This window comes from Cytobacillus oceanisediminis (assembly GCF_004366035.1).
GTDB lineage: Bacteria > Bacillota > Bacilli > Bacillales > Cytobacillaceae > Cytobacillus > Cytobacillus oceanisediminis_C.
Genome location: NZ_SOEE01000004.1, coordinates 355523 through 413193 on the forward strand (window position 1 = coordinate 355523; position 57671 = coordinate 413193).

General features: G+C 40.9%; 57 protein-coding genes, 2 pseudogenes and 1 riboswitch (2 of these 60 running past the window's edge). Of the genes and pseudogenes, 46 read left to right on the top strand and 13 right to left on the bottom strand.

The genetic code is table 11. The features are described from left to right. The 13 genes from DFO72_RS12545 to DFO72_RS12605 all read left to right on the top strand — a co-directional run. Nucleotides 1–238 carry the 3' end of a YmfK family protein gene (locus tag DFO72_RS12545; protein WP_009330674.1) on the top strand. It extends 554 nt beyond the left edge of the window, so the window shows 238 of its 792 coding nt (coding positions 555–792); its start codon lies beyond the left edge, outside the window; its stop codon occupies nt 236–238. 21 nt (nt 239–259) lie between these two features. Next, nucleotides 260–1180, top strand: a complete 921-nt coding sequence (locus tag DFO72_RS12550; protein WP_113882006.1) for a helix-turn-helix domain-containing protein — start codon at nt 260–262, stop codon at nt 1178–1180. Nucleotides 1181–1300: 120 nt separating this feature from the next. Continuing rightward, nucleotides 1301–1879 (top strand): CDP-diacylglycerol--glycerol-3-phosphate 3-phosphatidyltransferase, encoded by a 579-nt coding sequence (gene pgsA, locus DFO72_RS12555; protein ID WP_113882007.1) that lies wholly within the window; start codon nt 1301–1303, stop codon nt 1877–1879. Nucleotides 1880–1906: 27 nt separating this feature from the next. Next, nucleotides 1907–3157 (top strand): competence/damage-inducible protein A, encoded by a 1251-nt coding sequence (locus DFO72_RS12560; protein ID WP_113882008.1) that lies wholly within the window; start codon nt 1907–1909, stop codon nt 3155–3157. 271 nt (nt 3158–3428) lie between these two features. Further along, on the top strand, nt 3429–4469 hold the full coding sequence (recA, locus tag DFO72_RS12565; protein WP_113882009.1) for a recombinase RecA: 1041 nt from the start codon (nt 3429–3431) through the stop codon (nt 4467–4469). A 686-nt stretch (nt 4470–5155) separates the two neighbouring features. After that, a complete protein-coding gene (gene rny / locus DFO72_RS12570; protein ID WP_113882010.1) occupies nt 5156–6718 on the top strand; it encodes a ribonuclease Y in 1563 nt (520 codons plus the stop codon). Nucleotides 6719–6846: 128 nt separating this feature from the next. Then, nucleotides 6847–7644 carry a TIGR00282 family metallophosphoesterase gene (locus DFO72_RS12575; RefSeq protein ID WP_113882011.1) on the top strand — a complete coding sequence of 266 codons (798 nt, stop codon included), beginning with the start codon at nt 6847–6849 and terminating at the stop codon, nt 7642–7644. Nucleotides 7645–7923: 279 nt separating this feature from the next. Next, entirely contained in the window at nt 7924–8184 is a 261-nt protein-coding gene (spoVS, locus tag DFO72_RS12580; RefSeq protein ID WP_009330666.1) for a stage V sporulation protein SpoVS, read from the top strand. Between the two features lie 154 nt (nt 8185–8338). Beyond that, nucleotides 8339–9262 (top strand): dipeptidase, encoded by a 924-nt coding sequence (locus DFO72_RS12585; protein ID WP_113882012.1) that lies wholly within the window; start codon nt 8339–8341, stop codon nt 9260–9262. A gap of 299 nt (nt 9263–9561) precedes the next feature. Continuing rightward, nucleotides 9562–11298: a 2-oxoacid:acceptor oxidoreductase subunit alpha gene (locus DFO72_RS12590; protein WP_113882013.1), complete on the top strand. Its 1737-nt coding sequence runs from the start codon at nt 9562–9564 to the stop codon at nt 11296–11298. Then, the gene (locus DFO72_RS12595; protein WP_113882014.1) at nt 11299–12165 is read left to right on the top strand and encodes a 2-oxoacid:ferredoxin oxidoreductase subunit beta; all 867 of its coding nucleotides are present in this window, start codon (nt 11299–11301) and stop codon (nt 12163–12165) included. Nucleotides 12166–12626: 461 nt separating this feature from the next. Further along, the gene (gene miaB / locus DFO72_RS12600) at nt 12627–14177 is read left to right on the top strand and encodes a tRNA (N6-isopentenyl adenosine(37)-C2)-methylthiotransferase MiaB (protein ID WP_181782269.1); all 1551 of its coding nucleotides are present in this window, start codon (nt 12627–12629) and stop codon (nt 14175–14177) included. Next, the gene (locus tag DFO72_RS12605; protein ID WP_113882016.1) at nt 14177–14602 is read left to right on the top strand and encodes a RicAFT regulatory complex protein RicA family protein; all 426 of its coding nucleotides are present in this window, start codon (nt 14177–14179) and stop codon (nt 14600–14602) included. Before miaB ends, DFO72_RS12605 begins: the two co-directional genes overlap by 1 nt. Before the next feature lie 100 nt (nt 14603–14702). Here the strand turns inward: DFO72_RS12605 and DFO72_RS12610 are convergent, their stop codons facing one another. The 3 genes from DFO72_RS12610 to DFO72_RS12620 all read right to left on the bottom strand — a co-directional run bounded on the left by DFO72_RS12610 (nt 14703) and on the right by DFO72_RS12620 (nt 15834). Then, entirely contained in the window at nt 14703–15053 is a 351-nt protein-coding gene (locus DFO72_RS12610) for a hypothetical protein (protein WP_113882017.1), read from the bottom strand. A 65-nt stretch (nt 15054–15118) separates the two neighbouring features. Beyond that, nucleotides 15119–15415: a hypothetical protein gene (locus DFO72_RS12615; RefSeq protein WP_009330659.1), complete on the bottom strand. Its 297-nt coding sequence runs from the start codon at nt 15413–15415 to the stop codon at nt 15119–15121. Between the two features lie 44 nt (nt 15416–15459). Beyond that, nucleotides 15460–15834: a hypothetical protein gene (locus DFO72_RS12620; RefSeq protein ID WP_113882018.1), complete on the bottom strand. Its 375-nt coding sequence runs from the start codon at nt 15832–15834 to the stop codon at nt 15460–15462. 316 nt (nt 15835–16150) lie between these two features. Between DFO72_RS12620 and DFO72_RS12625 the strand changes: the two genes are divergently transcribed. From DFO72_RS12625 to mutL, 6 genes and pseudogenes are all read left to right on the top strand, one after another. After that, nucleotides 16151–16696, top strand: coding sequence for an outer spore coat protein CotE (locus DFO72_RS12625; protein WP_113882019.1), 546 nt, complete (start codon nt 16151–16153; stop codon nt 16694–16696). Nucleotides 16697–16859: 163 nt separating this feature from the next. Continuing rightward, a pseudogene (locus DFO72_RS30575) lies at nt 16860–17174 on the top strand (VOC family protein); the annotation flags it as partial. A 285-nt stretch (nt 17175–17459) separates the two neighbouring features. After that, complete coding sequence (locus tag DFO72_RS29760) at nt 17460–17909, top strand: VOC family protein (RefSeq protein WP_395858169.1); 450 nt, start codon at nt 17460–17462, stop codon at nt 17907–17909. Nucleotides 17910–18026: 117 nt separating this feature from the next. Continuing rightward, complete coding sequence (locus DFO72_RS12635; RefSeq protein WP_113882021.1) at nt 18027–18644, top strand: PH domain-containing protein; 618 nt, start codon at nt 18027–18029, stop codon at nt 18642–18644. 362 nt (nt 18645–19006) lie between these two features. Beyond that, nucleotides 19007–21607, top strand: a complete 2601-nt coding sequence (gene mutS, locus DFO72_RS12640) for a DNA mismatch repair protein MutS (protein ID WP_113882022.1) — start codon at nt 19007–19009, stop codon at nt 21605–21607. Between the two features lie 18 nt (nt 21608–21625). Next, nucleotides 21626–23539 (top strand): DNA mismatch repair endonuclease MutL, encoded by a 1914-nt coding sequence (gene mutL, locus DFO72_RS12645; protein ID WP_113882023.1) that lies wholly within the window; start codon nt 21626–21628, stop codon nt 23537–23539. A 47-nt stretch (nt 23540–23586) separates the two neighbouring features. Here mutL and DFO72_RS12650 read toward each other — a convergent pair whose 3' ends face one another. The 3 genes from DFO72_RS12650 to DFO72_RS12660 form a co-directional block, all read right to left on the bottom strand. Beyond that, the gene (locus tag DFO72_RS12650) at nt 23587–24699 is read right to left on the bottom strand and encodes a site-specific integrase (protein ID WP_113882024.1); all 1113 of its coding nucleotides are present in this window, start codon (nt 24697–24699) and stop codon (nt 23587–23589) included. A 62-nt stretch (nt 24700–24761) separates the two neighbouring features. Next, nucleotides 24762–25013 carry a hypothetical protein gene (locus tag DFO72_RS12655; RefSeq protein WP_166672472.1) on the bottom strand — a complete coding sequence of 84 codons (252 nt, stop codon included), beginning with the start codon at nt 25011–25013 and terminating at the stop codon, nt 24762–24764. 155 nt (nt 25014–25168) lie between these two features. Further along, nucleotides 25169–25618, bottom strand: a complete 450-nt coding sequence (locus tag DFO72_RS12660) for an NAD-binding protein (protein ID WP_113882025.1) — start codon at nt 25616–25618, stop codon at nt 25169–25171. A gap of 138 nt (nt 25619–25756) precedes the next feature. Next, nucleotides 25757–25906, top strand: a riboswitch (cyclic di-AMP (ydaO/yuaA leader). A 77-nt stretch (nt 25907–25983) separates the two neighbouring features. Here DFO72_RS12660 and DFO72_RS12665 point away from each other — a divergent pair. The 4 genes from DFO72_RS12665 (at nt 25984) to DFO72_RS30690 (ending at nt 28640) form a co-directional block, all read left to right on the top strand. Next, the gene (locus DFO72_RS12665) at nt 25984–26640 is read left to right on the top strand and encodes a potassium channel family protein (protein ID WP_113882026.1); all 657 of its coding nucleotides are present in this window, start codon (nt 25984–25986) and stop codon (nt 26638–26640) included. Nucleotide 26641: 1 nt separating this feature from the next. Further along, complete coding sequence (locus DFO72_RS12670; RefSeq protein WP_113882027.1) at nt 26642–27964, top strand: TrkH family potassium uptake protein; 1323 nt, start codon at nt 26642–26644, stop codon at nt 27962–27964. 230 nt (nt 27965–28194) lie between these two features. Beyond that, nucleotides 28195–28500, top strand: a complete 306-nt coding sequence (locus DFO72_RS12675; RefSeq protein ID WP_113882028.1) for a methyltransferase domain-containing protein — start codon at nt 28195–28197, stop codon at nt 28498–28500. Between the two features lie 26 nt (nt 28501–28526). After that, nucleotides 28527–28640: a hypothetical protein gene (locus DFO72_RS30690; protein WP_395858170.1), complete on the top strand. Its 114-nt coding sequence runs from the start codon at nt 28527–28529 to the stop codon at nt 28638–28640. A gap of 1787 nt (nt 28641–30427) precedes the next feature. Here the strand turns inward: DFO72_RS30690 and mreBH are convergent. Then, on the bottom strand, nt 30428–31435 hold the full coding sequence (gene mreBH, locus DFO72_RS12690) for a rod-share determining protein MreBH (RefSeq protein ID WP_113882030.1): 1008 nt from the start codon (nt 31433–31435) through the stop codon (nt 30428–30430). Between the two features lie 275 nt (nt 31436–31710). On the opposite strand from mreBH, the gene miaA reads away from it, so the two are divergent. The 8 genes from miaA (at nt 31711) to DFO72_RS12730 (ending at nt 38659) form a co-directional block, all read left to right on the top strand. Continuing rightward, nucleotides 31711–32673, top strand: a complete 963-nt coding sequence (gene miaA / locus DFO72_RS12695) for a tRNA (adenosine(37)-N6)-dimethylallyltransferase MiaA (protein ID WP_113882031.1) — start codon at nt 31711–31713, stop codon at nt 32671–32673. Between the two features lie 27 nt (nt 32674–32700). Further along, complete coding sequence (gene hfq, locus DFO72_RS12700) at nt 32701–32934, top strand: RNA chaperone Hfq (RefSeq protein WP_009330585.1); 234 nt, start codon at nt 32701–32703, stop codon at nt 32932–32934. A 393-nt stretch (nt 32935–33327) separates the two neighbouring features. After that, on the top strand, nt 33328–34278 hold the full coding sequence (gene spoVK / locus DFO72_RS12705; RefSeq protein WP_113882032.1) for a stage V sporulation protein K: 951 nt from the start codon (nt 33328–33330) through the stop codon (nt 34276–34278). Nucleotides 34279–34350: 72 nt separating this feature from the next. Then, nucleotides 34351–34584: a glutaredoxin family protein gene (locus DFO72_RS12710; RefSeq protein ID WP_113882033.1), complete on the top strand. Its 234-nt coding sequence runs from the start codon at nt 34351–34353 to the stop codon at nt 34582–34584. 351 nt (nt 34585–34935) lie between these two features. Continuing rightward, on the top strand, nt 34936–35883 hold the full coding sequence (locus tag DFO72_RS12715) for a hydroxyacid dehydrogenase (protein WP_113882034.1): 948 nt from the start codon (nt 34936–34938) through the stop codon (nt 35881–35883). A gap of 111 nt (nt 35884–35994) precedes the next feature. Continuing rightward, nucleotides 35995–36339 (top strand): UxaA family hydrolase, encoded by a 345-nt coding sequence (locus DFO72_RS12720; protein WP_019381820.1) that lies wholly within the window; start codon nt 35995–35997, stop codon nt 36337–36339. Nucleotides 36340–36341: 2 nt separating this feature from the next. Then, entirely contained in the window at nt 36342–37499 is a 1158-nt protein-coding gene (locus DFO72_RS12725) for a UxaA family hydrolase (protein WP_113882035.1), read from the top strand. A 74-nt stretch (nt 37500–37573) separates the two neighbouring features. Further along, nucleotides 37574–38659, top strand: a complete 1086-nt coding sequence (locus DFO72_RS12730; protein WP_113882036.1) for an Ldh family oxidoreductase — start codon at nt 37574–37576, stop codon at nt 38657–38659. Nucleotides 38660–38726: 67 nt separating this feature from the next. On the opposite strand, the gene DFO72_RS12735 is transcribed toward DFO72_RS12730, so the two are convergent. Then, nucleotides 38727–39422, bottom strand: a complete 696-nt coding sequence (locus DFO72_RS12735) for a FadR/GntR family transcriptional regulator (RefSeq protein ID WP_113882037.1) — start codon at nt 39420–39422, stop codon at nt 38727–38729. 156 nt (nt 39423–39578) lie between these two features. After that, a complete protein-coding gene (locus DFO72_RS12740; protein WP_113882038.1) occupies nt 39579–40643 on the bottom strand; it encodes a YeiH family protein in 1065 nt (354 codons plus the stop codon). 419 nt (nt 40644–41062) lie between these two features. Here DFO72_RS12740 and DFO72_RS12745 point away from each other — a divergent pair, with 419 nt between their 5' ends. From DFO72_RS12745 to DFO72_RS12755, 3 genes are read left to right on the top strand one after another with little or no spacing between them, the layout of a single operon-like run. Further along, nucleotides 41063–42058, top strand: coding sequence for a DctP family TRAP transporter solute-binding subunit (locus DFO72_RS12745; RefSeq protein WP_113882039.1), 996 nt, complete (start codon nt 41063–41065; stop codon nt 42056–42058). Nucleotides 42059–42077: 19 nt separating this feature from the next. Next, entirely contained in the window at nt 42078–42650 is a 573-nt protein-coding gene (locus DFO72_RS12750) for a TRAP transporter small permease (protein ID WP_113882040.1), read from the top strand. 19 nt (nt 42651–42669) lie between these two features. Further along, on the top strand, nt 42670–43950 hold the full coding sequence (locus DFO72_RS12755) for a TRAP transporter large permease (protein WP_113882041.1): 1281 nt from the start codon (nt 42670–42672) through the stop codon (nt 43948–43950). A 17-nt stretch (nt 43951–43967) separates the two neighbouring features. Here the strand turns inward: DFO72_RS12755 and DFO72_RS12760 are convergent, their stop codons facing one another. Beyond that, the gene (locus DFO72_RS12760) at nt 43968–44585 is read right to left on the bottom strand and encodes a trimeric intracellular cation channel family protein (protein WP_113882042.1); all 618 of its coding nucleotides are present in this window, start codon (nt 44583–44585) and stop codon (nt 43968–43970) included. A 220-nt stretch (nt 44586–44805) separates the two neighbouring features. Between DFO72_RS12760 and hflX the strand changes: the two genes are divergently transcribed. The 4 genes from hflX (at nt 44806) to glnA (ending at nt 49398) form a co-directional block, all read left to right on the top strand. Further along, nucleotides 44806–46080 (top strand): GTPase HflX, encoded by a 1275-nt coding sequence (gene hflX, locus DFO72_RS12765; RefSeq protein WP_395858165.1) that lies wholly within the window; start codon nt 44806–44808, stop codon nt 46078–46080. A 13-nt stretch (nt 46081–46093) separates the two neighbouring features. Beyond that, entirely contained in the window at nt 46094–47365 is a 1272-nt protein-coding gene (locus DFO72_RS12770; RefSeq protein WP_113882044.1) for an aminotransferase class I/II-fold pyridoxal phosphate-dependent enzyme, read from the top strand. A 188-nt stretch (nt 47366–47553) separates the two neighbouring features. After that, nucleotides 47554–47961 carry a MerR family transcriptional regulator gene (locus tag DFO72_RS12775; protein WP_113882045.1) on the top strand — a complete coding sequence of 136 codons (408 nt, stop codon included), beginning with the start codon at nt 47554–47556 and terminating at the stop codon, nt 47959–47961. A 102-nt stretch (nt 47962–48063) separates the two neighbouring features. Further along, nucleotides 48064–49398, top strand: coding sequence for a type I glutamate--ammonia ligase (gene glnA, locus DFO72_RS12780; protein ID WP_113882046.1), 1335 nt, complete (start codon nt 48064–48066; stop codon nt 49396–49398). Between the two features lie 444 nt (nt 49399–49842). Here the strand turns inward: glnA and DFO72_RS29935 are convergent. Then, nucleotides 49843–50430, bottom strand: a pseudogene (locus tag DFO72_RS29935) (DUF998 domain-containing protein). A gap of 233 nt (nt 50431–50663) precedes the next feature. Between DFO72_RS29935 and DFO72_RS12790 the strand changes: the two are divergent. After that, nucleotides 50664–51224, top strand: coding sequence for a CBO0543 family protein (locus DFO72_RS12790; protein WP_243856138.1), 561 nt, complete (start codon nt 50664–50666; stop codon nt 51222–51224). A gap of 214 nt (nt 51225–51438) precedes the next feature. Here the strand turns inward: DFO72_RS12790 and DFO72_RS12795 are convergent, their stop codons facing one another. Together DFO72_RS12795 and lexA are read right to left on the bottom strand one after the other, a co-directional pair. Continuing rightward, the gene (locus tag DFO72_RS12795) at nt 51439–51723 is read right to left on the bottom strand and encodes a DUF4257 domain-containing protein (RefSeq protein WP_113882047.1); all 285 of its coding nucleotides are present in this window, start codon (nt 51721–51723) and stop codon (nt 51439–51441) included. A gap of 285 nt (nt 51724–52008) precedes the next feature. Then, entirely contained in the window at nt 52009–52632 is a 624-nt protein-coding gene (gene lexA / locus DFO72_RS12800) for a transcriptional repressor LexA (protein ID WP_113882048.1), read from the bottom strand. 155 nt (nt 52633–52787) lie between these two features. On the opposite strand from lexA, the gene yneA reads away from it, so the two are divergent. From yneA to DFO72_RS12835, 7 genes are all read left to right on the top strand, one after another. Continuing rightward, the gene (gene yneA / locus DFO72_RS12805) at nt 52788–53120 is read left to right on the top strand and encodes a cell division suppressor protein YneA (protein WP_113882049.1); all 333 of its coding nucleotides are present in this window, start codon (nt 52788–52790) and stop codon (nt 53118–53120) included. A 9-nt stretch (nt 53121–53129) separates the two neighbouring features. Beyond that, nucleotides 53130–53777: a YneB family resolvase-like protein gene (locus DFO72_RS12810; RefSeq protein ID WP_113882050.1), complete on the top strand. Its 648-nt coding sequence runs from the start codon at nt 53130–53132 to the stop codon at nt 53775–53777. Between the two features lie 143 nt (nt 53778–53920). After that, on the top strand, nt 53921–54154 hold the full coding sequence (locus tag DFO72_RS12815; protein ID WP_113882051.1) for a DUF896 domain-containing protein: 234 nt from the start codon (nt 53921–53923) through the stop codon (nt 54152–54154). Between the two features lie 229 nt (nt 54155–54383). Beyond that, entirely contained in the window at nt 54384–56390 is a 2007-nt protein-coding gene (gene tkt / locus DFO72_RS12820; protein ID WP_113882052.1) for a transketolase, read from the top strand. A gap of 397 nt (nt 56391–56787) precedes the next feature. After that, nucleotides 56788–57225 (top strand): sporulation inhibitor of replication protein SirA, encoded by a 438-nt coding sequence (gene sirA / locus DFO72_RS12825; protein WP_113882053.1) that lies wholly within the window; start codon nt 56788–56790, stop codon nt 57223–57225. Nucleotides 57226–57311: 86 nt separating this feature from the next. Next, a complete protein-coding gene (locus DFO72_RS12830; protein WP_009330559.1) occupies nt 57312–57527 on the top strand; it encodes a YneF family protein in 216 nt (71 codons plus the stop codon). 135 nt (nt 57528–57662) lie between these two features. Continuing rightward, a protein-coding gene (locus DFO72_RS12835) for a DUF6376 family protein (RefSeq protein ID WP_243856139.1) crosses the window boundary here: on the top strand, nt 57663–57671 show its 5' end (the start). 432 nt of this gene lie beyond the right edge of the window; only the first 9 of its 441 coding nucleotides appear in the window; the start codon lies at nt 57663–57665; its stop codon lies off the right edge, out of view.

Genomic DNA, 57671 nt, shown 5'->3' on the forward strand with positions numbered 1-57671 from the left:
TGTCTCAACCAGACGTGCAAATGAACGCCACTGGCAGCTTGTGCGGGAAATTATGCGTCTTCCTGCAGTAAAGGTAGTAGAGCATCCGGATATTTTTGTGCAAAACACTGAATACTCCCTTAATGATTTCGATTATATTATTGAGCTTCGACACGACCCTGAAGAAGAGATTACTTATGATGTAGTAGAGAAAAACAGTATGTTCTCTGAATCTGATTTTGGAGGCTTTGATTTTTAGTAAGTTGGAAGGTGTTGTAAATTGACAGAACTAGGCAATCGTTTAAAAGAAGCGCGGCTGGCTAAAGATATGAGCCTTGACGATCTGCAAAAGGTCACAAAAATACAAAAGCGCTATTTGATGGGAATTGAAGAGGGCGATTATAGCATGATGCCCGGAAAGTTTTATGTCAGGGCATTTATAAAGCAATACGCTGAAGCGGTTGGAATTGAGCCGGAAGAAATTTTCGAGCAGTATAAAAATGACATTCCGGCACAGGTGAATGATGATATTCCGGAAAAGCTATCCCGTGTTCAATCCAGAAAAGATCTTTCTGGCAGGACTTCAAAGGTATTCGATATTCTTCCAAAGGTACTCATTGGTGTCTTTATAATTGGTCTCATCGCTGTCCTTTATAATTTCCTTGGGACCAAAGATCAGGCGGATAATGAAGAGAAGCCATCAGATCGGACAGATGGGCAGACGGTCATAGAAGAGTCTGAAAACCTTTCAGATAGTAAAAAAGATGAAAATGATAAAGATGAATCAGCAGGAGACAAAGAAGAATCTGCTGACAAAGACTCTGCTGAGGAAACTGCCGAGGATCAAGAAGCCGAGAAAGCACCAAAGCAGGAGGTTGCTGTAGTGCAATCCAGCGGAAATGGAACGGTTTATGAATTGAAAAATGCGGACAAGTTTGAACTGGAGGTTGTGTCTACAGGAGAAACTTGGGTGAATATCAAAAACGGCAAAGGGAATTCCTTATACCAGGGGATGCTGACAGCAGATGGCACAAAAAGCCATAAGGAAGATTTTTCAAAGGAATCGGAAGCTTCCATTGTAGTCGGTAATTCGACTCAAACTGAAATCTATGTAAACGGCGAGAAAATTGAGTATAAGGTGCCGCCTTCACAATCCGTCAAGCAGGATATAACCATTAAGTACGCGCCGAAGACCGAATAGTCATCTTCTTTAGATGACTATTTTCGCTTTTTATGTAAAAATTATCATTAATAGGTTTGCAGCGAATGTCTGAGACCTTTTAATGAAAGAAGCTTCATTTACTATACTTGGAGGTAAAACATGAATCTGCCAAATAAAATTACAGTGTCACGTATATTGCTGATACCCGTATTTCTGCTCGTAATGCTTGTTCCTTTTTCGTGGGGAAATGTAGAATTCCTTGGAGCGGATATGCCGGTAACCCATCTGATTGGAGCTCTTATCTTTATCATTGCTTCAGTTACCGATTGGGTCGATGGCTACTTTGCCCGCAAATACAATCTGGTTACAAATCTGGGTAAGTTTCTTGATCCGCTCGCAGACAAGCTCCTCGTCTCTGCAGCATTGATTGTCCTGGTTGATCTTGAGCTGGCTCCATCCTGGATTGTGATTATTATCATCAGCCGTGAATTTGCCGTAACAGGTTTAAGGCTCGTTCTGGCGGGGGAAGGAGAAGTAGTCGCAGCGAATCAGCTGGGCAAAATCAAAACTTGGGCTCAAATTGTGGCCATTTCTGCACTGCTTTTACATAATGTTATTTTTGAAATGGTTTCAATTCCGTTTGATCTGATTGCCCTATGGGTTGCGATGTTCTTTACCATCTGGTCCGGCTGGGACTATTTTGCCAAAAACAAGCAGGCCTTCATTAACTCAAAGTAATTTTTTTAGCCAGAAAGGGGCGTTTGAATGAATGCAGAAATTATAGCTGTCGGGTCTGAGCTTTTACTTGGACAAATCGTTAATACAAATGCCCGCTTTCTTTCCCGGCAGCTTGCTGAACTGGGCATTAATGTTTTTTACCATACAGTGGTTGGTGATAACCCTGAACGCCTGAAGTCTGTGATCAAAATTGCGGAAGATCGATCAGATCTGATCGTTTTCACTGGCGGGCTGGGACCGACGAAGGATGATTTGACAAAAGAAACGATTGCCCGCCATCTTGGCAAAGAGCTTGTCATGGATGAACAGGCGCTTGAATCCATAGAGCTGTATTTTAAACGGACCGACAGAGAGATGACTGAAAATAATAAAAAACAGGCTCTTGTACTTGAGGATGCACAAGTGCTACCTAACGAGCATGGGATGGCTCCTGGAATGATTTCCGATAATGGCGGGCATGTTTTTATGCTCCTTCCGGGACCTCCAAATGAAATGGAGCCTATGTTCCTGAAACATGCTTTTCCGGCCCTGCAATCCAAGCTGGGCACAGAAGATGTGATTGTTTCCAGGGTATTGCACTTTTTCGGGATTGGAGAAGCCATGCTTGAAACTGAGATTGTAGATATTATCGATGCGCAGAGCAATCCAACGATTGCCCCGCTCGCCTCTGATGGAGAAGTCACGTTAAGGCTTACGGCAAAGCATAGCCAGCCTAACACGGCAATGATGCTAATGGATGAAACTGAAGCCAAGATCCTCAGCCGTGTCGGCGAATTCTTCTATGGCTACGATGACACTTCCTTGATGTATGAGCTTACCAAGCTGATCAAGGAAAACAATATGACTATTTCCGCTGCTGAGAGTCTAACAGGCGGCATGTTTCAGCAGGAGTTTACATCTATTCCGGGAGCAGGCGGCCTTCTAAAAGGCGGAGTGGTTTGTTATACAAACGAAGTTAAGGCTGAAGTTTTAAAAGTCCGCAAAGAAACGATTGATAACGACGGGGTCGTCAGTGCTCAGTGTGCAGCAGAGCTTGCTGAGAATGTTGCCAGTCTGACTAACTCAGATATCGGGATCAGCTTCACAGGTGTTGCAGGTCCCGACGAACTGGAAGGAAACCCTGTGGGAACCGTATATATAGGCATCTGGATAAAAGGGAACCCTGTCCAGACTGAAAAGCTGAACCTTGGGGGAACCAGGGCAGCAAACCGGGTCCGTACGGTAAAATACGGCTGTCATTTTCTTATAAAAGCATTAAAAGAAAGTCAGAGCGCCTGAAAAGCGTTCTGATTTTTTATTAGCCAGAAAAATAGACAGAATTCTTATCAAAATGCCATTTCTTCTATTGATTCACACGTGAAAATTACATTTTCCCCAGCATGAATTGATATTTTTGGGCAAAATGTCCCGGTGAAAAAAATCGAATGGATGTTCGACTTTTTGCTCGACAAATGCATTGAAAAGGTTTATAGTAGAGTTAGGTTTTGAGATGAGACAAAACGAATCTAATCAAAAGATAGATTCGTCTATATAAAAGGAGGAACTATTAGTGAGTGATCGTCAAGCAGCTCTTGAAATGGCGTTAAAACAAATAGAAAAGCAATTTGGTAAAGGTTCTATCATGAAGCTTGGTGAACAGACTGACCGCAAAATTTCCACTGCACCAAGCGGATCCCTTGCCCTTGATGCAGCTCTTGGGGTAGGGGGCTATCCAAGAGGACGTATTATTGAAATTTATGGACCTGAGAGCTCAGGTAAAACAACTGTAGCCCTGCATGCAATTGCAGAGGTTCAGGCAAGCGGAGGACAAGCTGCTTTTATCGATGCTGAACATGCTCTAGACCCAGTTTATGCACAAAAGCTTGGTGTAAATATTGACGAGCTTCTACTTTCCCAGCCGGATACAGGAGAGCAGGCACTTGAAATTGCAGAAGCACTTGTTCGAAGCGGCGCTGTTGATATTTTAGTAATTGACTCTGTTGCAGCCCTTGTGCCAAAGGCTGAAATTGAAGGGGAAATGGGTGATTCCCATGTTGGTTTGCAGGCCCGCCTCATGTCTCAGGCACTTCGTAAACTATCAGGTGCAATCAATAAATCAAAAACCATTGCGATTTTCATTAACCAGATCCGTGAGAAAGTCGGAGTTATGTTCGGAAACCCTGAAACTACTCCTGGCGGACGTGCATTGAAATTCTACTCTTCTGTCCGTCTTGAAGTGCGCCGTGCAGAAACCCTTAAGCAAGGCAATGAAATGGTTGGTAATAAGACAAAGATCAAAGTTGTCAAAAACAAAGTCGCTCCTCCATTCAGAGTGGCGGAAGTAGATATCATGTACGGTGAAGGAATCTCTAAGGAAGGCGAAATCATCGATCTTGGCTCTGAGCTGGATATTGTCCAAAAGAGCGGTTCATGGTACTCATACAACGAAGAGCGCCTTGGCCAAGGCCGTGAAAACGCCAAAGTATTCCTAAAAGAAAACCCTGAAATCCGCCTCACTATCCAAAAACAAATCCGTGAACATTATGGACTTGATGAAGATAAAGTAATCAGCGGAGACGAAGAGCAGGAAGAATTCGAGCTGATCGATTAATACAAAGGAAAAGCAAAGCCCGGGCGGCTTTGCTTTTCTTATAGGTATGGAGTGAATAGCGCAGATTTATTCTGTTCTTTCCCCTGCAAGAATTTTATTTATTAGGCTGCGAAATAATAAATTGCTTTTTTAGCACAACGGGAAGAAGGAGTGAAATCCAATTAGCAAAAACAGTGTTTTTTATAGAAAATTTAATTAAGGACTGTAATATTGCTAAATTTTTATATGGTACGTGTTGAGCGACGAGGAGGCTCGCGGCAGCCCTCGGAAAGCGAGTGCCTTCATCGTAAATCAACACCCCTTTTCGGCAGGCTGCATTAAAGTTAGTATTTTCTAGGCATTTAATGTGTCTAATCAAAAATAATTAAGAGTTCAAACCAATCGAAATATTAAGAAAAGCCCACAGGACAAACCCTTGACAATAAAATTCCACAGCTTTACAATTAAAAATGTATATTTTACATTTTATATGTAAAGAAATTCTTACTGAGTTAGACTTTGTCTGGCTCCAGGCTCCATTGGCTATTCATACGTTAATATTATGCCAGCCCTCAATGGATGCCCAGTGCTTTTTTAAGATTGAAACGTTTAAAAGCCTTAGTGCTGTATGTTGAATTGGACAATGTACATGCCGACACTTTAAAAAACGTAACACAAACAAGTTCATAGCAAGAGGAGGTGAAATGATGGATCTAGTAACAGCAATCATCTCCATTTTGCTTGGCCTAATCGTCGGTGCTATTGTTGGCTATTTTGTTCGCAAATCTATTGCTGAAGCAAAAATTGCAGGAGCTAAAAATGCTGCTGAGCAGATTTTTGAAGACGCAAAGCGAGAAGCTGAGGCTACGAAGAAAGAAGCCCTGCTTGAAGCGAAAGATGAAATTCACAAGCTTCGCACAGATGCGGAAAGTGAAATTCGTGATCGAAGAAATGAACTGCAAAAACAAGAAAATCGCTTAATGCAAAAAGAAGAGAACCTTGATCGCAAAGATGAAACGTTAGATAAACGTGAAGCGCTTTTAGAAAAGAGGGACGATTCTCTTAGCAAAAGACAACAGCATATTGAAGAGATGGAAAGCAAAGTGGACGAGATGATTAAAGAGCAGCAAGCTGAGCTGGAACGCATCTCAGGCTTGACTCGTGAAGAGGCAAAGTCCATCATTTTAGAGCGCACGGAGCAGGAAGTGGCTCACGATGTCGCTATTATGGTAAAAGAGAGCGAGACTAGAGCGAAAGAGGACGCAGATAAAAAAGCGAAGGAAATCTTGTCACTGGCTATCCAAAGATGTGCAGCTGATCATGTAGCTGAAACTACAGTATCAGTTGTCAACCTGCCAAATGATGAGATGAAAGGGCGCATTATTGGCCGTGAAGGCCGTAATATCCGTACTCTTGAAACTCTGACTGGAATTGATCTTATTATCGATGATACGCCGGAAGCGGTTATTTTATCCGGTTTTGATCCGATTCGCCGTGAGACAGCACGCTTAGCTTTAGACAAACTGGTTCAGGACGGACGCATCCATCCAGCTCGGATTGAGGAAATGGTTGATAAGGCCCGCCGTGAAGTGGATGAACACATCCGCGAAATTGGTGAACAAACCACTTTCGAGGTTGGTGTTCACGGTCTGCATCCAGATTTAATCAAAATTCTTGGCCGTTTAAAATTCCGTACAAGCTACGGTCAGAATGTGTTAAAGCATTCAATGGAAGTGGCTCAGCTTTCAGGTTTATTGGCGGCGGAATTAGGACAGGACGAAACATTGGCACGCCGTGCTGGATTGCTTCATGATATTGGAAAAGCAATCGACCATGAGGTGGAAGGAAGCCATGTTGAAATCGGTGTGGAACTTGCCACTAAGTATAAGGAGCATCCTGTTGTCATCAACAGTATCGCTTCCCACCATGGTGACACAGAGCCTACATCGATCATTGCCGTGCTTGTCGCTGCAGCTGATGCTTTATCAGCAGCAAGACCTGGAGCAAGAAGAGAGACTCTTGAGAATTATATTCGACGTCTGGAGAAGCTTGAAGAGATTTCAGAATCCTATGATGGCGTTGAAAAATCATTTGCCATTCAGGCAGGACGCGAAATTCGCATTATGGTTAAGCCTGAACAAATTGATGACCTTGAAGCTCATCGTTTGGCAAGGGATATCCGTAAGAAGATTGAAGAGGAACTTGATTATCCAGGCCACATCAAGGTCACGGTTATCCGTGAAACGAGGGCCGTTGAATATGCAAAATAAAGCGATGCACATGCATCGCTTTTTTCTTTTTCGGGGTGTGCTTTATTTTGATGCAGGAAACTATGTTAAACTAATAATAAAGACTGGAAAAGCATACATATATCTTTAAAAACAGAAAGGGATATGACATGAATATATTGTTTGTCGGAGATGTAGTGGGATCCCAGGGGCGGGATATGATCACTGAATATGTACCGAAGCTAAAAGAAAAATACCGCCCGCATATCACGATTATCAATGGGGAAAATGCAGCGGGAGGAAAGGGAATTACGGAAAAGATATACCGGGGATTCCTGGAGGCCGGTGCTCAGGCGGTAACTCTCGGAAATCATACGTGGGATAACCGGGAGATTTTTGAATTCATTGACCGCGCTAAATATATGGTTCGTCCGGCCAATTTTCCATCAAATAATCCTGGCAAAGGCATGGTGTTTTTAAAATTCAATACAGAGGAAGTAGCGGTTATCAGCCTTCAGGGCAGGACTTTTATGAATACAAGTGATTGTCCTTTCCAAAAGGCGGATGAACTGATAAAGGAAGCCCGTGAAAGGACTCCATTCATTTTTGTTGATTTTCATGCGGAAGCAACAAGTGAAAAACAGGCAATGGGCTGGTATTTGGATGGAAAAGTATCAGCAGTCGTGGGTACGCATACGCATGTGCAGACAGCCGATAACCGTATTTTGCCTGGAGGTACTGCTTTTATGTCTGATGTGGGAATGACAGGCCCTTATGACGGAATCCTTGGTGTTGAAAAAGAAGCTGTGATCAAAAGGTTTTTGACTGGGCTGCCGGTTCGATTTGAGGTTCCGAAAGAAGGCAGGACTCAATTAAGTGCAGCGTTCATTGAGCTAAGTCCAAAAACGGGGCTGGCAAAAAAAATTGACCGGATCTTGATTAACGATGACCACCCTTTTTATACGTAAACAAATAAAAAACTGCATTCGGATGACCGAATGCAGTTTTAGTTTTTTTCAGAAAAATCAGCTTGAAACCCTGCTTTTTTTGTCCAAGCCGGAATATGTGAATTCCAAGCTGAATATAGTAGCAATGGAATGATATATAGACCTGGTGCTAAATTCCATCAAAGCAGTATGACGTGAACGGAAAGTAATTGCCTCTCTGAAGGCATTCGGCCTTTGCAGAAGGGGAATCAGCGCTTTGAGTAATGCATACAGGAGGGGTAAAACGAGGAGGAGCTAGGAATGGAAATATTAAAAGTTTCAGCAAAATCTAATCCTAATTCTGTAGCTGGTGCGCTTGCCGGAGTTCTTCGCGAAAGAGGAAATGCGGAAATCCAGGCAATTGGTGCGGGTGCATTGAACCAGGCTGTTAAGGCAGTAGCGATCGCAAGAGGATTCGTAGCGCCTAGCGGAGTGGATTTAATTTGTATCCCTGCATTCACGGATATTCTGATTGACGGCGAAGAGCGGACTGCCATTAAGCTGATTGTGGAGCCGCGTTAGCCAAAAGCTTCAGAACGGGAAATCATCCATTGTCATATGCATAAGTCAGCAAAATATAAATTCGTTAAGAAATATTAAAACCTGTTTGCATCATAGGCAAACAGGTTCTTTTTTTAATAAGATGTAGCTATACAGAAAAAGGGAGGAAGACAGTGTGAAAATATTTGATGCGCATTGTGATGTCCTATATAAAATATTTATGGACAGAAAGGTTGACTTTAAAAACTCAGGCAGTCTTCAGGTAAATCTGGAAGGTCTGCAGGCTTCCCGTTTCAAAGTTCAGTGCTTTGCCATATATGTTCCTGAATCTGTACATCCGGAAATGAAGTTCAACGCAGCCCTCTATATGGCCGATCTGTTTTACGACAAAGTGCTTAAGCCCAGCCCGCAATTAAAGCTCATTAGAAGCAGCCGGGACATCGACCTGCTGCAGGATGATGAAATAGGGGCAGTGCTGACATTGGAAGGATGTGATGCAGTTGGCTGCGATCTGCTTAAATTGAAGACGCTTCTCAGGCTGGGGGTGTCTTCAGTAGGACTGACCTGGAATTATGCAAATTGTGCTGCTGATGGAGTGCTTGAAGAAAGGGGGGCAGGGCTTTCTTCGTTTGGCAAACAAGTAGTTTATGAATTAAATGCCAGCAAAGCATGGTGCGATGTATCCCATCTATCTGAACGCGGGTTCTGGGATGTGATGGAATGGGCAGACTATCCTTTTGCTTCTCACTCGAACTGCTATTCGCTGTGCCCGAATCCCCGTAATTTATCAAACGAACAGATTGAAGCCCTGATTGACCGGGACAGTGTGATGGGCATTACATTTGTGACGGAGTTTTTATCTGGAAAACAATCAGCCACAATTACTGATATCCTAAGACATCTTGAACATGTTTGTTCACTAGGAGGAGAAAATCATGTAGGCTTTGGTTCGGATTTTGACGGCACAGATGGAAGAGTTACAGGTTTGGAGGATGCAAGAAAATACGATAGCCTGATAAATGAACTAACAAAATATTATTCTGATATACAAGCTGAAAATTTTCTATTTCGGAATTTTTATAGCAGATTTCCAAGGTGAAAATGGTGAAAAAACTGTATATCAAGGGATATGAGAGACCTATTAATTCCAAAATAAAATGATCTTTTTAGTATTTTTCAAAAAATAAAAAAATATTCATCTTTTAGCCAATAAATATTCAGAAAGGGTTGCTTTTTTAGACGCATAGGTCTAGAATTGAAAGCGTTTAGTACCCATCCATCTTCCCAAAATATAGCCTTAAAGGCATGTTGAATGACCGGATTACTGGACAAGTACTACACTTATATTAAATAAACGTTTTTACATAATTTCTTAACGTATCTAAAGGGGTGTAAGACATGATCAATCAACTTTCATGGAAAGTTGGAGGACAGCAAGGGGAAGGTATTGAAAGTACCGGGGAGATTTTCTCCATTGCGCTAAATCGTTTAGGCTACTACCTGTACGGTTACCGCCACTTTTCATCACGTATTAAGGGCGGGCACACGAATAACAAGATTCGCGTCAGCACGTCACAAATTCGTTCTATTTCGGACGATTTAGATATTCTGGTAGCTTTTGACCAGGAAACAATCGATTTAAACTACAAAGAACTTCACGATAAAGGGATCATGATTGCAGATGCAAAGTTTGATCCTAAACAGCCAGAAGATACGAATGCAGCTTTGTATGCAGTCCCTTTTACAGAGATTGCTACAGAGCTTGGAACATCCCTGATGAAAAACATGGTTGCTGTTGGAGCGACATGTGCAGTTCTAAATTTAGATATTAAAGTATTTGAAGAAGTAGTTCAAGAGATTTTTGGGCGAAAAGGGCAGCAGGTTGTCGATAAGAACATGGAAGCCATTCAGGCTGGCTTTGATTTCATGAAAGAAAAGCTTAGTGATGACGTGGAATTAATGGAGCTTGAAAAGGCTGACGGACTGAAGCGTTTATTCATGATCGGAAACGATGCAATCGCTCTTGGTGCACTTGCAGGCGGATGCCGCTTCATGGCTGCTTATCCAATCACACCTGCATCCGAAATCATGGAATATCTGATTAAAAAGCTTCCGGCGCTTGGCGGATCTGTCATCCAGACAGAAGATGAAATTGCCGCAGTTACTATGGCAATAGGTGCGAACTACGCAGGTGTCCGCTCACTTACAGCATCTGCTGGCCCTGGGCTTTCCCTTAAAATGGAGGCGATCGGCCTTTCAGGAATTACTGAAACACCGCTGGTTATCGTTGATACACAGCGTGGCGGCCCTTCTACAGGACTTCCGACAAAGCAGGAGCAATCAGACTTAATGGCAATGATTTACGGAACTCATGGCGAAATTCCAAAAATCGTGCTTGCTCCAAGTACGGTACAGGAAGCATTCTATGATACGGCTGAAGCTTTCAACCTTGCGGAAGAATATCAGTGCCCGGTTATTGTTCTCTCAGACCTGCAGCTTTCTCTTGGAAAGCAGACAGTGGAGCCGCTTGATTTCAGCAAAGTTGAAATCCGCCGAGGAAAGCTTGTTACAGAAGAACTTCCTGAAATTGAAAACAAAGGCTACTTCAAACGCTTTGAAGTTACAGAAGATGGAGTTTCACCTCGTGTGATCCCTGGTATGAAGAACGGAATTCACCATGTGACCGGTGTGGAACATGATGAAACTGGAAAACCTTCAGAATCAGCTGCAAACCGGAATGCTCAAATGGATAAGCGTTTCCGCAAGATTGAAAATATTAAATTCAATACACCTGTTCACAAGCATGCTCCTCATGAAGAAGCAGACTTGCTGATTGTCGGCTTCAACTCAACACGCGGTGCAATTGAGGAAGCAATGAGCAGGCTTGAACAGGACGGTATTAAAGTAAATCATGCACAAGTTCGCCTGATTCATCCTTTCCCAACTGATGATTTATTGCCGCTTGTGAAGTCAGCTAAGAAAATTGCTGTAGTAGAAAACAACGCTACAGGACAATTAGCGAACATCATGAAGATGAACGTCGGACATGCTGAGAAAGTACATAAGCTATTAAAGTACGACGGAAATCCATTCTTGCCGCATGAAATTCACACAAAATGCAAGGAGTTGTTCTAAATGGCCACATTTAAAGATTTTCGCAATAATGTAAAACCAAACTGGTGCCCAGGCTGTGGAGACTTCTCCGTGCAGGCTGCGATTCAGCGTGCGGCAGCAAATGTTGGTTTAGAGCCTGAGAACTTAGCTGTAGTATCAGGCATCGGATGCTCCGGACGTATTTCCGGCTACATCAATTCATACGGTTTCCACGGCATTCATGGGCGTTCACTGCCAATCGCCCAGGGTGTGAAAATGGCTAACCGGGATTTAACAGTTATCGCATCCGGCGGTGACGGAGATGGATTCGCGATCGGTATGGGCCATACGATCCATGCGATCCGCCGTAATGTGAACATCACTTATATCGTAATGGATAACCAAATCTATGGTTTAACAAAAGGACAGACTTCACCGCGTTCTGCGGCTGGCTTCAAAACCAAGTCTACTCCACAAGGTTCTATTGAGCAGGCGATTTCTCCAATGGAAATGGCATTAACTGCCGGTGCGACTTTCGTGGCACAAAGCTTCTCAACTGACCTTAAAGATCTGACTGCGTTAATCGAAGCAGGCATTAAGCATGATGGCTTCTCTTTAATTAACGTGTTCAGCCCATGTGTTACATATAATAAAGTAAACACATATGACTGGTTTAAAGAAAACCTGACAAAGCTTAGCGATGTGGAAGGCTATGACAATTCAAGCCGTGAAATGGCCATGCAGACTCTTATGAAGCACAGTGGCCTAGTAACTGGCTTAATCTATCAGGACACAGAGCGCAAGTCATATCAGGAATTGCTTTCAGGTTACTCTGAATCACCTTTATCACAAGCGGATCTTGAACTAGATCAAGCTCACTTTGATAAACTTGCAGCTGAATTTATGTAATAGAAAGAAGCCCGGGGCTCCCGGGCTTCTTTTTTTGACGGAGATATGGCTATTGTGAATTTGGCAAATAAAACGTTAAAACTGGGGAAATGAAAGCAGAATTTGAGTAAACATATCAGGAAAATAAGGAAAGTTTAGAAGAATCCGGGGAAACAATTTGCATAATGGAGAAAGCATTCACCAAAGGCGAAGCTTAAGGAGATTGTATATAATGTGACACTTATCACACAAAAAATATTAAATTTAGTCTAGTATTAGTGATTGTGCAGGATTAAAACTATACCAGAACGTACATACAAGTAATAGCTGCTGATAAGAGGCTGAGTGCTGTTTTCTATTGTTTTAACTATAAGAAAGCCTTATACTATAATAATGTGCACATATATAAAATGCACACACATAATAGCTGAAAATTGAGTTTAAATGATAGATGCTGCTCAGGAGGAAGAGAAAGGGGATACATGATGAACGAAAAACAGCGTTTAGAAAGCCAGCAAGTGCAAACAGCTAATCCTTCGGACAAAAAATCCGTAAAGGATTACAGCAAATACTTTGAAACTGTTTATACTGCACCTTCCTTAAAGGAAGCGAAAAAACGCGGTAAAGAAGAAGTGAAATATCATAAAGACTTTAACATTCCAGAAGAATTTCATGGAATGGGAAATGGCCGCAAATTCTATATCCGCACTTACGGCTGCCAGATGAATGAGCATGATACCGAAGTTATGGCTGGTATTTTCCTTGGTCTTGGCTATGAGCATACAGAATCAGTGGAAGATGCAAATGTCATTTTGCTTAATACATGTGCCATCCGTGAAAATGCCGAGAATAAAGTATTTGGAGAACTTGGCCATCTTAAACATTTAAAAAAGGAAAATCCGGATCTTCTAATTGGAGTCTGCGGATGTATGTCACAGGAAGAATCTGTTGTTAACAAGATTCTTAAAACATATAACCAGGTAGATATGATATTTGGAACACACAACATTCACCGTCTTCCTAACATTCTTCAAGAAGCATATATGTCGAAGGAAATGGTTATCGAAGTATGGTCTAAAGAAGGTGATGTTATTGAAAACCTTCCAAAAGTGCGCCGCGGCAATATTAAAGCATGGGTTAACATTATGTATGGCTGTGATAAGTTCTGCACCTACTGCATCGTACCTTATACACGAGGAAAAGAGCGGAGCAGACGTCCTGAGGATATCATTCAGGAAGTTCGCCAGTTAGCGGCTCAGGGCTACCAGGAAATTACCCTGCTTGGGCAAAACGTAAACGCGTATGGAAAAGATTTTGAGGATATGAAATACGGTCTTGGCGATTTAATGGATGAAATGCGCAAAATCGACATTCCGCGAGTACGCTTTACAACAAGCCATCCGCGCGACTTTGATGATCATCTGATTGAAGTGCTGGCCAAAGGCGGCAATCTGGTAGAGCATATTCACCTGCCAGTTCAATCGGGGTCAACAGATGTGCTGAAGATTATGGCCCGTAAATATACAAGGGAACAATACTTGGAATTGGTCCGTAAGATTAAAGCGGCTATTCCAGAGGCTACCTTCACAACTGATATCATCGTCGGCTATCCTAATGAGACAGAAGAGCAATTCGAAGAAACAATATCCCTGTATCGGGAAGTAGGCTTTGAAGCTGCTTATACATTCATTTACTCACCTCGTGAAGGCACACCAGCGGCCAAAATGGTGGATAATGTGCCAATGGAAGTGAAGAAAGAACGTCTTCAGCGGCTGAATGCAATTGTTAATGAATTATCGGCAGAAGCAATGAAAAAATATAAAGGCCAGACTGTCGAAGTACTTGTGGAAGGGGAAAGCAAGAATAATCCTGAAATTCTTGCAGGTTACACAAGAAAGAACAAGCTGGTAAACTTTAAGGGACCGAAAACAGCGATCGGCAAAATTGTGAGTGTAAAAGTAACGGATGCGAAGACATGGTCCCTAAACGGAGAAATGGTAGAAGAACTAGACGCGGTTGAGGTGAAGCAGTAATGGCTAAATACACAAAAGATCAGATTGTAGAACGTGCAAAGGAATTGGCACGAATGATTGCAGAGACAGAAGAAGTGGATTTCTTCAAGCGTGCTGAAGCACAGATTAATGAAAATGAAAAGGTTAGTGCTACCATTACAACAATCAAAGGCTTGCAAAAGCAGGCTGTCAATCTTCAGCACTATGGTAAAGCAGAAGCATTAAAGAAAACAGAAGAAAAAATTGCTCAATTGGAACAGCAGCTGGATGAAATCCCTGTTGTCCAGGAATTCAAGCAATCCCAGGTGGATGTTAATGAATTACTGCAGATTGTGGCTAATACGATCTCCAACACTGTAACAGACGAAGTCATTACTTCTACAGGCGGAAATCTCCTGAGCGGTGAAACAGGATCAAAAATCAGCAACAGCAGCTGTACACATTAATAAACAGAGAGCCAAACACCCTGCACCAATTGGTGCAGGGTGTTTTTACGTTCTATATTAAGGGAGGAATTGGTTTTGGCCATGGGTTGTGGGGGGCCTTTTATTGGTTTCGTAATAGTTCTACTGCCTTTAAAAATTCTTTTCTGTACTCCTGCTGTTCGATGAGCGCTGCATTTAACGTTGACAGCAGGGATTGATTCAGCATTTTTGTCCCTGCATCATCAGATTTTTTGTCCAAAAAGTTGAGGAGAAAAGTATATACAAGAAGCAATGTCGAGTAATTATCCACATATGTGAGATTGATTGCCCGTCCGCCCTTACCGCCGGCAGCATGGTTATTGATCGACGGTATTCCGGCATCTGCTGCCATATCAATAAACTCCTTTGGAATACCCAGCTGCTTGAGGACTTCAGGATCCAGATCCAGCTTTTGCATATTTTGACTTAGCATGGTACTCCCTCCCTTCTTTTTGGACATTTTTAGACTCTGCATAGAAAGAATTGCTTTATCTTTAATTACGCTTTGTTGCTTTGCTGCTGAGTTGTAGTGTTCACAGAAATGGCTGTGGAGTCTCCTCCATTTGCAATATTGTATTGAGCTGAAAGAATTGGAATGTTGATCAGTGCAGCATTAACAGCAAATCCTCCACCAGAAATCGGCAATTGGCCGTTTAGGTTTGTTTGAGGAAGGTTTGCTTGTGCAGCGAAAGTAAAAGCTTCCGCTTCATTGCCGCTGTCTGCTCCATTTACTGCTCCGCCGCTCGGCAATACGCCATTGTCTTTTTCGTAATCATCATAGCATCTTGATAGCATATTTTTTCACCTCCTTCAATTGATTGAAGTGGCTGTTTTCTAGATTATGAGTCTTTCTTCATCTTGTCTGAAAGATCCAGATCCAGAAGTTTCTTACCGTTTACAGATAGTTTCACCTGTTTATAATCCTCGGATGTTTCCACAACAGGCAGCAGATTTTTTAATGCAGGAATCATATTCCCGATCCCGGAGGAATTTTTTGTGAAGAGCCCTTCTAAGTTTTTCAACGGCTTAAGAGATTCCATAAGATTTCCTTTTAACTCTTCAGACTGAATTTTTTCTAATCCTTTTGTATAGTATCCGCCCAACGTTTCAGTAAACTTGGCCACCATTTCTTCTGCATATTGTTTTGCTTCTTCCCCTGTCAGCTCTTTGCCATTGATTGAAACTTTATAGTTGGAGTTCTCCTTGTCTGCCATTCCTGTTCACCTCCTTATCGATAGTTTATTATATTGATCCTAGAGCCAAGCTGTCTCCGCAAATGCAGTAGGACAAACGTGCATTTTTCAATTACATACCTATTAGTGAGTTTTAAGTCCTTACCATAGGCAGTCATTTTCCTCATTTATATAGAGAATTCTCCTGCCTGATTTGTTCTGACCGGAACATTCGCCCGCTTCCGGCATACTATAAATCATGCCAATACTTTTGCCTAACATTCATAAAAATTATCGCACACTAGTCTAATATCCCGCATAGGATGAATTGAAAATGAATGAGGAGGGTTCGCTCGCAATGGGAGATTACAGAGAGATTATAACGAAAGCGGTCGTTGCGAAAGGACGTAAATTCACACAGTCCAATCATACGATCTGCCCGTCACACCATCCGTCAAGCATACTTGGCTGCTGGATCATAAACCATACGTACGAGGCGAAAAAAGCTGGAAGAACAGTGGAAATCTGCGGCCATTATGACATTAACGTTTGGTACTCTTTCAACAATAATACAAAAACCGAAGTTGTTACCGAACGGGTTGAGTATAAAGATGTCATTAAATTAAAGTACCGTGATCCGGACTGTTTGGATGATCATGATGTCATCGCCCGTGTTCTGCAGCAGCCAAGCTGCTGTGAAGCAGTCATTTCTCCAAATGGCAACAAAATCATCGTCACTGTGGAAAGAGAGTTCATGGTCGAGGTAATCGGCGAAACAAAGGTTTGTGTAGCTGTTCACCCAGACAAGTGCGAGTGCGATGATGACGCTTGGGGACTTGATGTGGAAGATGAAGAATTCGAGGATTTAAATCCGGATTTCTTGGTGGGAACTGAAGAAGAGTAATGACAAACTAGGAGGTTTTGCTTCCTAGTTTTTCTTTTTATATTTTAATAATGTCAGCTAAATTCAAGCGAATTAACGACAGCACCTTCCGCCTTTAGTCTGAATGCATCTGAAGAGTCTTACCTTAGAATGGAGGTATAGGATGTAAGGGGGAGAGGCGAGGATGAAAATATTTCAATTGAATTTGAAGTGCCATGATTTAGACAGGATGAAAGAATTTTATACAATTGTGCTGGAGATGGAGCTGCTGACGGAGACTCAGAGTTATTTTACGATTATGGCCGGCTCAACAAAGATTCTTTTTGAGAAAGATGCAGCAATCCCCTTTTATCATGTATGTTTCAGGACCAATGCTGAATACTTTGAACATATGTATCAGAAATTAGGTGCTGAAAGTGTGCTGCTGCCAAATGAGAGCGGCGAGTACAGTATGTATTGGAAAGGAAAGCAGGCATATTTTATCGATCCGGACGGAAATATTATAGAGATGCTGGAGCGGCCTTTGAATGGTGGAAAAAAGGAGGGTCTCCGCTGGCATGATGTCGGGGAAGTTGGCTTGCCAGTCAATGATGTAGCTGCAATGGAGCGGGAATTAGATCAGTATCTGCACAGTGAACAGATGGATTCCAGCGAGACGTTTGCTTTTTACGGAGACAGGAAAGGGGTTTTTGTGCTTGTGAAGGAAGGGAGGAACTGGTATCCAACAGAAAAGGCTGCCGTTATTTCCCCAATTAAGATATTTGCTTCGGGACCAGGGGATGCCATGTTTCAGCATCAGGAATATCCTTATGAAGTGATTGTGAGGAAGGAATGGGAAGGGACCATCCCGGCTGTGCAATTTCGCATTGCACGTCCGACAAACCAGCTTGATAAACTCATTTCCTTTTATGAAAAAGGACTGGGTCTGAAGAGAGTCGGCGAGTTTTGGAATCATGAAGGCTATGATGGTATTATGATTGGTCTGCCTGATAGCCAATACCATCTTGAATTTACTCAATCTAAGGAAAAAATGGAGCTTCCGCTGCCGACAAAGGAGCATCTATTAGTCTTTTATGTGGGAGACCGCCTGGAGCGGGATACCATTGCCGAAAGGCTTGCTTCTTTTGGTTATTTGGAAACAGAACCGGAAAATCCATATTGGGGCAGAGGCGGAGTGACAATTGAAGATCCCGACGGATGGCCGATTGTATTAATGAATACGCCAGGAATATAAAGCTTCCGGTATGCCTGGAGCTTTTCCAGTGTTAATTTTCAAATGAATAAGCCGTCGTTTTCCTAAATATGTTAAAATAGCAAAGTAGTAAAATGAATGCAGAAAGGTTGAGGGTTTATGTTTAAAAAGGTTGCCTCTGATGTGCTGGGATTAAGCGATGTGGGAAGCGTCATCCAGCCGGCAGACTATGACAAAGTTGATGCTGACGATTATGTCCTGCACGAAGATAACGAGAAAATTTACTTCCTGATCAAGTCCAAATCGGATGAATACTGCTTTACGAATAAGGCACTTATTCATCTGGATGGTACTAGTGCTGTCAGCAAAAAACGAACTCTAAAGCGCTACAGCTACCGCGAATACAGTATTTCAAATGTGATGCTGGAAACAGCTGGTACAGTCGATTTGGATGTGGAAATCAAATTCGTGATCGGTTCTCAGGCATTTTCTATTGACGTACATAAAAAGCATATCGAAGAATTGAAAGATTTATATAAAGCTCTGATCCGCATTTCCGAAATCTGCCGCGAAAATGAAGTGTCCATGGAGTATGCTGAAAAAAGCCTGAATTTGGCATCAAGCACTCTTGGACGTTCAGTGTCCAGTCAGGACGCCAATGTGGTGGACAATTTCCGTGTACTAAATGAAACAGCCTTCAACTGGCTTATGAACAGCCGCAAGAAATATAATGTGAAAGACTTCGGATATGTGTTCGAAAAATACATCAATAACTAAAATCCTGGCAGCTCTCCATTGGGGGCTGCTGTTTTATTTGAGGCCAGCTGTTTTGCTGCTCACTAAAAACGCAAATATAGTTTAACCAATGCGATGATTGAAGCGGAGGATATTTGACTCCAGCGGGAGGAGAGGAAAGTGAGATACCCCTGCAGGCTCTCATTCCTCAACGCGGAAAGCAAGTGTCCCGTGCTGAAATCAATGGCTCAATATATAAGCCTATCAATATAAGAGAAATGTCAAGGCAAATATTGCACCTCTGAGTCAGCCGATAATCTATGATATAATGAAAAAGACGTTTTTAGAGGAAATCTCTAAAACAGGATTTTAAAATAATAGATTATGGATCGTTGGAGGAAGTTATGGCAGCAGCATACACGCCTATGATACAGCAATATTTAAGGGTAAAGGCAGAATATCAGGATGCCTTTTTATTTTTTCGCCTTGGCGACTTTTACGAAATGTTTTTCGAGGATGCACTTAAAGCGTCACAGGAGCTTGAAATCACATTAACCAGCCGCGAGGGAGGCACGGAAGAACGGATTCCCATGTGCGGGGTGCCGTATCATTCAGCACCGGTTTATATTGAACAATTGATTGAAAAAGGATACAAAGTCGCGATCTGCGAGCAAACAGAAGATCCGAAACAGGCAAAAGGAGTTGTGAAGCGGGAAGTCGTACAGCTTATCACACCTGGAACAATGATGGAAGGCAAAGGCCTTCAGGAAAAAGAAAACAACTATATTGCATCAATTTCGGTCTTTGAGGATGAAACTTTTGGATTTGCCACCAATGATTTATCAACAGGTGAGACAAAGGTAACGATGTTAAGCAGCGGGTTTGATGAGGTTTTGAACGAGCTGTCCATGTCAGGAGCAAAGGAAGTAGTCATTTCTTCAGACTTTGATGGAGAGTGGCAGAGGAGAATGAAAGAACGCTCCGTCATGGCGATTTCATTCGAGGATGATTGCGGAGTCCGGGACACTTTCGAGGAACTTCTGGATGATTTAAATCAGGACAAGCTTAGGGAAACTTCTTCCAGACTGATTAATTACTTGTACCGTACGCAGAAGAGGAGCCTGGATCACCTTCAAAAAGTGGCTACTTATCAGATCAATCAATACATGAAAATCGATTTTTTTTCAAAAAAGAATCTTGAGCTGACAGAAACCATCCGCAGCAAAGGCAAGAAGGGCTCACTGTTATGGCTCCTGGATGAAACGAAGACTGCAATGGGGGGCAGGCTTTTAAAGCAATGGATCGACAGGCCGCTCATTGATGAACAGGAAATCAAACGCCGCCATTCGCTGGTTGAAACGCTTATTCACTCTTTCTTTGAACGGGAAGAAATCCGGGAAAAACTGAAGGAAGTCTATGACCTGGAACGCCTTGCAGGAAGAGTGGCATTTGGAAATGTAAATGCCCGCGACCTTGTGCAGCTTAAGAAATCTCTTCAGCAGATACCTGTTTTAAAAGAAATGGTCTCAAATCTGCCCAATGAGGAAGCAGTGAGGCTTGCTGAGCGCCTGGATGCATGTGAAGAAGTCACGGATACTTTGGAAAGCGCGATAATGGAAAATCCGCCGCTGTCTTTGAAGGATGGAAACATCATTCAGGACGGCTATCATGAAGAGCTGGATAAGTACCGTGATGCAAGCCGCAACGGGAAAACCTGGATTGCCCAGCTTGAGAAGCAGGAACGTGAAAAAACAGGCATTAAATCATTAAAAATCGGTTTTAACCGTGTGTTTGGCTATTATATTGAAGTTACTCGCGCTAACCTGCATCTTCTGAAAGAAGGGCAATATGAGCGCAAACAGACCCTGACCAATGCTGAACGATTTATTACGCCTGAATTAAAGGAAAAAGAATCACTCATACTGGAAGCACAGGAAAAGTGTGTGGAGCTCGAGTATGAATTATTTACGAATGTCCGCGAACATGTAAAAGAATTTATTCCGAGATTGCAAAAACTGGCGAAAACGGTAAGTGAGCTGGATGTACTTCAGTGCTTCTCCGCTGTCAGCGAGCAAAGACATTATACAAAGCCAAATTTTTCAAATGATAGACGGGTTTATATCAAAGACGGCCGCCATCCTGTCGTTGAAAAAGTCCTGAACGCACAGGAATATGTGCCGAATGACTGTTATATGGATGCGGACCGGGAAATGCTGCTGATTACAGGGCCGAATATGTCCGGTAAAAGTACGTATATGCGGCAAATCGCCCTGACCGCGATTTTAGCGCAAATCGGCTGCTATGTGCCTGCTTCTGAAGCCGTGCTGCCAATTTTCGACCAGGTATTTACGAGAATCGGAGCCGCCGATGACCTTATTTCCGGCCAGAGTACGTTCATGGTCGAGATGCTTGAAGCGAGAAATGCGATTGTGAATGCCACTCAAAACAGTTTGATACTGTTCGATGAAATCGGGCGCGGAACATCCACCTATGATGGGATGGCATTGGCGCAGGCAATCATTGAATATATTCACAACCGGATTGGTGCGAAGACTTTATTTTCCACGCATTATCATGAACTGACGGTGCTTGAAGAAGAACTGCAGAAGGTGAAAAACATCCATGTCAGCGCAGTCGAGCAAAATGGACGGGTTGTGTTCCTTCATAAAATTAAGGAAGGAGCGGCAGATAAGAGTTACGGAATCCATGTTGCCCAGCTTGCAGAGCTCCCGAATGAACTGATTGTAAGGGCAAATGAAATTTTAACAGGGCTGGAATCGAACGATCCCGGTCCTGTAAAAAAAGAGATTCCTGCAGCAGAAAAAATGGCAGATCCTGCTGCCCAATTATCTTTCTTTGAGGAGCCTGAAGATGTAAAGAAACCTTCAATAAGCTCTAAGGAAAAAAAGGCTATTGATAAAGTCAAAGCGCTCGATATCCTTGATATGACACCAATGCAGGCGTTAAATACATTATATGAACTGCACAGGAAATTGAAGAATTAAAAAACAGGGGGTGACGAGATGGGGAAAATCATTCAGCTGGAGGATGCGCTTTCTAATAAAATTGCTGCCGGCGAGGTGGTGGAGAGGCCAGCATCGGTGGTAAAAGAATTGATGGAGAACTCGATCGATGCCGGAAGTACGATTATTGAAATCGAAACGGAAGAAGCCGGCCTGGCCAAAATCCGCATTATCGATAATGGCGATGGCATTGAAGAAGATGATGTCCTGAATGCCTTTCATCGCCATGCCACCAGTAAAATTAAAGACGAAAATGACCTTTTCCGCATCCGCACGCTCGGATTCCGAGGAGAGGCATTGCCAAGTATTGCGTCAGTTTCGAGAATTGAAATGAAAACCTCAACCGGGGATGCCGGCACACGTGTTGTCATCGAAGGCGGAAAAGTCGAAGTGATGGAAAAGGCACCCGGCAGAAAAGGGACTGACCTTACCGTGACGGATTTATTTTTCAACACGCCGGCAAGGCTTAAATATATGAAGACGATTCACACAGAGCTTGGCAATATTACAGATGTGGTTAACAGGCTTGCGCTCGCCCATCCGGAGGTCGCCATCCGCCTGATCCATAATGAGCGAAAGCTCCTGCAGACGAACGGAAATGGGGATGTCCGGCAGGTGCTTGCAGCTATTTATGGGATCAATATTGTGAAAAAGATGGTTCGGATTGAAGCAAGCTCACTTGATTTTAAAATCAGCGGCTATGCGGCACTGCCGGAGATTACAAGGGCATCAAGAAACTACATTTCTACCATGATCAACGGCCGCTTTATCAAGAATTACTCATTGGCCAAAGCCATTCAGGAGGGGTATCATACTTTGCTGCCAATCGGCCGCTACCCGATTGTGCTCCTGAACATTGAAATGGATCCGCTCCTTGTCGATGTGAACGTCCATCCATCGAAAATGGAGGTGCGCTTAAGCAAGGAACATGAATTGAATGAGCTTGTATCAGGTGCTTTGAAGGCAGCATTTAAAAAAGAGGAACTGATCCCTTCCGGATTTACACAGCCGAAGACCATAAAGCCTAAGTCAGAACAGACGGCTCTTGATCTGGATCATTTGCCTGAGCATCGGGAGCATGTGCCTTCTTATGTGCGTGAAACGAGGGAGGAAGCTATCCGGCAGTACCCGAATGGGGCAGTTCTGCAAAGCCCTCCAGTTCAACCGGCAGCAGCAGAATCTCCTGACTTGCAGGATGCTCCTTTCATGGAATTAAGCCCTTCAGCTGAAGAATTGCCTGAAGCGGATCAGCACATATTCCAGCCCGAAGAGCCGAGAGCTGCAGGATTGAAACAGTTTTTTGCAGAGACCGCCACAGTGGAGGAGCCATCCCGGGTGCCGCCGCTCTATCCAATTGGGCAAATGCATGGGACATATATTTTTGCCCAAAATGACCGGGGCCTTTATATAATTGATCAGCACGCCGCCCAGGAGCGGATTAAGTACGAGTATTTCAGGGAGAAAGTCGGCCAGGTTGAAAGTGAATTGCAGGAAATGCTTATACCGCTGACATTTGAATACTCAACGGATGATTATATTAAAATTGATGAATACAAAGGCGAGCTTGAGAAAGTGGGGGTATTCCTTGAGCAGTTCGGACATAACAGCTTTATTGTCCGTTCCCATCCGCAATGGCTGCCTAAAGGCGAGGAACAGGAAATCATCGAGGATATGATTGAACAGCTTTTAGCCATGAAGAGAGTTGATATTAAAAAGCTGCGTGAGGAAGCTGCCATTATGATGAGCTGTAAAGCTTCCATTAAAGCGAACCACCACCTCCGCAATGATGAAATCCAGGCGCTGCTTGATGAATTGCGGAGGTCTTCCGATCCGTTCACATGCCCGCATGGACGGCCGATCATCATTCATTACTCCACTTATGAAATGGAAAAGATGTTCAAACGAGTGATGTAGAGAGGTTTGCGGCAAGGGGAAATTCTCCTTGCCCACTTTTTGCCCATTTAACTTAAATATGACTCTAGTTTTAGTAAATTTACAGTTTCATATTTTTTTGTAATATGAACATAGACATCGGCTGTCATATTGATAGTTGAGTGCCCCAATCGTTCACTAGCAAACTTTAGATCTGCACCACTTTCCAGCAACATAATTGCGTGAGTGTGACGCAATCCATGCGGGGAAATGTGGGGGAGGTTTGTATTAGCTTTTTTTAAAATAGAATCAATCGTCTTGTTGACTCCGTATTCTCCAATTTCTTTTCCGTTTGGGCACCTTACTAAGAACTCTGATTTATGGTAATCGGCACCATGTTTCATTTTATTTTTCTTTTGCCATAACTGATACTGCTTTAAATCAGCAATTAAAGTATTATCGATCCCAATTGTGCGGTTACTTGATTTGGTTTTTGGTTTTTTCACACCATTATCACTTCTCGTTTTTGTGATGGAAATGGTTTTATTTTCAAAATTAATATCTTCCCATTTTAAGGCTAACATTTCACCTTTTCTCATTCCTGTTCGGAGCAAAATGGATGCGATAATATAATGATGATATGGAGATTTTTTAGCTGCATCCATGAAGATTTCTACTTCATCTCTTGATAAATAATTAATTTTTTCTTCTTCGTCAACTTTTATAGATATCCCTTGATACTTATTATGTGTAACCATTTCTAGTTCAACAGCTTTATTGATTGCAGTACAAAAAATAGAATGAATCGTCTGAATGGTTTTTTTAGCGTATCCTTTTTCAACTAACGTATTAATAAATTTTTGATATTCTATCCGTGTTAACTGATTCATCTTATAATTTCCGAGGCTTGGGATAATATGATTATTGATATACCAAAATCTATTAAATAATGTTCTTTCTGCGCATTGGGCTCCATAAATTTCTAACCATTCGGTAAGCCAATCCTTTAGTATAGTTTCGCTATTTGCAATAACAGAATGTTGCCGGAGATAAAACTTTTTCTCCACTTCGGCTGCTTCAATCTGTGCCTCTTTTTTAGTTCTAAATCCACTTTTACTTTTTTCTTTTGGTTTTCCAGTAGCAGGGTCTATATATTTAATTCTGTATTGCCATGAATTACCCCTTTTTCTGAAACTAGCCATGAATGCCACTCCCTTTTAAGAATATATGTTCTGTTTTTGTTGAAAAGAAAAGCCCAAAAGGGCTAAACCTTCACTACCGGCCTAATCTGCTTCACGCCTTCAGTAATATCATTCTCCTCGTTCCAGGTAACCATCTCAATAATCATATCCCTGCAGCCTGATTCACGCCATTGTTGCTGGATCCATTGGTAGGCTACAACTGCAACCGCGAAGTTTGGATCATCCTTAAAATCTCGGTCTCGAACGAAAAACTCTCCGCGGCTTGAACCTCTAATGCCTTCAATATTGAGCATTGTTTCAATTACTATTCTCATTTTTTCACTTCCTTTTTGCATTAATTATACACGAATATATGTTCGGTTATGATGCCATGCAGAGCGGGTTTGTTATATAAGATAAATGATGATTCTTTTGGAAAAAAAGAAAAAAACACTACTCTCTGCAGAATAGTGCATAAACACCAATGGCTTTACGAATTTCCACTCAAACTATTTATAATTGTATTGGAAAAGATTTCACTTGTATAAATGACTTCATCAGCACCTGCTCTTTTGGCATTCTCTATGCTTGAATCAGAGAGTATCTCAATAATAGTAAACACAGAAGGATTCAGGGACTTAATTGCTAACAATGAAATAACTGATTTAGAATCAGAGACTGTTTCAGAGGAGTGCCTATCAGCTGTGATGAAAGTTATATTTGTATCCTTTATTCCAGCTCTCTTCAATGTTTCATCAAACATAGGATTTCCATATATATATTCAACTGACTCAGATGAATATGGGAGTTCCCTCACTGAGCAATCAATAATATTTATTTTTACATTTGAAATGGCTGTTATGATTTCTATTAACTTCATTGCTCTCTCGTTCCAGCCAATAATGAGAATGTTGGTATTATCAAGTTTTTTAACAGTCATTAGTTCACACACCTAATTTTAATATTATTTTAATCATAGACGCTTATCAGAATTCTTAAACAACTTTATTAAGATTAGACAAATAGTATTGACAATAGAATATGATAGGAGTAATTTATATTTATTATTTTTAATACAAAGACCTTTTTGCTGAATCTTTTGAGCGGGGGAACCATTTCTGATAAACGATGTTTATCTTGGGGTGAATCTTAGCATATTAAGCTAAGAAGGGATACTCTCAATCCCTAATCCGACAGCTAACTCCGTAAGCGCTAATCGAGAGAAGGGTTAATGATGTCATTGACCATTCTTTTATTAAGAGTGGTCTTTTTGTGTCCATTTTTGGAAAAGGAAGGATATGTCTTATGAATAAGCAGTATGCTGTTTTTGGTTTAGGACGTTTTGGTGGAAGCTTGGTAAAAGAGTTTCATGAATTAGGTGCAGAGGTTTTGGCAATCGACATTGACCAGGAGAAGGTGAATAAATTTGCTCATTTTGTTACCTATGCTGTACAAATTAATGCATTTGACGAAGAAGCACTAAAACAAGTAGGGATAAGAAATATTGACCATGCCTTTATTTCCTTCGGTGAAAATATAGAGTCGAGTATTCTAACATCCTTGGTGTTAAAAGAAATGGGAATACCCGTAGTTTGGGCAAAAGCACATAATGATTATCACGCTAGAGTTCTTGAAAAAGTGGGTGTTGATCGAGTAATTCATCCTGAAAGAGATATGGCAAAGCGGATAGCAAATCATATCGTTTCTGATAAAATGATTGATTATATTGAGCTATCAGAAGATTATAGTATGGTTGAAATCGTTGCATCAAGTAAAGTACATAATAAATCTTTAATAGAACTTGATATTAGAGCAAAATACGGATGCAACATTGTAGGAATTCAAAAAGGGAAAGATATTATTGTGTCACCATCAGCAGAAGAAGTTATCCAAAAGGGCGATATACTAATTGTTATGGGGCATAACTCTGATATTAACCGATTTGAGAAAGAAGGAGTATAGTGTGAAGCGCGGAATTATTAATCTCAACCCATCCCAGTTGCTTATCTTGGTATTTGCCGTATTTATCTCTTTAGGTACCATCTTGCTTAAATTGCCCTTTGCGACGACAGAGTCCATTAGATGGATTGATGCCTTATTCACTGCTACTTCAGCCATGACGGTCACTGGACTCGTTGTAGTAGATACCGGAACAGCCTACACCTTATTTGGTGAAATTGTCATTGCTTCGTTAATCCAGGTGGGTGGTTTAGGAATCATGTCATTTGCCGTTCTCATTTATATGATGCTTGGCAAAAAAATTGGCATCAAAGAACGATTGGTTGTGCAGCAGGCATTGAATCAAACATCCCTGGGAGGAGTTATCCAATTAGTTAAAAACTTATTTATCTTTTCGATAATAATTGAATTCATCGCAATGGCATTTTTGTCAGTGAGATGGGTGCCTGAGTTAGGATGGGGAAAAGGATTATATAATAGTTTTTTTCATGCTATTTCAGCATTTAATAATGCCGGATTTGCTTTATGGCCAGACAGCCTAATGGGATATGTCGGAGATCCTGTTGTAAATATTGTGATTACTTTCTTATTTATAATCGGTGGTATTGGTTTTACAGTATTATCTGATTTATGGTATAAGAAGGAATTCAAAAAAATGAGTCTTCATTCAAAAATGATGGTTGTGGGTACATTTGTAATCAATATTGTTGCAATGTTAATTATATTTGTGTTGGAATATAGCAACCCTAATACTCTTGGTGGCTTAAATTCCATAGGTGAAAAACTTTGGGCTTCTTATTTTCAGGCAGTTACACCTAGAACTGCAGGTTTTAATACATTAGATATTGCAGGCCTAGAAGAATCAACAATATTTTTGTTTCTTCTATTAATGTTTATAGGAGCCGGGAGTGCATCTACAGGTGGAGGAATTAAACTAACAACCTTCTTAGTCATTTTATTCTCGGTTATCACTTTTTTAAAAGGGAAAGAAAACATAGTATTAGGAAGAAGGTCAATTAGTCTTACAGTTGTTTTACGTTCTTTAGCCATCTCAACCATCGCATTATTTTTTATTTGTTTTGCAATTTTTATTCTAAATATTACAGAGGATGCACCATTTCTCATGGTTGTCTTTGAAGTAATTTCAGCATTTGGAACAGTTGGATTATCAATGGGACTAACAGGCTCACTAACCTTTATCGGGAAATTTGTTATCATTTTTATAATGTTCGTAGGGAAATTAGGTCCTCTTACATTGGCATTCTCACTTGCAAATCCTGAAAAAGCAAAAGTTAAGTATCCTAATGAAGAGATCCTTACAGGATAAAGTTTATACTTTTAAATAAATGGGTGGATTTTGCCCCGTTAGGTTAATCTTATTGACCTAACGGGGCAAAATTTCTGTTATAAGTTTGTGAATTAATGATTTAAACAATCAGGTGATAAATCCAAGATTAGCTGCTGATAAGGCAGCCTCTTTCTTCTTCGACAAACGGGGCAGGTTTGTTGAACAAGGAATGATATACTTTTGTTAAAAAGTAATTAGAGGTGGAAAAAATGGAGCCATTTTGGGAAAGGGCTTATTTGGATGATGAAGTTGAGACATTCGGAAAGCCAAGCGAAGAAGTAATAAATGTAAGCAAACATTTACATAGAAATTCAAAAATACTTGACCTGGGTTGTGGGGATGGAAGGCATGCAATCTATTTGGCAAGAATGGGACACATAGTGGATGCAATAGATATATCAAAAGCAGGGATAGCCAAAGTTAACCGTATTAAAGAAAAACTCAATTTAACGAATTTAAGAGGATTTGTAAGAGATGCAACAAACTACTCGAGTTTAACTGTACATATGATTTAATTATCTCACATGGACTATTTCATTTTATTGAAAGGAATAATTGGTCAAATATTATTCATCGTATGAAAAAAGGAACTCAAAAAGGTGGATACAACATTGTTACAGTTTTTACGGATGAGGTTGAAATACCAGAAGATTAAAAGCCCTATGTTAAAGGCATATTTCATGAGGGAGAATTAAAAAAGCTGTACTTTGATTGGACAATAGAAATGTACCGTTCTTATCAGTTCGAGGATGAACATGAAAATAATATTAGACACTGTCATGCAGTAAATAAGATTGTTGCAAGAAAGTTATAAGTAGAACAATGGAGAAAAATTTGTTCTTATTCAACTATTAAGATATTAGCTGCCAATAGGCGGCTATTTTTCTTACTTAACAAACGGGCAGGTTTCTTCAACAAGAGTTGTGTTTTTGTGGTAAAATATAGGTAATTCTTTAATTGAGAAAACCTGCTATTGATAATAAGGAGTTGATAAAAATTCCTAAGATTGCAATGAAACGATGTTTTGCATTAAGACTAGTGGGGTTTATGATTCTCCTGGCATTTGTTATTTTTAATGGTTTAGAAACAAAAAGTTTTATCGCATTGTTGATAACACCTTTATTTTTCATAGGAATGCCTTGGTACAGTTATTTTAGAAAAGAACAAAGGTAAATTTATTATTGGTTATGGTTTTTGTCTTATAGATAACGAATAGCTTGCCTTTAATAAGGGTTGCTGCGGCAGCTCTTTTCCTTTTTACACTAACGGTACAGCTGTCTTGTATAAAAAACATTAAAAAAGTTCAAATTTGTGAAAAAATGCACTTAAACAATAGGGTGCTTTAGTTGAATAAGAAATCAAAATGATCACAAGCAATAGATGTTGACGAATTGTTGACGAAAACGGTCAACAATGGTCCATTTTAAATCTAAAGGGACAAACTTCATTCCTTCTAAAGCCTTGATATGTAAGAAATTTTCCATAATAACTTTATTGCTTCCGTGACTGTTTGCTACTTTGACAGGGTAGAGGTCGCTGGATAATTATAAATGTCCAAAACAAGCAAAATTGGGCTATTAAATGATTAAAAAAATCGTTCCGACCCCAAACCGACCCCAAATTTAGATAATTAATTTTTATGAATAAACAAATTGAATAAAATAAAAAGCGCGAAACCCTTGATCTACAAAAAATTCGCGCTTTTCTTTAATAACGTCCCAGGCGAGATTCGAACTCACGACCTACAGCTTAGGAGGCAGTCTATAATCTGTCATTAATTAACTTTACCATTAGAACATCTTTATTAGGCAACTGTTATTATGTATTATTCAGGACTTGCAAGAGAGGTCTAAATTATGGGGTTGTTGACGAAAACGGTCAACAACTGTCCGTTTTAAACTTACAAGAACATACTTCATTCCTGCTGAAGCCTTGATATGTAAGGATTTTCTATAATTACTTTATTGCTTCAGTGACTGTTTGCCACTTTGCAGGGAGAGGTCGGTGGTTCGATCCCAGCCGGAAGCAATTGGGTATTGGAAAGTCTGATTTAACTCTACCCACTTTTTGCCCATCTTTGCCCATATTTTCACTTCTTCATATATCGAATAGAATGTAAAAATATCAATATATCAATGTTTGATTTCTTTTATTTTCTTCTATTATATAGTCTGATTACTCCACTTATGAAATGGAGAAAATGTTTAAGAGAGTAATGTATAAAAGAGCGACGCCGAACCAGAGTGGTTCGGCGTTTTTTAATTTATAGACGATAATTATGTTATGTAAACTAATCGGCGTTCCATCCCTAATTTTCTTTTTTAGCTCATTTCGCTCATAAAAAACTTTATTTCTACGATAAAAACCTTTTTTTTGCTCAAAACGTCACTATACCAAACAAACAAAGCATCCATTTCGCGAAATGGATGCTTTTCTTATAGCTTATCTCACTGCTGTATGCAATTTATCAATAAATTTCAGGGCTTTTCCTGTTCCAATCGCTACAGATTCAAGAGGGCTAGGTGCAAGATGTACAGGGACTACAATTTCCTGTGAAAGCCATTCCTGCATGCCGTTTAAAAGGGCACCGCCGCCGGAAAGGATCACACCGCGGTCTACGATGTCTCCGCTGAGTTCAGCCGGACTGTCCTCTAATGTTGCACGGATTGCTTCAAGAATGTGAAGCAATGATTCTTTGATTGCATCACGGATTTCATATGAAGTTAGAGTAATCGTCTTAGGCAGGCCTGTAACAAGGTCTCGGCCGCGCACTTCCATTGTCAGTTCTTCGTGGTCAACCAGCGCGTAGCCGATTTCCATTTTAATATGCTCGGCTGTTCTTTCTCCGATCAGGACGTTGTATTCTTTACGCACATATTGAATAATATCATCGTCAAGTCTGTCGCCGCCAATCCGGATGGAATTGCAGGCTACCACTCCGCCGAAAGAGATGATGGCTACTTCTGTTGAACCGCCGCCAATGTCAACAACCACGTTCGCGACAGGCTCATCGACAGGCATGCCTGAACCAATTGCTGCTGCTACAGGCTCTTCGATCAGATGTACTTTCTTCGCTCCTGCATTGCGGACAGCATCATGGATGGCTCTTCTTTCAACACTTGTCGAACCAGATGGCGTACAAACAACGACATTCGGCTTCCTGATTGCAAATCCGACTTTTTTCGATGCTTTTCGCATAACCTGGCGAAGCATTTCAGTAGTGGTGTCATAGTCGGCAATAACCCCGTCTTTAAGCGGACGGATGGCAACGATGCGGCCTGGTGTTTTCCCGATCATTTCCTTTGCTTCTTTACCAACAGCTAACACTTTTTTCGTTTCTGTATCAATTGCTACAACAGAAGGTTCATTAAGGATAATGCCTTTTGTTTTGCTGTATACAAGGATATTAGCAGTTCCTAAGTCAATTCCAATTTCAGATGTATTTAACATGAATTCTTCACCCAATTTCAAATTTATATTGTCACAATATAACCTTCTAATAAATTAACATGATTTTGGGGGTTACCCTTTATTTGTTATGGAATCGTTAATAAAATGTAATTTTATAAGAAAATTTTAGGAAACTTGTCGAATAGGAAAGGTGAAACTTGTTCATAATGCATAAATGTTCTGTTTTTATAAAAAGAATGGTAAGATGATACCTGAAAAATTTTCCTGCTATATGGTAGGATAATAATTAGAATGGCAGTAAAGGCAGTGAACAGATGAGTGAAAAAGAAAAGCTTGCAGTGCTGATTGGCCCTACAGCTGTTGGAAAAACAAAATTAAGCATCCTTCTGGCAAAAAGATTTAATGCCGAGATCATCAGCGGAGATTCTATGCAAATATATAAAAGCATGGATATCGGCACGGCAAAAATTAAAGAAGAAGAGATGGAAGGAATTCCGCATCATCTGATTGACATCAAAAATCCTGAAGACCCCTTTTCGGCTGCTGAATTTCAGGAACTGGTCCGCAGCAAAATCACAGAGATCACTTCAAGAGGCAAACTTCCAATGATTGTTGGAGGCACGGGATTGTATATTCAATCCGTTATTTATGATTACCAATTCTCTGATGCGCCTTCAGATGAGGAATTCAGAAAAACATTAGAGGATCGCGCCGAAAGGGAAGGGAACGATGCTCTTTTCAAGGAGCTTTTGGACATAGACCCTGAAAGTGCGGAAAAAATTCACCCCAATAACATTCGAAGAGTGGTCAGGGCATTGGAAATTTACCATTGCACAGGGAAAACGATGTCTCAGTATCAGGAGAATCAGGATCCAGCACTTCTTTATGATACGGCGCTGATTGGGTTGACCATGGACCGGGATACCTTATATGAACGCATCAATCTCCGGGTTGAGATCATGATGAAGGAAGGCTTGCTTGAAGAGGTAAGAGCCCTATATGATCAGGGATTAAAGGATTGCCAGTCCATACAAGCCATCGGGTATAAAGAGCTGTATGAATACTTTAATGGACGTGTTTCTCTGGAGGATGCCGTAGTAAATCTGAAGCAAAATTCAAGAAGATATGCAAAAAGGCAGCTAACATGGTTTCGAAACAAGATGAATGTGGAATGGTTTGATATGTCCGATACAGCCGGCCCTCATGAGTTTGAAAAAAAATTCGCTGAAATTTCTGCTCATATTGAAGGAAAGCTGAAAATAAAATCGAATACATAATGATAGAGATAAAAGAGGAGGATTATAATGAAATCAGCAATCAATATTCAGGATCAGGTTCTTAATCAGCTACGCAAGGATAATATTAATTGTACTGTATTTTTGTTAAATGGATTCCAAATTAGAGGCCAAATCAAAGGCTTTGATAATTTCACGGTATTATTCGAGTCAGAAGGCAAGCAGCAGCTCGTTTATAAGCATGCCATTTCTACCTTCGTTCCACAGCGCAATGTTCAGCTGGATATGGAAAACCAGCAATAATATAAAAGTTAACATTCAGAAGAAAAGCCCGCTTTAATTGAAGCGGGCTATTTTCTTATGCAAAGACAACGCAAATATTTTTAATGAAATGGAGGTTGGCTGAATACATATAGATATGAGGGAGCCTGCCTGCTGGGCTTGTTTTCCATGAACAGGCAGAATGCTTCCAGGTATCGCAGCAACTAAAGCGGAGGAAAGCCCGAACAGGCGAAAATTTCACCTTATTTCTCGGGAAACCGCATGAACCGACACTCATGCATCAGTGATTGCTGAAACGCGAGGGAACTTGTCGGATTTTAGCCTAATAACCGTAATCTTGCGGATGCATATAGGCTTTTGTCACAACGATTACTTCTATGCGTATACTGTGCTAAGAATGTGAGGTGATAGCTTTTGGACCAGCCGATTCGCCTGAAGAATAACGGACAGATCAGCATCGTGCTCAATTCACAAAAGAGAAAAACATACACAAAAGAGCTTCCCGAATCCCAAGCGGCTCCAAAAGCCATTCCGCCTGAGCATACAGCTCTGAAAGAAATTGAAGAAGAACTTGGCGCTCTTGTGGGAATGGAAGAGATGAAAAAAATGATAAAGGAGATCTATGCGTGGATTTATGTGAATAAAAAGCGGGAGGAAGCCGGTCTCAAAGCTGGAAAGCAGGCATTGCATATGATGTTCAAAGGCAATCCCGGCACCGGTAAGACTACGGTTGCCCGATTAATAGGCAAGCTTTTTCAAAAAATGAATGTACTGTCAAAAGGTCATCTAATTGAAGCTGAGCGCGCTGATCTTGTCGGTGAATACATTGGTCATACCGCCCAGAAGACAAGGGATTTGGTGAAAAAAGCGATAGGCGGGATCCTGTTCATCGATGAAGCATACTCCTTAGGAAGAGGAGGAGAAAAAGACTTTGGCAAGGAAGCCATTGACACTCTCGTTAAGCATATGGAAGACCGCCAGCATGAATTTATTCTTATACTGGCGGGCTACTCAAGAGAAATGAATCACTTCCTGACGCTGAATCCTGGCCTTCATTCCCGGTTCCCCCTAGTTGTTGACTTTCCTGACTATTCGATTGAGCAGCTGATGGAAATCGGGGAGCGGATGCTGAAGGAACGGGAATATACATTAAGCCACGAATCTGAAAAGAAACTGAGGGAGCACTTACACTTTGTGAAAAATAATCTCAGCCCAAACAGTTTTTCGAACGGGCGCTACATCCGAAATATCATTGAAAAATCAATCCGGACACAGGCCATGCGTCTATTATTGCAAAACTGCTATGACAAACATGATCTGATGACCATCAGAAGCAATGATTTGGTGTTTGAAGAAGCCGATTAAGGGGATATTTAATAAAAAAAGACAGTGTCAAAGAACATTGGCATTGTTTTTTTACTGAAGGAGGAATATAAAATGAACAATATTACGGTTTATACGACCAATACATGTCCTTACTGTACGATGGTGAAGAATTTTCTGGATGAGCAAGGACTGGAGTATAAAGAGGTTAATGTGCAGAATGACCAGCGAGAGGCACAAAAACTGGTTGCAACCACTGGACAAATGGGAGTGCCGCAGATCAATGTGAATGGCAATTGGGTTATTGGCTTTGATCCAAATACGATAATGGCGAATGTGAAGCAATAATATAGAGGGGGCCTGCTCATGGTGGAGCAGGTCTTTTTTATGGAATTGTGAACTCTGCAAATAAAATTGCATATTAGCAAAAAAAGTACCTATATTCGCAAATAAATAGGAAATTTTGCAAAGAAAGTGACTGAACTGGCAAACAAACAGCTTAAACCGGCAATTAAACATCTGAACCATGATTCTGTTTGAATTTCTAAGTGTAATTTCAAAAAAACATCAGGATAAACTGATGTTTTTTATTTTGAAGAAAGAATTTTCAAAAAACATTGACCGAAATTCCTGGGGGTGATTTAATAATTATAAGTGGTTGGGTCACCTAACCATTTTATTCTGGAAGGAGCTTGAGAAATGAAAATCCTAATTACTGAACTAATCTGGAAAGAAGGAATTGAAGAGTTAATAAATAATGGCTTTCAAGTGGATTATGATGAAAATCTATGGAGTAACCGTGAAGAATTATTGAGAAAAATAAACAATTACGATGGATTAATTGTAAGAAATCAAACAATTGTAGATCAGGAATTAATGGCAGCTGGTCTTCAATTAAAGGTTATAGGCAGGCTTGGAGTTGGACTTGATAATATAGACACAAAATCAGCAAAGAAAATGGGAATTCCAGTTGTTTATGCTAAAAATGCCAATGCCACTTCGGTGGCAGAGTATGTGATGATGGCCATGCTAAGTGTTTCCCGGCCTCTACATCTTGCTGATTATGATGTCAGGAAAGGAAATTGGGATAGAAAAACATACACCGGGATGGAACTAGCGGGTAAAACGCTGGGCCTTATAGGGTTAGGTGAAATCTCTCATCGCGTTGCCAAAAGAGCAAAATCGTTTGGAATGAAAGTGATCGGCTATGATCCCTTTATCGCGGATTATGATCACATCGTTTCTGAAACTGGGGTTCAAATAAAAGAATTAACAGATCTGCTTGCTGAATGTGATTTTATTTCCTTGCATGTCCCGCTTACAGCTTCAACCAAGTATTTAATCTCCGAGACAGAACTTCAATCAATGAAGGTTTCTTCCTATATTATTAATACGTCCCGAGGCGGTATTATAAATGAACTTGATCTTGAAGCTGCTTTGACCAATGGTTCGATTGCAGGAGCGTTTCTGGATGTACTTGAGGAAGAACCAATTCACCAGTCGAACAAACTATTGACCTGCTCAAATGCTGTCATTACTCCGCATATTGCTGGTTTAACGGAAGAATCACAAATTAGAACTTCTCTATTGGTGGCAAAGGAAGTAGCAAAGGTTATGAAAAATCAGCCGTCTTTATGTGTAATTTAAAAAAGTTTCCGAAAATTTAAATAAATAATTGACTTTGCCATTTAGGAGTGGTTTAATTAACCTATAAACAGTGGTTGGGTCACCCAACCAAAATAAAAAGGAGGTAATCGAATGAGTAATAACAGTCAATCTACAACTCTGGCAGACACGCATTCTCCTGAGTCTAAAGAGGTTAGCACACATAAGTTTTTAATTCATCATAAGGGAGATCATGTAGGGGTAGCGACTAGTCCAATAAAAGAAGGAGAACAGGTTATCGGAATCTTCATGGATGATAATTCTGAGGTGTCTGTAAAGTCTCGCGGGGATATTCCTTTAGGGCATAAAATTTCATTAGTGGACTTAAAGAGTAATCAGCCAGTCTTAAAATACGGAATTCAAATTGGGTTAACAACAACGGAATGGGCTGTAGGAGACTATGTCCATACTCATAATATTAAAACGGCGAGGTGGTAAATATGAATAATACACTAATGGGTTACCGCAGAAAAAATGGAAAAGTTGGTATACGCAATCATGTCATCATTTTGCCTGTTGATGATATCTCGAATGCTGCCTGTGAGGCTGTTGCAAGACAAGTTCAAGGAACGATGGCCCTTCCTCACGCATATGGAAGACTCCAGTATGGACCAGACCTTGACCTTCATTTCAGAACAATGATAGGAACCGGTTCAAATCCAAATGTGGCAGCGGTTATTGTCATCGGCATTGAAGAAAACTGGTCCAAGAAGATCGCGGAAGGTATTGCAGAAACTGGCAAACCAGTATCCTATTTTTCTATCGAGGGAAATGGCGACTTTGAAACAATCCGACAAGCATCATGGAAAGCTAAAGAGTATGTTCAATGGGCATCTGAACTGCAGAGAGAACCGATTGAACTAAAAGATTTAACGATCAGCATTAAGTGCGGGGAATCGGATACGACTACAGGGCTGGGATCATGCCCAACAGTATCTCAGGCAGTTGACCGCCTGGTAGATGCCGGTGCGACGGTATTCTTTGGGGAAACATCTGAATTAACAGGTGGAGAACATCTAATCGCACAAAGAATGGCAACGCCTGAACTTCATGAAAAGTTTATGGCTATTTATAAAGATTATGTAGGCGAAATCGAATCCAAAGGAGTAGATTTGCTTGGCTCACAGCCAACACAGGGAAATATTGCAGGAGGCCTATCAACTATAGAAGAAAAGGCTCTTGGAAATATTGCCAAAACGGGCACAAAGGAAGTAATTGGGGTGCTTGACCCAGCAGAAAAGCCAGAGAATGGCAAGGGCTTGTATTTTATGGATACTTCTTCAGCAGCTGCAGAATGCATTACGTTAATGGCAGCTGGCGGTGCAGTACTCCATCTTTTCCCAACAGGGCAGGGTAATATTATCGGAAATCCAATTGAGCCAGTTGTGAAAATTACCGCAAATCCGATAACAGCTGGAACAATGAGCGAGCATATTGATGTAGATGTACAGGGATTATTGTCCCGTCAGATTTCCCTGGAAGAAGCAGGCGACAAATTAATGGAAGTTATTTGCCGTACGGTAAATGGCCGCTTGACCAGTGCTGAAGCTTTGGGACATCGTGAATTTGTCATGACAAAACTATACCGAAGCGCCTGATTCAATTTCTCCCTGCACATTTTTGAGCGGGGAGAATCCTTTTTTAAAGAGAGTACAAAAAAAGGAGTTTAGACATGAACACATATAATGAATCGGATCTAAAGGAATTCTGTGAAAAAGTTCTTGAAAAAATGGGAATGCGCAAAGATTATTCGGAAGTTGTCGCGGATTCACTGGTAAAAGCAAACTTAGAAGGTACAGATAGTCACGGGATCAGCAGACTTTCCATTTACGCCAAACGATTTATGGATAAAAGAATAAATGTGAATCCAGATATTAAAGTAACAAAAAAAGCTCCAACCGTGCTTCAGATTGATGGCGATAATGGCCTGGGTCATGTAGTAAGCTGGAAGGCGATTAAAGAAGGTATTGAAATAGCAAAAGAAAGCGGCACTGCAGCAATCGCGATTCGTAATAGCAATCATTTTGGGACTGCTTCGTATTTTTGCCAAATGGCATGCGAGCAGAATCTCGCATGTATAGGCTTTACTAATTCCCCGCCAGGGATCGCACCCTGGGGAGGGAAGGAAGCTTTCTTTGGCACTAACCCAATCGCGTTTGGCTTTCCAACTGGCAACGATCAGCCTGTAATAATTGATTTATCAACCAGTATAGTGGCTAGAGGGAAGATCATATTGGCCGCAAAACAGGGAACTGAAATACCGGATGGCTGGGCAATTGATGAAGATGGGTATCCCACCAAGGAACCTGCGGCTGCCTTAAAAGGATCTGTATTACCGCTTGGCGGAGCAAAAGGGGCTGCACTCGCGCTTGCTGTTGAGATATTAACTGGTGTACTTTCAGGAGCCGCATTTGGCCCCCATGTGAAAAATCTTTATGATGACAATGAAACAGAGAATGCAAATGTTGGACACTTCTTTTTGTTACTGGATATTAAAAAGTTTATGGATTTAACACTGTTCTTTACCTCTATTCAAAATTTGCTGCAGGAAATGAAAGAAGTTCCTAAGAAACCAGATGTAAGTGAAATACGCTACCCGGGGGAAAGAAGAAAAAGAGAAAGTGCCAGCAGGCAATTAACAGGAATTGAATTATCAGGCAATGTTGAACAGGAATTAAAAGAATTGGGGGCGGATTTCCATATCCCTTTTCCTGAGGCAATGTCACTTGACCATTCCAGTAAAAGCTTTTCTCTTTAAAAAAAGCTGTATGGTGATTATTGACCCATCCAATTGGATGAGGCATATAAACACCATAACAGCTTTTTTAGCTGGATAATGTATTTTGAGAAATCGAACATTCTACACTTTCAATATGGTCTATCATACGTTCCTGAGCCAACTCAATGTTGTTCTGCTTTATTGCCTCAAGAATCTTTTCGTGCTCCTGGACAGATTTTAAAGCACGGCCCGGAATGTTAATTGATTTTGTACGTGACTCGGACAGAAGATCGATTAAAAAGTGCATAATTCTTACTAAAACCACATTATTTGAATGATCGGCAAGCGTCATATGAAATTTATGATCCAATTCAGCCAGACGGTCAAAATCCTGGTCACCGCTTACAATTTCGTTTGCTTCCTTAAGGATTTGATCTAATTGCTGAATAAGATCAGGGCTTGAATTCTCTATGGACCATTTTACTGTCCATTCCTCAAGAATTTTTCTGACCGAGAAGAAATCCTTAAATTGATCAGAGGATACAAAAAAAGCTTCAGTCATTTTTTGTATTTGCTGCTCAGGTGAAGCTACAAAGACCCCAGTTCCGTGTTTGGCGGTCAAATACCCATATGCTTCGAGTATTTTATAGGCTTCCCTTACTGTATTCCTGCTGACAGAAAGCTCATTTCCCATTTCTCTTTCACCGGGGATTTTTTCACCTGCTCTGTATACGCCATTTTGGATTTTTTTCTTTATACTATCGGCTACCTGCTCCGAAATTCCTTTTCTATTAATGTCCAAATATACCCCTCCAAGCAATTTACTGATGGGCTTTTTTTATAGGGAAAATGGTTCAATGGCCCAACCTATTTTATTAAATCATTAACGGGTCAAGTAATCAACACCGCTGTCTTAAATTTCTCAAAAGGGTAAATAGAGCTGCCTTCATAGGCAGCTTTAAATGAAATAAACGATTAAAAATCCTAATGCTGCTAAGGCGGCAGCTCCAAAAGTTCCCGTAAAAATTACCTTTCTGTTTAACTTTTTAAATTCAGTATAATTAACTCCTAAACCTAAGCCTGCCATAGCCATAGATAATAAAAAGATACTTAGTGCGATTAGCATTTGGGTCATTCTATCAGAAAGTATGCCAGCCGTATTAATCAGGCACATAAACAGAAAGCCAAAGATAAACCAAGGGACCGGCAAATCTCTGAATCTGGTATTCTGTTTGTTTAAGCTGTGCTTATTAAATATTAATCCGAGTATAATCGCTGCAGGAATTAATAATGCTACACGTCCCAGCTTCACCAGAATGGCAGTATCACTGCTTACATCACCTCCTGGAGCAGAAGCTGCAATGACATGAGCAAGCTCATGCAAAGTTGCCCCTGTTAAAACTCCATAATCGTAAGGGCTCAGGTCCAGTACGGGAAACAAAAAAGTATAAATGATTGTCACAATAGTACCCATAATGGCAATAAAAGCTACGGAGATAGCAGTAAACTCATTTTTAGCCCGGATTAGCGGGGCAACAGCAACTATGGCAGCAGCCCCGCATATTGCAGTTCCAACTGCAATCAGTGCTGATAAATGGCGGTCGATTGAGAGAAGTTTTCCGATATACATCATAAGGATAAGAGTGAAACCGATTACAATTATATCGACAATAATAAGAGAAAAGCCAGCGGCAAAGATTTGTTCAACATTGAGTCTTAATCCCATCAGAATAATTCCCGCGCGGAGAAGAGTCTTGCTGCTGAATGTGATTCCGGTAGATGCATCGGCTGGCACATCCATTATTCCTTTCCAGCTCATGCCAAGAAGTATGGAAACAATCATGATTCCCATTACTGAAAAAACAGGCAATTTCGCTATTGAACCAGCTAATACAGCAAGTATTAAAGTTAGCAGAACTCCTTTTAACCAGCCCTTTTGCAGCTTTAAGGTTTTAATTTTTTTTCTTGTGTGAAGGGGAACTGTTTTTGCTTTATGCAGTTTTGTTGCTCCAGCATTACTCAATCTTCTGCCTCCTTTTTTGTAAAATTGGTCCGGTGGTTAGGAGACCCAACCAATATAATTTCATTTAAGCATTTTTAAAAAGGGTAATCAAGAAAAATATAAAAATTAAACAAAAAAATTTAGAAAGTATTGATTTTTTAGAAAATTATAAATAGAATATGGGTAGTGGTTGGGTGACTGTACCATAACTTAACTAATCTCCTTTAAGAAAAGTCATTCCAAAATAAAAGATTTTAATAGATCAGCAGGATAGTGAATAAAAAGGAGGAATTTTAAGGGGAAAATCAATTTAGTCTAATCAATTAACAATATTAACAGCTAATTTATGTAGAATTGGCGGGGGGAAATCTGAGGAATCCTTGCAGTTTTTCAATCATGTATTTGTAAGGGCTTACAATATAGTGCGGGAGGCGAATTTTATGAGGGTATATCTGTCTATCTTATCAATCCTATTGTTAATATTTGTGAGCGGCTGCTCCAGCAATGTTAATGGCAAAGAGCCGGATGCAGAATATGTATTGAGACTGGGCCATCTTCAAACGGAAACTCATCCTTACCACAAAGGGGCATTGAGGTTTAAAGAGCTGGTGGAAGAAAAATCTAACGGGCGGATAAGAATTGATATATTTCCAAGCAGCCAATTAGGAAATGGAAGAGACCAGATAGAAGGCGCGCAAATTGGCTCCATCCATTTTCATATTGGTTCAGTAGCACCAGTAACCAATTTCGCCCCTAAATTTAATTTGCTTAACCTTCCATATTTATTTGAAAGCCGGGAGCATGCTTTTCGGGTCCTGGATGGGGAGATAGGTAATGAGATCGCTTCTGATTTAGAGAACAGGGGCCTTATCAACCTCGGCTATATGGAGAATGGCTGGAGGCATATGACAAATAATAAGAAACCCATTAAGACAAGTGCCGATGCAGCGAAATTAAAATTGAGGGTCCAGGAGTCACCTCCATACATCTCATTCATCAAAGCACTTGGCTCAACTCCTGTTCCTGTTCCATTCGGTGAACTATATACTGCTTTGGAACAAAAAGTGGTCGACGGCCAGGAAAATCCGCTTGCTCAAATCTATTTAAATAAATTCCAAGAGGTGCAGAGCTATTTGACATTAACTGCCCATAACTATGATGCTGCTGTTTTTCTTATGAGTAAAACAACATACGACACATTGCCTGAAGAACTGCAAAAGGCAGTATCTGAAGCCTCTGAAGAAGCAGTTGATTATGAACGCAAAGTAGCCTTGGAGGATGAGAAAAAACTGCTGGAGGACCTTAAAAATACGGAGATAGAAATTGAAGAGAATCCAGATTTGGATTCATTTAGGGAAGCAGTAAAGCCGGTTTATGAGGAATTTGAAGAAACGATAGGAAAAGAGCTGTTTGATAAGATAGAAAACTTAAAATAAATAACGGGGGTGCAGAAAAATGAGTGAATTTTTCGGGAAATTGAGTGACAAAGCAGATAAGATATCGAGAAATATTGTTATCTTGTTTTTTGTCATTGCATTTATCTCCACAGTGTATCAGGTATTTTCAAGATACGTCCTGCAAAGTGCGATTGCAAAAAGTATACTCCCTTTTGTAGACTTCAGTATTTTCAATTTAACCTGGATTGAAGAACTTATCAGGTATATGTTTGTATGGATCGTGTTTTTAGGAATCGGAATCGTATATAAAAGCAAAGGGCATGCCCAAGTAGAAATTCTCCATCATTATTTATCAGAAAAATGGAAAAGTAAAGTAATGCTGCTGGTTGAATGTATTAACAGTGCACTTTTTCTGTTTCTCATTATTTATGGATCAAGAATATTGAAGTTCTCCGTTCAGCAGATTTCTCCTTCGCTTGGATTGAATATGACTTTTATTTACGGAGCAGTCCTAGTCTGTTCAATTGTCTGTTTTGTTCACTCATCGGTCAATATTTTGGAGCTGCGCACTGCAAAAAGGGATGAAAGAGTGGTCGTTCAAGTAGAACCCCAAAATACAAATATGGGTTAGCTGAAAGGGAGGGAAATTGATGACGGTAGCAGTAATCGTGTTGGCTGTACTGTTTTTATTAATGATTCTGGGTGTGCCAATAGCAATATCTTTAATTATAGCTTCCATTTCAGGATTTATATCAAGCATATATTATATTCCTCTTGAAGTGGTTCCACAGCGTTTGATTACATCAGTTGATTCCTTTCCGCTGCTGGCAATTCCATTCTTCATGCTTACAGGGGAATTTATGATGTCAGGGAGCATGGGCAAAAGAATAGCAGCATTTGCTTTTGCTGCTGTGGGCTGGGTAAGGGCAGGTCTTGCCCAGGTTTCTACCTTAACAAGTATGTTTTTTGCCGGGATATCAGGATCAGGAGCAGCAGATACAGCAGCTGTAGGTAAAATGATGATCCCGATGATGGAGTCCAAGGGATATGATAAAGGATTTGCAGCTGCCACTGTTGCAAGTGCGGGTACAATAGCTGTAGTTATTCCTCCATCCATCCCCATGATTGTATACGGTGTAACTGCCGGAGTTTCCATAGGGGACCTGTTTACAGCAGGCATCATACCCGGGATATTAATAGGCTTGTCTTTAATGATGTTAAATTACTGGTTAACCAGGAAAAACAATTATTCTGAGGAAAAAAGGACATTCGAATTCACAACATTCCGGAAAACTTTATATGAAGGGATATTGGCTTTGCTCTTGCCGTTAATTATTATTTTTGGCATCAGGGGGGGGATCTTTACTCCTACTGAAGCCGGTGCAGTCGCAGCTGCATATGCTTTCATCATTAATAAGTTTGTTTATAAAGATATGGATTGGAAGGATATACCTGAAGCGTTTATAAACGCCGGAAAAATGTCTGCAATGGTTGTCTTTATTATAGCCGGGGCAAATTTATTCGGCTGGTTATTAACGGCTGAACAAATTCCTCAGCAGCTTGCACAGCTTGTAATGAACGCAACTGAAAATAAATACCTAATACTATTTATGTTTAATATTATCTTCTTTATTGCAGGGTGCTTCCTGAACGCATCAGCAGCCATTACGATCCTAACGCCATTGCTTCTCCCAATAGCACTGGGAGCAGGCATTGACCCGGTCTTCTTCGGATTAATCATGGTTGTTAACTTATCAGTTGGTTTAATTACTCCTCCTGTTGGATTGGATTTATTCATAGTGAAGGGAATTGCTGATGTTTCCTACGATAAATTAATCAAGGCTATAATTCCTTTTATTGCAGTAATGGTTTTTGATTTATTTATTATTACTTATTTCCCTGCGATATCAATGTTTTTAACAACCCTATAATATTAAAAAAGCATCGGCTAGCCGATGCTTTTGCTTGTTCCCAGCCTCTTAACCGGAAGCTTCCAATTATATGTGTAAGATAAAACCCGCAAAGCGGTAATAATAATAAACAAAGTGTATAGTTCAAACGATGCTGAGGCAATTCCGAGTCCGACAGCGAAACCGCAGAGGATAGCCCAGACCGCATAGATTTCAGACCGTAATACAAGCGGTTTTCTTCTTGCAAGAAGGTCACGGATGATGCCCCCGCCGCTTCCTGTCAATACAGCAGCCACGATCACGGCGCTTAAAGGGTGGTTCATTTCCGTTGCGTACAATGCTCCTTGGATGGCAAAGGCGGATAAGCCGATTGCGTCAGTGAAATTGCCCCATTTTTGCCAGTGTTTAAGAAGGTTGTTAGGGAACAGCATTACCGCTGTGATGGATAAAAGGGCAATCTGAAAAAATAAACCCTGTTCCCAGAGGGCAGAGACAGGAACACCGATTAGCAGGTTTCGAATCGCCCCGCCGCCAAAAGCGGTAACAATCCCAAGGATGTATACACCTAAAATATCATATTCTTCTTCCATCGCCACAATTGCGCCGCTGACAGCGAAAGCAACAGTGCCGATCATACTTAAAACTTCCCATGTCATATGCTATTTCTCCTCTTGATGCAAAACTATATATCTATTTAAGTTTAAGTTAATTAAAAACGTAAATTCTTTCCAAACAATATGATTTTAACACGGAAAAAAAGAAATACAACCATTTTTTTTATCATTTCAAATGGACGGTGCAAAAGCCTGGGATTAGCGGTAAAAATTAGTATTTAAAAATGTTTTTTGTTATGATGTTATCAATTAAAATAAGTATATGAAAGAGGGATGCTGGTTGGAACATAAGCCAGATTATGAAAAAGTCATTCTTGTCGGCTGTCATACTGATGAAGATGACCAGCGATTTGAATATTCAATGGAAGAATTGGAATCTCTGACTGAAACCGCAAACGGAAAAGTATTATCTTCGATTACTCAAAAAAGGGAACGGGTTCATCCGTCTACATATATAGGAAAAGGGAAAGTGGAGGAACTGGCTGCGCTTCAGGAAGAAATGGAAGCAGATATTATCATTTTTAACGATGAGCTTTCACCTAGTCAGGTCCGCAACCTATCTGCAGATTTGGATGCCAGGATTATTGACCGCACACAGCTGATTTTAGATATTTTTGCGCAGAGGGCGCGCTCTAAAGAAGGGAAACTCCAGGTCGAATTGGCTCAGCTGCAGTATCTGCTGCCGCGCCTGTCAGGCCAGGGTGTCCAGCTTTCAAGGCTTGGAGGGGGAATCGGCACAAGGGGACCAGGTGAGACCAAGCTTGAATCAGACCGCCGGCATATCCGCCGCCGCATTGATGATATTAAAACCCAGCTTTCCGTCATTGTTCAGCACCGTGACAGATATCGTGAACGAAGGAAGAAAAACAAAGCATTTCAAATTGCACTTGTCGGCTACACAAATGCAGGGAAATCCACGATTTTTAACAGGCTGTCTGAGGCGGATTCCTATGAACAGAACCAGTTATTTGCCACACTTGATCCGATGACCCGGAAGCTGATTTTGCCAAGCGGATTTATTACACTTGTGACAGATACGGTCGGATTTATTCAGGATTTGCCGACTACACTTATTGCAGCCTTCCGTTCCACTCTGGAAGAAGTAAAGGAAGCAGATCTTCTTCTTCATGTTGTAGATATGTCTAATCCGGATTATTACCAGCATGAGCAGACAGTCAACAAACTGATAGAAGATTTGGAAAATGATAAAATACCACAGCTGACGGTATATAATAAAAGAGATTTAAAGCATCCTGATTTTGTACCGACCGCCAGAACAGAAACGATTCAGATCAGTTCCTTTGAAGAAGATGACCGCAATGAGCTGAAACGGAAAATCGAGCAGATGATCCTGGGTATGATGAAGCATTACCATGTGGAGGTGCCTTCGACAGAAGGCAAATTACTGTCACAGCTCAAGAATGAAACCATCCTGAGGGAATTGTCCTTCAATGAAGACAAAGAACTTTACGTATGCAAGGGCTATTTCCTCGAGGACCATCAGATTTCAGGGCCATTAAAGAAATATAACGTATAGTTAGGAGAACATCATGTTTCAACAGTTATCACAGGGGGAAAGGCTCCAGCCAATTGTAAAAGAAGTGGAGCAGCAGATTTCAGCAGTTTTATCGAAAATAGATGAGGGGATTGATGAGAATCAATTCCGTGTTTTAAAGAGCTTTCAAAATTTTAAGGTCAGCGATTCGCATTTCATTCCTTCAACCGGCTATGGTTATGATGATATCGGCCGGGATACGCTGGAGGGAATATATGCAGAAGTTTTCGGCGGAGAAGCAGGATTGGTCCGCCCGCAGATAATATCAGGTACGCATGCCATTTCCATTGCACTCTTTGGGGTACTGAGGCCAGGTGATGAGTTGCTGTATATCACCGGCAAGCCATATGACACACTCGAAGAAATTGTGGGAATTCGGGGAACAGGGAACGGATCGCTGAAAGAGTTCGGCATTGGATACAATAGCATCCCGCTGAAGGAAGATGGAAGCATCGATTATCCTGCCGTTGAAAAAGCAATCAGGCCGAACACGAAAATGATTGGTATCCAGCGTTCAAAAGGATATGCGACAAGACCTTCATTTACAATTGAACAAATTGAAGAAATGATCCAGTTTGTAAAAGAAGTTAAACCTGATGCGATTGTTTTTGTTGACAATTGCTATGGAGAGTTTGTTGAAGACCGTGAGCCTTGCCATGTTGGAGCAGACTTGATGGCCGGGTCGCTCATCAAGAATCCTGGCGGCGGAATTGCCAAGACGGGCGGTTATATTGTCGGGAAGAAAGAATGGGTGGAAGCCTGCTCATATCGAATGACTTCACCGGGAATTGGCGCAGAAGCGGGTGCGTCCCTTTACAGCCTTCAGGAAATGTATCAGGGCTTTTTCCTGGCTCCCCATGTTGTCGGTCAGGCGCTGAAAGGGGCTGTTTTTACAGCAGCGCTGCTTGAGAGGCTTGGAATGAACTCCAACCCAAAGTGGGACAGTAATAGAACCGATTTAATTCAATCTGTTCAATTTGATGATAAAGAAAAAATGGTGGCGTTTTGCCAGGCAATTCAATTTGCATCTCCTGTTAATTCCCATGTAACTGCCTATCCTGCTTATATGCCCGGATATGAAGACGATGTAATCATGGCAGCGGGGACTTTTATTCAGGGTGCCAGCATTGAACTTACGGCTGATGGTCCTATCAGGCCGCCATATGTTGCTTATGTTCAGGGCGGGCTGACTTATTCACATGTGAAAATGGCTGTATGCATCGCGCTGAACCAATTGCTGGAAAAAGGTTTAGTCCAAATAAATTAGGTAAATATTAAGAAGGACAGCTACATAGTTAGTTGTCCTTTTCTGTTGCTTTACTGAGAATTATATGAAAATATGAAAGGCAAAAATTTTTTGAAAAAATCATGTTATAAAAGCTAACATAATGTTGACAGATTATCTGACATTACATATAATAAACTCAAGAAGTAATTGAAAAGGGGGAGAAATAGTTGACTGGAAGCGAAATTCGACGTTCCATGCCGCTTTTCCCGATTGGTACTGTTATGCAGCTGACTGACCTGACCGCCAGGCAGATTCGCTATTACGAAGAGCACCAATTAATTTCTCCAGCTAGAACTGACGGAAATAGAAGGCTTTTTTCCTTAAACGACATCGATGTCCTTTTGGAAATCAAAGATTTGATTGATCAAGGCGTGAACATGGCTGGGATCAAGCAGCTATTTTTCGTAAAAGAACAGCAAGCGATAACTGAAAACTTGGATAAGCAGGCAGAAAAAGCGAGACGGGATCTATCAGATGAAGAAATCCGGAAACTTCTTCGCAAGGAAATAGTGCAGGCCGGCCGGTTTAATCGCTCATCATTGCGGCAGGGCAACATGCACCGCTTTTTCCATTAATAACGCCGTTTTTAAGCTCGTTGATTTTGTCTTGGATTTCTGAGCGCACATTAACAGAGCAAAAAATAAATCACTCATGTAAATTTAAGGGAGGAACTACCAGTGGCAAAGTTTACTAAAGAAGATATTAAGCGTATTGCAGAAGAGGAAAATGTAAAATTCGTCCGTTTACAGTTTACGGATATTCTTGGAACAATCAAGAACGTGGAAATTCCGATCAGCCAGCTTGAAAAAGCGCTTGATAACAAAATGATGTTTGACGGATCTTCAATCGAAGGTTTCGTGCGTATTGAAGAATCAGACATGAATCTATATCCAGACCTTGATACATGGGTGGTATTCCCTTGGACAGCAGAAAAAGGAAAGGTTGCACGTCTGATCTGTGATATTTACAATCCGGATGGAACTCCATTCCTTGGCGATCCGCGCAGCAACTTAAAACGTATTTTAGCAGAGATGGAAGAGTTGGGATACTCTGATTTCAACTTAGGGCCTGAGCCGGAATTCTTCCTATTCAAGCTTGACCAGGCGGGAGAGCCGACTCTTGAACTGAACGACAATGGCGGATACTTCGACCTTGCGCCAACTGACCTTGGTGAAAACTGCCGCCGCGATATCGTGCTTGAGCTTGAAGAAATGGGCTTTGAAATTGAAGCTTCCCACCATGAGGTTGCACCTGGACAGCACGAAATCGACTTCAAATATGCGGATGCATTAACAGCTTGCGACCAGATCCAGACATTCAAGCTTGTTGTTAAAACAATTGCCCGCAAGCATGGCCTGCACGCGACATTCATGCCTAAACCGCTGTTCGGTGTTAACGGTTCAGGTATGCACTGCAATGTTTCATTATTTAAGGATGGCAAAAATGCATTCTTCAACGAAACAGGCGATCTTCAATTAAGTGAAGATGCTCGCCACTTTATCGCAGGCATCATCAATCATGCAACAGCATTTACTGCAGTAACAAACCCAATCGTTAACTCTTATAAGCGCTTGGTTCCTGGTTATGAAGCACCTTGTTATGTTGCATGGTCTGCTCAAAACCGTTCACCGCTTATCCGTATCCCGGCTTCACGCGGTGTAAGCACACGTGTTGAAGTTCGCAGTGTTGACCCTGCTGCAAACCCATACCTTGCGATGGCTGTACTTCTAAAAGCTGGTCTTGACGGAATCAAGAACAAATTGACTCCTCCGGCACCAGTAGACCGCAACATTTATGTAATGAACAAGCAGGAACGTGAAGAAGAAGGCATCAAGGATCTTCCGGCTACATTGGCTGCTGCCCTTGATGAGCTTAAGAAGGATGAAGTCATTGTATCCGCTCTAGGCGAACATATCTTCGAACACTTCATTGAAGCGAAAGAAATTGAGTGGGATATGTTCCGTACGCAAGTGCATCCATGGGAGCGCGAGCAGTACCTGAGCATGTACTAAGAGGCAATAAACCCTTGATACCATTGGTATTAAGGGTTTTTCTTTTTGGGGAAAAGGGGAGGCTATTTATTAGGGTTTTTTATTCTACCCTATTCTGCCCCTTCTTTAAGAATTTCCTCACTTAGTTTTTCAATACTTGCATTCGAGTACTTTCAATTTTTTTTACTTGAAACGGAGTGTAAGACCATATCTGCTCTGATTTGCCCGTTACTGAAAATAATGATAATTAGTTACAAGCCATATTCAGTACTTAAGCATGTACTATAAATTAAACCTCTTGACACCATTTTTGTTTAGGGGTTTTTGTTATGGCTAAAAGTATTCCAAGGCTGGCAGCCGTAACTTTCTCTGTTCCAGTTGGTCAATTATCCATAAACGAAAAGTGAGTTAATTAAGGTATTTAAAAGAGCTCAAGAGCTAAGGAAGTGGAGGGATGAAAACAAATCATTTACTTAAAATAAACGCTAGTACAGTACCCCATATGAAAATCACTAAATAGCATAACCTCTTCAATAAACCGGCTGGCATAGGGATGAAATTTATTAAGAGGATGAGTATAAGAATGACTAGTAATAAGACTATGCAGTATTGAGTCCAGCGTCTTCATTTTTCTAAAGATTTGCAAATATATAAAGACCGGGCAAGACAGTAATCATGCCAAGTTGATATAAATTTATATCAGCTGGCATTAAGCCGGACACAATATTACCTAAAGCTAGGATAAGAATAAAAATTGTAGCTAACCCGTTTAATCTTGTCTTCTCAAGGTTTTGTGAAAGATACAAAAAAACAAATTAAAAGGTTAATCCGTTACTAATAAACAATACATTCATCCAAAAATGGTAAGGAGAACAAATCTCATGAGGTGCAATTGAATAGGTGTATTGCCCGCAAGAAGTAACGCCAAGGTCGCTCATTGCATGATTGAAAAAACTGTACGGAACTGTAGCAGTCAAAATGAAGGATGGTTCATTTAAAATACAAACAAGTAGCAAACCAACTTAAAATACCGAGCTTCTTTGAAATGTTCAGACGACTCACCCTTTACAAAAGTGTTATATGTAAATTGTATATCCAAAAATGTTAAGAGGGATAGTCTTGGAGATTATATTTGAATAGGGCTAGAGGTTGATGCAGGTACTTCTAAAAAATACAAGCTGAATCAGTTTATTAGGTGGTAAAGGGGTCGGATAAGAATAAAAGATAATTAATATGAAATATTAAGCATTAGACGCGAGGCAAGGAATGTAAAAGGCGGGTGAATCATGACATTCCAAGAAGGATTAAATCAACTTGATAAGACTAATAAGATCATTACCGATGCAAATAAATTGATTGCCGATGTTAATTTAAACACTTTCTTATTTACTTTAAGCTGGTGGGCAGCCTTAGCGATGTTACTTGTTCCTTGGATTTTGTGGGCATTTTTTCGGAAAAAAGAGAGTTCTGCCCGTTTGTTATTTGCGGCTTTTATAACGATGATAATCTCTACAACCATCGATGGATTAGGTGTTGATTTTGGTAAATGGGCCTATCCGGTAAAGGTCATTCCAATACCAACGATCAGCTACTCATTTCGATATGGAATTGTTCCAGTAGCTATAATGTTTTTAATTCAATTCAAACCAAATATTAATCCAATAGTGAAGGCTGTATTGTTCGGTGGGTTTGGTGCTTTTGTGGGAATGCCTATCATGTCAATTCTGCACTTATATAAAAAAATCGACTGGGCCTATACTTATTCCTTTTTTATCTTAGTTTTACTATACTTAATTGCCCATTGGTTTAGCAGAAGGAGCAGTTTTGAAAAAATAGTAAAAGAGTAAAAAATCCGGGATTTTTACCGGAAACCTTTTATATTATTGTTTCGTACGGAGGTATATCCCTGGGAGAACGGACAAAATATGTGCACTTACTAAGAAAATCCGAAATCCGAAAACCCCTGTTTGCTGGGAGCAGGGGGTTTTTATATAAATCAAATACAAAAACCCCGTTTCTAAGTGAACGAGGTTTTACTAATTTGTATTTCTCTGCATCTCTCTATTCTTTATGCCTGATCTTTAGGAAATCGAGACATGTCAGCAGTGCGTCTCCTCCAAATCCTGCAATTACCGCAAGGAGCACTACCTTTAAGGCAGAGTCAGGATCTGAAGATACGACCAAAAAAACAGCCGCTAAAGCCCCCATGATAACTTCTTCTAAGACCCCCAGATAGATGAATTTTTTTGTCCTTCTGGGTTTGACCATTTTGCCTTCTTTCCGAATATGTCCAACGACACCGACCAGCCCACCAATCAACAAAGCGAAGGTAATGTTCAAAAACATTTTTTCTTCACACTCCTAAAGTCGAGATTTTGGACAAGCGACCTTAGGTTGATTCTCGGTGTATTACCATTATATAGAAAGTGGCTATAAATTAATATGCATAAAAATACCGAATTTTCTGAATAATAAAATAGTCATACATGACTGTAACTTAGGACCACAAGAAAAGGTATCAGTTACTTTCGTATGATTTCGCTAATAGCATCAGGTAATAGGAACTGATAACCTTCTTAAAATTGGAAAAAATAAAAAGCAGGCAGTGGCTGCTTGCTTTTTATCTTTCTATTAATGCATATGGCGGTATACACCTATAACTTTGCCGAGGATAGAAACATTTCGAAGGATGATAGGTTCCATTGTAGAGTTTTCCGGCTGAAGCCGGATATAGTCTTTTTCTTTAAAGAATCTTTTGACAGTAGCTTCATCTTCCTCTGTCATGGCAACCACGATATCTCCATTATTGGCAGTGCTCTGCTGTTTGACGATGACATAGTCGCCATCAAGGATTCCGGCTTCAATCATACTTTCTCCCATGATTTCAAGCATGAATACATGCTCATCAGCTGGTGCCATTCTTTCTGGAAGAGGGAAGTATTCTTCAACATTTTCAATGGCCGTTATCGGCTGCCCTGCAGTTACTTTACCAACGATCGGAACATTGACAGCACTGATTTTAGGGATGTGCGAAGACTCGTCCAGATCTAAAATTTCAATTGCGCGAGGTTTGGTAGGGTCCCTGCGGATCAGCCCTTTGCTTTCAAGACGGGCGAGATGGCCGTGAACTGTTGAGCTTGAAGCCAGGCCGACTGCTTCTCCGATTTCCCTTACAGAAGGAGGATAGCCTCTCAATTTAACTTCTTCTTTAATAAACTCTAATATATCTTGCTGCCTTTTTGATAATTTCACCATCTTTACGCACCTCGTATGTTTTTGTTGTCTCAATTATAGCATCAATTACCATATGATACAAACATAAGTTCGAATTTTTATTGACACAAAACAAATGTTCGGTCTATAATAAAAATAACAAATACGAACATACATTCTTTTAGAGGTGGTATATCATGCTGAAAAAATTGTGGAAATCATATTCTTATGCTATTATTCTCTTCGTTTTAAGCCTGGCAGCATCGTTTATTATGCTCGTGCAAATAGAAACACCTGATACGGAAAAGTTTGTGAAAGTCACTGTTGCAGAAGGTGACTCTTTATGGGAAATTGCTGAGAGTTTTTCGGCAGAACATTCGCTGTCTACAGATCAATTTATTAATTGGGTCGAACAAAATAATGAGATAGCAGCAGGAAGAATTTTTCCGGGCGATGAAATTGTTATTCCAGTAAAAGCATTGGATGACGAGCCTTATAAAGAGCTTGCCAGTTCAGACCTTTACGAATAAGGAGAAGCTATGAAAGCAATTATTTACTGCAGGGTTAGTACAACAAAGGAAACTCAGGAAACGTCCCTTTCAAGGCAGGAAGAAGAGCTGGTAAATCTGGCGAAAAAGCATGATTTTGAAGTAGTCAAGGTGATACGCGAGCAGGCCAGCGGATATGACCTTGAAAGGGACGGTATATTGGAGCTTTTAGACTTAATTAAAGAAAAGGATATCAAGGTTGTCCTCATTCAGGATGAAACCAGGCTGGGGCGGGGCAATGCAAAGATTGCGATACTCCATTGCATCCTAAAGGAAGAAGTCCAGCTGTACAGCATTTCGAATAACGGCCAGCTCGAGCTTTCGGAATCAGATTCGATGGTGCTGAACATTGTTGGGATGGTAGAAGAATATCAGAGAAAGCTTCATAACATCAAAATTAGACGCGGCATGCAGCGGGCTGTTGATAAAGGATACCGCCCCGAGAAGAACTTAAGCAATCAGGGAGCAAATGGCGGCAGGGAAAGGATAGAGGTGCCGATAGAGGAAATTGTCCGGCTAAGGAAAAACGAGTTAACATTTGCAGAGATTGCTGCAACTCTCAGGGGCTTTGGGTACAATATCTCAAAAGCAACAGTCCATAGAAGGTATAAAGAGCATATGGAATCATTTGCTGAATAGAGCACTTTTCTTGTCAAAAGTGTTCTTTTTTAGTATGATGGCAGTTGAGTTTCAGTATTGTTCCATATCTGAAGCTATTGTATAATAAAAACTTCTATCAGAATATCCAAAGGTAAACTTTTGATATAAAGGAGCTTTAATATATGCTGCCAAAACAAAAACTTGCCCGAATTAATGAACTGACAAAGAAGGCAAAGGAATCAGGTTTAACAGAAGCAGAAGCAAAAGAACAGACTTCTCTCCGCAAAGAGTATTTGGAGACTTTCCGCTCTGGCATGCTGAACACGCTTAAAGGTGTTACAATCGTTGATCCGAAAGGAAATGACGTAACTCCGAAAAAACTGAAAGAATTCCAAAATAAAAACCGCCTTCACTAATATTATAATTGAAAGGGATACACAATGCTGTATTCCTTCTTTTAATAGAAAGCGGAGATGACTCCTATACCGGCTATCTCCGCTTTTTTTACATACGCCGGGTCTTTTTGTGTCAATATAGTAACAAACCGGCTTTTTTGTCCTTTTCCTGACCCTATTGGTTGTGAAAAAAAGGGACACCCGATAATATTAAAAGAGTAAAGAATTACTACTCGAAAGGATGTATTGAATGTTTAATCACACAGATGAACTATCCATCAGTTCCATTCGTACTTTATCAATCGACGCCATTGAAAAGGCGAATTCCGGCCATCCAGGGATGCCGATGGGTGCAGCGCCAATGGCTTATACACTTTGGACACGCTTCATGAACCACAACCCGAATAATCCTGAATGGTTCAACCGTGACCGTTTCGTCCTTTCTGCTGGACATGGCTCCATGCTTTTATACAGCCTTCTTCATCTCTCTGGCTATGATGTTTCCATGAATGATATTAAAGAGTTCAGACAGTGGGGAAGCAAGACGCCTGGCCACCCTGAATATGGCCATACTCCAGGTGTTGACGCAACAACAGGCCCATTAGGACAAGGCATTGCCATGGCTGTTGGTATGGCAATGGCTGAACGCCACCTGGCTGCAACATACAACAAGGACAACTTCAATGTTGTTGACCACTATACATACAGCATCTGCGGTGATGGAGACCTTATGGAAGGCGTTTCTGCTGAAGCCGCTTCCCTTGCTGGCCATTTAAAGCTTGGAAGACTGGTTGTTCTATATGATTCAAATGATATCTCGCTTGATGGTGACCTTGATAAGTCTTTCTCTGAAAGTGTTGAACAGCGCTTTAAGTCATACGGCTGGCAGTATATCCGCGTAGAAGACGGAAATGATCTTCACGAAATCGCAAAAGCAATTGAAGAAGCGAAGCAGGATGAAAACCGGCCAACAATGATTGAAGTTAAAACAGTCATTGGCTACGGTTCTCCAAACAAATCAGGCAAATCTGATGTTCACGGCGCTCCGCTAGGTGCCGACGAATTGAAATTAACGAAAGAAGCCTATAAGTGGACTTTCGAAGAAGATTTCCATATTCCACAGGAAGTATATGATCACTTCAAGCAGCAGGTTGTGGAAAGCGGCTCTAAAAAGCAGCAGGAGTGGGAAGACCTTTTTGCACAGTACAAAGAAGCGCATCCTGAGTTGGGAAAACAGCTTGAGCAGGCAATCAATGGCGAACTTTCTGAAGGCTGGGATAAAGACATCCCTGTTTATGAAGAAGGAAAGAGCCTTGCAAGCCGTGCTTCTTCCGGTGAAGTGCTAAATGCAATCGCACAAAACCTGCCTTCATTCTTTGGCGGATCTGCAGACCTTGCAGGCTCCAACAAAACAATGATCAAAGGTACAGGCGACTTTACGGGTGAGTCATTTGACGGCCGAAACATCTGGTTTGGTGTACGTGAATTTGCAATGGGTGCTGCATTGAATGGTATGGCCCTTCATGGCGGATTAAAAGTATTCGGCGGGACATTCTTTGTGTTCTCTGATTACCTGCGCCCGGCAATCCGTCTGGCTGCACTAATGAACCTGCCTGTTACGTATGTATTCACCCATGACAGCATCGCTGTCGGTGAAGACGGACCTACGCATGAGCCTGTAGAACAGCTTGCTGCATTGCGTGCAATGCCAAATCTTTCTGTTGTCCGCCCTGCTGATGGAAATGAAACAGCTGCTGCATGGAAAACAGCAATTGAATCAACAAACAAGCCAACCGCATTAGTATTGACCCGTCAAAACCTTCCTACTTTAAAAGGAACGGATTCAGCGGCATACGAAGGCGTACAAAAAGGAGCTTATGTTGTTTCTCCAGCTTCCAACAGCAACGCGGATGTTTTATTGCTTGCTGCGGGATCTGAAGTCAGCCTGGCTGTTGAAGCACAAAAGGCGCTTGAAGGCGAAGGCATCCATGCATCTGTAGTAAGCATGCCTGCTTGGGACCGCTTTGAAGCTCAATCAAAAGAGTACAAAGAAAGCGTAATTCCAAAGACAGTCAAGAAGCGTCTTGCCATTGAAATGGGATCTTCACTTGGATGGCACCGTTATGCAGGAGACGAAGGCGATGTTCTTGCAATCGATACCTTCGGTGCATCTGCACCAGGTGAGAAGATAATGGAAGAATACGGATTCACAGTAGAAAACGTTGTAGCACGCGTAAAAGCATTGCTGCAGGGATAATAGTAACCGGTAAGGGAGAGCTGAGAGGCTCTTCCTTTTTTGTGTAAAAAGATTAATGAAGCCTTAAAAGTAAGGATAGGAATAAAAGTAGTCGTCAAAGAGGGTTCATGTAGCTCAAAACAAAGGCAAGCGAATAAAAATGGTCTGCATAGAGTATATTACCTTGAACTTCCATTCATAAAAAACAAGATTACCAGCAATCAAATCTGGGAATAAGATATAGTGAATAATTGTAATAATATTCAATATTGAAGCTCTCCCAGCAAGAATCCTCATAATCAACTGAATTCTTCCCTTTCGACAAAATTAGTGAAAGTTTTTAACATCTTCAGACACATTCCTTATTTTGGGTTGCTTATAATTGAAAGAAATGGATTGTCCCGGAAGGAGGGGCCAGATGAGAGCTTATCAATTGTATTTAATAGAAGATGAATTTGCTTCCCATTATTTTGGCAGAGAGCGGATGTTTTTTCAGTTGTTTGAAGAGTATGAGCAATCGTCAGGTGAAATGAAGTTTATTCTATCGAAGCAAATTGATTTTGTGACTAAGCCAATCCCGGGATTGAAAGTGCATCAATATATCCATCAGCAGCTGCAGCGAAAAAAGGACTTTATCATAGAAAAAAGTGCATACTATATAGAGATGAGCAAAAGAAGCAGGGCGAAGCTTGAAGTATTTGAACGAAGCCTGGTTTTAGAAGCGGCCGGCAGCTATGAGGCAGAGACAGTATTTTTCGAAGTGCTTCGAAAAAGCGAGTCTTCCTTCCTGGCTGTTGACCTCCAGCATAAGCGCTATGGGTGGCTAAAACCGATAAAAGAGAGAAAATTCGTCTAAAATAAGAGAAAAAATGAAGCAAATATTGTATAATAACCTTTGGTCTAGTACACTGTATGATAGACAACATGAAGGAGGAAGTTAGTATGGGTATGTACATTCTAGTTGGTGTACTGGCGCTTCTTGCCGGTGTAGCACTAGGATTTTTCATTGCTCGAAAATATATGATGAGCTACCTGGAGAAAAATCCGCCAATTAATGAACAAATGCTTAAAATGATGATGATGCAAATGGGCATGAAGCCATCTCAAAAGAAAATCAACCAAATGATGAATGCCATGAACAAGCAGACTGGCAAGTAATCAGGGACAAGCATCCCATCGGAAACCACTTTTCTGTTACAATACCAGGAAGGTGGTTTTTTTATATCCAAAAATGAAACCTTCTTTGAAACAGACCGTATATATACTATGACAAATCATGAAAGGAACGAGCAAATGAAAAAA

What these genes read in the sequence shown, in the direction of transcription:
- pgsA (WP_113882007.1), top strand. Translation starts at nt 1,301, where the DNA reads ATGAATCTGCCAAATAAAATTACAGTGTCACGTATATTGCTGATACCC.
- DFO72_RS12560 (WP_113882008.1), top strand. Translation starts at nt 1,907, where the DNA reads ATGAATGCAGAAATTATAGCTGTCGGGTCTGAGCTTTTACTTGGACAA.
- rny (WP_113882010.1), top strand. Translation starts at nt 5,156, where the DNA reads ATGGATCTAGTAACAGCAATCATCTCCATTTTGCTTGGCCTAATCGTC.
- DFO72_RS12575 (WP_113882011.1), top strand. Translation starts at nt 6,847, where the DNA reads ATGAATATATTGTTTGTCGGAGATGTAGTGGGATCCCAGGGGCGGGAT.
- spoVS (WP_009330666.1), top strand. Translation starts at nt 7,924, where the DNA reads ATGGAAATATTAAAAGTTTCAGCAAAATCTAATCCTAATTCTGTAGCT.
- DFO72_RS12590 (WP_113882013.1), top strand. Translation starts at nt 9,562, where the DNA reads ATGATCAATCAACTTTCATGGAAAGTTGGAGGACAGCAAGGGGAAGGT.
- DFO72_RS12595 (WP_113882014.1), top strand. Translation starts at nt 11,299, where the DNA reads ATGGCCACATTTAAAGATTTTCGCAATAATGTAAAACCAAACTGGTGC.
- miaB (WP_181782269.1), top strand. Translation starts at nt 12,627, where the DNA reads ATGATGAACGAAAAACAGCGTTTAGAAAGCCAGCAAGTGCAAACAGCT.
- DFO72_RS12605 (WP_113882016.1), top strand. Translation starts at nt 14,177, where the DNA reads ATGGCTAAATACACAAAAGATCAGATTGTAGAACGTGCAAAGGAATTG.
- DFO72_RS12610 (WP_113882017.1), bottom strand. Translation starts at nt 15,053, where the DNA reads ATGCTAAGTCAAAATATGCAAAAGCTGGATCTGGATCCTGAAGTCCTC.
- DFO72_RS12615 (WP_009330659.1), bottom strand. Translation starts at nt 15,415, where the DNA reads ATGCTATCAAGATGCTATGATGATTACGAAAAAGACAATGGCGTATTG.
- DFO72_RS12620 (WP_113882018.1), bottom strand. Translation starts at nt 15,834, where the DNA reads ATGGCAGACAAGGAGAACTCCAACTATAAAGTTTCAATCAATGGCAAA.
- DFO72_RS12625 (WP_113882019.1), top strand. Translation starts at nt 16,151, where the DNA reads ATGGGAGATTACAGAGAGATTATAACGAAAGCGGTCGTTGCGAAAGGA.
- DFO72_RS29760 (WP_395858169.1), top strand. Translation starts at nt 17,460, where the DNA reads ATGTTTCAGCATCAGGAATATCCTTATGAAGTGATTGTGAGGAAGGAA.
- DFO72_RS12635 (WP_113882021.1), top strand. Translation starts at nt 18,027, where the DNA reads ATGTTTAAAAAGGTTGCCTCTGATGTGCTGGGATTAAGCGATGTGGGA.
- mutS (WP_113882022.1), top strand. Translation starts at nt 19,007, where the DNA reads ATGGCAGCAGCATACACGCCTATGATACAGCAATATTTAAGGGTAAAG.
- mutL (WP_113882023.1), top strand. Translation starts at nt 21,626, where the DNA reads ATGGGGAAAATCATTCAGCTGGAGGATGCGCTTTCTAATAAAATTGCT.
- DFO72_RS12650 (WP_113882024.1), bottom strand. Translation starts at nt 24,699, where the DNA reads ATGGCTAGTTTCAGAAAAAGGGGTAATTCATGGCAATACAGAATTAAA.
- DFO72_RS12655 (WP_166672472.1), bottom strand. Translation starts at nt 25,013, where the DNA reads ATGAGAATAGTAATTGAAACAATGCTCAATATTGAAGGCATTAGAGGT.
- DFO72_RS12660 (WP_113882025.1), bottom strand. Translation starts at nt 25,618, where the DNA reads ATGACTGTTAAAAAACTTGATAATACCAACATTCTCATTATTGGCTGG.
- DFO72_RS12665 (WP_113882026.1), top strand. Translation starts at nt 25,984, where the DNA reads ATGAATAAGCAGTATGCTGTTTTTGGTTTAGGACGTTTTGGTGGAAGC.
- DFO72_RS12675 (WP_113882028.1), top strand. Translation starts at nt 28,195, where the DNA reads ATGGAGCCATTTTGGGAAAGGGCTTATTTGGATGATGAAGTTGAGACA.
- mreBH (WP_113882030.1), bottom strand. Translation starts at nt 31,435, where the DNA reads ATGTTAAATACATCTGAAATTGGAATTGACTTAGGAACTGCTAATATC.
- miaA (WP_113882031.1), top strand. Translation starts at nt 31,711, where the DNA reads ATGAGTGAAAAAGAAAAGCTTGCAGTGCTGATTGGCCCTACAGCTGTT.
- hfq (WP_009330585.1), top strand. Translation starts at nt 32,701, where the DNA reads ATGAAATCAGCAATCAATATTCAGGATCAGGTTCTTAATCAGCTACGC.
- DFO72_RS12710 (WP_113882033.1), top strand. Translation starts at nt 34,351, where the DNA reads ATGAACAATATTACGGTTTATACGACCAATACATGTCCTTACTGTACG.
- DFO72_RS12715 (WP_113882034.1), top strand. Translation starts at nt 34,936, where the DNA reads ATGAAAATCCTAATTACTGAACTAATCTGGAAAGAAGGAATTGAAGAG.
- DFO72_RS12720 (WP_019381820.1), top strand. Translation starts at nt 35,995, where the DNA reads ATGAGTAATAACAGTCAATCTACAACTCTGGCAGACACGCATTCTCCT.
- DFO72_RS12725 (WP_113882035.1), top strand. Translation starts at nt 36,342, where the DNA reads ATGAATAATACACTAATGGGTTACCGCAGAAAAAATGGAAAAGTTGGT.
- DFO72_RS12730 (WP_113882036.1), top strand. Translation starts at nt 37,574, where the DNA reads ATGAACACATATAATGAATCGGATCTAAAGGAATTCTGTGAAAAAGTT.
- DFO72_RS12745 (WP_113882039.1), top strand. Translation starts at nt 41,063, where the DNA reads ATGAGGGTATATCTGTCTATCTTATCAATCCTATTGTTAATATTTGTG.
- DFO72_RS12750 (WP_113882040.1), top strand. Translation starts at nt 42,078, where the DNA reads ATGAGTGAATTTTTCGGGAAATTGAGTGACAAAGCAGATAAGATATCG.
- DFO72_RS12755 (WP_113882041.1), top strand. Translation starts at nt 42,670, where the DNA reads ATGACGGTAGCAGTAATCGTGTTGGCTGTACTGTTTTTATTAATGATT.
- DFO72_RS12760 (WP_113882042.1), bottom strand. Translation starts at nt 44,585, where the DNA reads ATGACATGGGAAGTTTTAAGTATGATCGGCACTGTTGCTTTCGCTGTC.
- hflX (WP_395858165.1), top strand. Translation starts at nt 44,806, where the DNA reads ATGAAAGAGGGATGCTGGTTGGAACATAAGCCAGATTATGAAAAAGTC.
- DFO72_RS12770 (WP_113882044.1), top strand. Translation starts at nt 46,094, where the DNA reads ATGTTTCAACAGTTATCACAGGGGGAAAGGCTCCAGCCAATTGTAAAA.
- DFO72_RS12790 (WP_243856138.1), top strand. Translation starts at nt 50,664, where the DNA reads ATGACATTCCAAGAAGGATTAAATCAACTTGATAAGACTAATAAGATC.
- DFO72_RS12795 (WP_113882047.1), bottom strand. Translation starts at nt 51,723, where the DNA reads ATGTTTTTGAACATTACCTTCGCTTTGTTGATTGGTGGGCTGGTCGGT.
- lexA (WP_113882048.1), bottom strand. Translation starts at nt 52,632, where the DNA reads ATGGTGAAATTATCAAAAAGGCAGCAAGATATATTAGAGTTTATTAAA.
- yneA (WP_113882049.1), top strand. Translation starts at nt 52,788, where the DNA reads ATGCTGAAAAAATTGTGGAAATCATATTCTTATGCTATTATTCTCTTC.
- DFO72_RS12810 (WP_113882050.1), top strand. Translation starts at nt 53,130, where the DNA reads ATGAAAGCAATTATTTACTGCAGGGTTAGTACAACAAAGGAAACTCAG.
- DFO72_RS12815 (WP_113882051.1), top strand. Translation starts at nt 53,921, where the DNA reads ATGCTGCCAAAACAAAAACTTGCCCGAATTAATGAACTGACAAAGAAG.
- tkt (WP_113882052.1), top strand. Translation starts at nt 54,384, where the DNA reads ATGTTTAATCACACAGATGAACTATCCATCAGTTCCATTCGTACTTTA.
- sirA (WP_113882053.1), top strand. Translation starts at nt 56,788, where the DNA reads ATGAGAGCTTATCAATTGTATTTAATAGAAGATGAATTTGCTTCCCAT.
- DFO72_RS12830 (WP_009330559.1), top strand. Translation starts at nt 57,312, where the DNA reads ATGGGTATGTACATTCTAGTTGGTGTACTGGCGCTTCTTGCCGGTGTA.